A 57,671-nucleotide genomic window follows, 5' to 3' on the forward strand; every position below is an offset into this window, starting at 1 on the left:
GTATACTTGGAGACAAGTACGTACGGTTCGGGGGGGAGTACATGGAAACCTATCATAGAAATATGATAAGGCGCTGGGTACTTACCCTACCTTGGAATATTTCCCCCATTCAACGCCTAATGTTTCTAAAGCTTTTGCGAAAGCATTTTGATGTGCATTATCACGTACAATTAAAAATGCAAGTGTTTCTCTAAAAGTTTGATTGGAACTCATTTCATAAATTCTAGTTTTTTGAAGTACACCTGTAGATTCAAGTACTACGTTATCTAATAAATCGCTAATTAAATTCCCATGACTATATACCCAAGATCCATTCCATGGGTTGCCAGCTGCATCAACAGGCAATGAACTTTGAGCACCTACAATAAAGTGGTGAGGATTTGCATGTTTAACCGCTTCATCAAGTGGTGCGTTGTCAATACCAGCATTTCCTGGCGTAGGTTCACCAGATCCAGTTAATAGTTGATTAATTGTATGTTGTACAAGTTCTACATGGCTTATTTCCTCTAAAAAAACACCTCGAAGTAAATCGCGATATTGCTTCTCTTTGCCTCTAAAATTTGAGCTTTGGAAGAAATATTGCATCATTGTACGCATTTCACCATAATGCCCGCCTAATATTTCTTGTAAAACTTTTGCGGCAGCTGGGTCTGGTTTATCCGGCTTAATCATATTAATTATTTCTTCTTTATAATAAAACATGAAGGACACCTCTTTTTAAGTTAGTTAACATTGTTATCGTGTCCGCTAGTTGGGTACTTAATACTTAAATTCATTTTTTTACCAATAAATCGTTACCTTAAAATGCAAAGTCTTTTGAAATAACTCTTTTCGATGTGAGATGAAAGTGAGGGAATAGCTACTTAGCATGTAATAAAAAAAGATAAGATTATGGAGTGCAATCTTACCTTTTTATAAAGAATAACAAATTGTATCTTCAAGGTTTCAAAATGACTTTTATACAATCATCTTCACGATTATTAAAAATTTGATAACCGTAGCTCGCTTCTTCAAGGGGGATTTTGTGTGTAATAATCTCTTTTGGATCAAATTCTTTATTTGTTATTTTTTCAAATAGTTCTGGCATAAAATGAATGACAGGTGCTTGTCCCATTTTAAGATTAATGTTTCTAACCCAAAATGCTCCGAGTGGAAATGCATTATAATTGCCACCATAAACGCCAGTCATTTGAACCGTTCCATATTTTCTTACAGCTTTTGTAGCAATTTGAATAGGGCCGAGAGTTCCGCCTTGTAATTTCAATTTTTGTTCCAGAAATTCTAGTGGCGATTTCTTTCCATCCATTCCCACGCAATCAATGACTACATCGGCACCGCCATGTGTAATTTCCTTTAAATGTTCTCCCATATCTGGAAATTTTGTAAACTCAAATACCTCAACGTTGTTAATCTTTTTTGCATAATGTATCCGATAATCTAAGTAATCCACTGCAATTACACGTTTAGCGCCTTGCATCCAAGCAAATTTTTGTGTCATTAATCCAACAGGTCCACAACCAAGGACGATAACAGTATCACCTGGCTTAACGCCTGCATTTATTACACTCCAATAGGCTGTAGGTAAAACATCTGATAAAAATAGTAGGGATTCATCTTCAAGCTCGCATGATTCCGGTATAACAAATGGAGTAAAATTTCCAAATGGAACTTTTAAATATTCTGCTTGTCCGCCTGGATGATTACCAAATTTCTCCGTATAACCAAAGTATCCACCAGAATCGTAATGAGGGTTTGAGTTATCACATTGACTTTCCATTTCATGTTGGCAATAGAAACAATGTCCACAAGAAACGTTGAAGGGGATGACAACACGATCGCCTTTTTTCACTTTAGTGACATCTGGCCCGACTTCTTCAACGATTCCCATTGGTTCATGGCCGATAATGTATCCTTGAGGTAAGGGCATGTTACCTTGATATAAATGTAAATCAGAACCGCAAATAGCGGTTGAAGTAATCCTTACAATAATATCATCTTTTTTCTCTAACTTTGCATCATCAACTTGTTTAACTTGTACTTGGTTTGGTCCTTGATAGGTTACAGCTTTCATCTCATATCTCCTTAGAAATCATTTTTCATAATTTATATGTATCTCTTGGCAAAACAGAAATCTTTAGTAAAGAGAAATTTACACATATTGTTGTTATGAAAGTACGTTATAGCAACTCTTCTTTCTTATGTCTTTTGCTCTATTTTAAGAAGAAACTCAATATTTATTCACAATAAAATTTCCATAAAAAGGATAATTATTATTTCATAATTTGTAACATATTAAAAACATCGGAGGTGAAATAATATGGCAAACAATAATAGTGGAAATCGTAATGAATTATTAGTTCGAGGCGCTGAACAGGCTCTTGATCAAATGAAATATGAAATTGCACAAGAGTTTGGTGTACAACTTGGTGCAGATACAACAGCTCGTTCAAACGGATCTGTTGGTGGTGAAATTACAAAACGTTTAGTAGCAATGGCTGAACAACAACTTGGTGGTAGAGCTAACCGCTAAGTAAATGGGCATACAATATAGCAGGTATGTAAATCAATTTCTTTTGTATATGTATAAAAACAAACCCTTATAGTAAATGAATTCTCACTCAAAGATTATCGATAATCTTCTTTCATAATCTTTGAGTATTTGATTTGTAAACTACTTTCCTAAACAATAAACACACAGTGTTGGAAAGGTGTTTTCCATGCATAGTAGAAAATCTTTTGCAGGAAAAAGCATACTTAAAAATTTGGTTTCAATATTGAAATCAATATTTATTATGATATTTTCGAAAGGGAGGAATTTAAAGATGGGTATTTTAAGTGGAAATCCTCAAAATGAACCGTTACATTACGGAGAAGTATTTGATATTTGGAGTTATCTTTTAGCTGCACAAGGTGCAATTGCAAGCCATCAAGTGTTTATGAATCATACAGGTGATGAAGATTTGAAGAAGTTTTTAGAAGGCTTAATTGAAAATGATATGAATTCGGAGATAGAAGAGTTAAAAACTCTTTTAAAGGTTAATGGCGTAGCTTTACCACCTGCTCCTCCAGAACGACCAGTTGCATCTATCGAAGACATTCCCCCAGGGGCACGTATTAATGATGTTGAAATAGCAGCAGCTGTTGCTACAGGATTAGCAGCTGGACTTGTGACATGTAGTCAAGTGATGGGAAAATGTCTTCGAGAAGATGTAGGCATGCTATTCGGACAATTTCATATGAAAAAGGCGCAAGCAGGTGTAACTTTGCTGCGTTTAAGTAAGAAAAAAGGGTGGGTAGTACCACCTCCGTTACATGTAAGAAATTCTGATCAAGCTTAATAAACAAAAATAAAAAAGTGGCGTTGGCCACTTTTTTATTTTTTAGATGTATCCTCAAGCTTGGATTTATTTATTGTGGAAGAATCCATATATTCATCTGACATTTCCATAGCATATTTATCATGGCGAATATGATTGTGATTTCTTAATTCATCGTCGTTATGCAGTACTAACCTCTTCATATAAATGTGGAAGAAAACCTCTATTCCGCCAATAATTAATGTGGCCATAAATGAAGAAAATCCAATATTACGAGTAGCATCTAAATTAGTAAATAAGGATGTTAAAAGCCAAATTCCGAAGAAGGTTAAGCCAAAATCTGCCATTGTAGCAATCATATTTCCGTATTTAGGCAAAATGAAGAGATCGCCAATTAAATAGGCAGCTCCTGTTAAGAAAAGAGAAATGAGTAATACTCTAGGAATGGAAATGCCTTGAAAGATACCAAGTACGATAAGTAATACTGCAGTTATCGCTGTGTATTTAATTAATAAAGCAACAATATGTTTCATTATTTTCCTCCATTGTTTAAACGTATATGGAATAAAAGATTTCATTAAAAACGGGTTATGCTATATAGCGTAACCCACTTTAATCAACCTTTAATGGTAAGAAGTACAACCTGGGTAAGAAGCAGGCTTATACTATGGATAGTATTTGCGGAATATCGAGCTTTATTCATAAAGGGTAGTTCCATTCTTATAATAGAGATGTTGCCTAAGTACAGTGTTTTTTCATATTAAACTTAATATTCGTTGGTGTTTTGATTCATTAATATAAAAATAAACAAAGTATTTCCGCATTTAATGCATCTTTTTATCTATATATTTTCCGTAATCAGGTACAGCAATTTTATCAAATTCTTGAACCAGTGTTTTGAGGCTTGTTGATAGCAATTCACCTGACATTGGTATCCCATGTCCAGTAATAGCGACTAGAGGCTTTAATTCTTCTAATTTAATGACTGATTCTTTAGCTGCTTTCCAGTCTGTTGTTAAATAACGAGGCGGACCGCTTATTTCCTGTTCTTGAGTTATTACTTTATACAGATACTCCTGTTTCACTGTAACAAAAGCGTCCCCAGCAATTAAAGTTCGGTCTTTCTCTCTGAATAATGAAATATGCCCAGGAGTATGCCCTGATGTATGAATCCATCTAAACTCTGGCATATGGGGAACAGTTCCATCGGTAGGTAGTGCTTTTACGCTATTTCCTAAATCAATCGGTTCATTAGGGAACAGGGGAGACATTTTCGCTACCATACCACCTTCAACTGTTGGATCTGGTTCAGGATAGCTTTGTTGTCCGGTCAGGAACGGTATCTCCATTTGATGGGCATAGACTGGAACATCCCAATATTTAATGAGTTCAATTATTCCTCCAACATGATCAAAATGGCCGTGAGTTAAAATAATTGCTTTTGGGCGACTATTGGTACCAAATCGATCCTCAGCGATAGAGATAATTTCATTTGCACATTTAGGCATTCCAGCGTCAACTAAAACAAAATCATCGGTATGCGGATTCCCAACAAAACATATGTTGACGATTTGAATCGTGTAGCAAAACAAATCAGGCAATACTTCGATGCCATGACCACTTTCAATTGAAGTTGCTGGAATAAACTTGTAATCACTTCCGTAATTCATCTCATTGTCCACTTTTTATCCCCCTTACTATATGTTCATACGACATTATAGTTCCCTAATTTCTCAAATCCATTTTGGAGGATTTGAGAAAAGAATGAGTGGGGGGATTAAAAAAGCAATAATTTACTCCTAGAATTAAGATGGAGACATATCAATTTATATAAAGTGCAAACAAAAAATATTGATTGTAAAGTCGTAGTTTCTACTATTATTTTGAGTTTAAGTGTATATCTTTTAAGAGGATATACCAAGTTCTTTTATTTTGATAATTACTTGAAACTTGAATAGGGAAAACATGATCAAGCCCCCATTCTAATTCGTTTATTTCATTTTCAAGTCCTGTTGGATAGAGTAAAAGAATCTTAAAATTATTTTTAACAATATTTGATAAAACGGTTTGTAATTCTAGTGCTTCAGTCAAGTTTCCGCCCCATCTAACAAATAAAATGGATTGTGAATGATGAATTTTTTCGTAAAAGTTATCAATTCTTCGATCTAATTTTTGTTTAAAATCATGGTATGTGATGAACCAATCTTCATTTGGAACAACAGGGAAATCATGATAAGATGTTACGTTATATTTTGTGTCTTTTATAATATGAGAAAAAACAGGTTGTATCACACCATCATTAAACACAATATTTTGTTCCTGCATTGCGTGCATGTTTTTTAAATCCATAAAGTCTATAAAATTATTTTTCAATAATGTGTTGATAGAAGAAAGATTCGGTGATTCAAACCAATCTAGAGGACCTGAATATTTCCGCAGCCTATATTTTTTTAGATGAATAGCGGTATAACAATTTTCCCCTAAACTAATAACATCATCATAAATTCCTTGAAGTTTTTTCATTTCCAATACAATCATCCTTTTTTTGGAAAGTGGGAGAACTAATTCATTATAAATAATATATGTATGTATAAAACCTCCTGTGAAAAGGCTCACAGGAGGTTAAACTAAAGCGTATTTCGAGTTATATACTATTTGTCGAGGTAAGAATTGTGTGTGATAATTAATGGCGTGTTATAAAAAAGGAGAAAAATAGAAGTACATTGAAGTTAGTTGTGAATAAATTATAATTTAAAATTGAGCGGAAATAAGGAGCCCCAGTTACTTCATTATGCAACTGGGGCATTTTTTAATCTCTTCCTAACTTAATTATATCATGTAAATCAAGTTCGAAATAGACTGTTTCTTCTCATTTACTACTGTTACAATCAAGTACACGTGCAAAGTAAGGAGAGATGTTACATGAGTTCTTTCGTTCTCGATTTTCAGGAAATAGAAAAAACGCAGCTTTTTCTCGTCGGTGGAAAAGGATTGAATTTAGGGGAGTTAACAAACATTCAAGGTATACAAGTACCCGAAGGTTTTTGTGTTACAACGGTAGGATATGAAAAGGCTATCGAGCAAAATGAAGAGCTTCAAACTTTGTTGCAGCAGCTAACAAAGTTGAAAATGGAAGAGCGTGCTCAAATTGGTGAAATGAGTAAGAAGATTAGAGAAGTCATTATGGCAGTAGAAATCCCTACTGATGTAGTGGAAGCGGTAGCTCATTATCTCTCGCGTTTTGGAAATGAACATGCGTATGCTGTGCGTTCGAGTGCTACGGCTGAAGATTTACCGCATGCTTCATTTGCAGGTCAACAAGATACGTATTTAAATATTATTGGAGAAGAAGCGATTTTACAGCATGTAAGAAAGTGCTGGGCGTCTTTATTTACAGAGCGAGCAGTTACGTACCGCATGCAAAATGGTTTTGAACATAATCAAGTTTCTATATGTGTTGTCATTCAAAAAATGGTTTTCCCTGAGGCTTCAGGGATTTTATTTACTGCGGATCCGATTACTTCGAATAGGAAGGTGTTGTCAATCGATGCCAGCTTTGGACTTGGCGAGGCGCTAGTATCTGGATTGGTTTCTGCCGATAATTATAAGGTAAAAGAAGATGAAATCGTCGAAAAGGTCATCGCAACGAAAAAATTAGCCATCTATGGACGAAAAGAAGGCGGAACAGAGAGAAAGAAAATTGCTCCTAATCAGCAAAAACTTCAAACATTGTCTGAACAACAAATTTTACAACTAGCAAGTATCGGAAGACAGATTGAAGCTTATTTTGGTTGTCCGCAAGATATTGAATGGTGTTTAGCCCATAATACATTTTATATTGTCCAAAGTCGCCCCATTACGACTTTATATCCAATTCCTGAAGAAAATGATGGGGGAAATCATGTATATATATCAGTTGGCCATCAACAAATGATGACTGATGCGATGAAACCACTTGGGTTATCTTTTTTCCTGTTAACGACTAATGCTCCTATGCGTAAAGCGGGAGGACGGCTGTTTGTTGATGCTACGCAACAATTAGCTTCACCTGCTAGCAGAAATTACTTAATAAACACTTTAGGAAAATCAGATCCACTCGTAAGAGATGCATTAACGACTATAATCGAGCGAGATAATTTTATTACATTGTTGCCGGATGATGAAAAAGAAAAGATTATTAGTAAAAATAAGCAACTTGCAAATTCGCAACCAGAAATCGAAAATAATCCGGCAATCGTTACGAATTTAATACAGAATAGTGAAGCATCAATCAAAGAGTTAAAACGAAACATGCAAATGAAATCAGGGGTGGATGTACTTAATTTTATTTTGGAAGACATCCAGCAATTAAAAAAAGTATTATTTAACCCGCAAAGTATCGCTGTTATTATGGCAGGAATGAATGCTTCAGCATGGATGAATGAAAAAATGGAGCAATGGCTAGGCGAAAAAAATGCAGCAGACACGCTTTCTCAATCGGTACAAAATAATATTACATCTGAAATGGGTTTAGCATTAATGGATGTCGCTGATGTGATTCGGTCATATCCAGAAGTTATTACGTATTTACAACATGTAGAAAATGAGAACTTTTTGGATGAAATAGTTCAGTTTAAAGGTGGAGAAGAAGCTCGAGATGCCATTCTAACTTTTCTAAATAAATACGGAATGAGATGTAGCGGAGAAATCGACATTACGAAAACGCGCTGGAGTGAAAAGCCAACTACAATTATCCCGATAATTTTAAATAATATAAGAGATTTTGAATATGGTGCGAGTAAGCGGAAATTTGAAGAAGGACTGCAAGAAGCTTTAAAAAAAGAAGAAGAGTTAGTAAATCGATTACAGCACTTACCGGGTGGAAAACAAAAAGTAGAAGAAACGAAGCGAATGATTCGTAATATCCGTAATTTTATCGGCTATCGTGAATATCCAAAATACGGTATGATTAATCGTTATTTCATATATAAGCAAGCGTTACTGAAAGAAGCTGAGCAACTTGTGCAGAGCGGTGTCATTCATGAAGTTGATGATATATACTATTTAACTTTTGAAGAACTTCACGAAGTAGTTCGCACGAATAAACTAGATTATGAGCTTATCCAAAAACAAAAAAATGATTACAAATTATATGAAAAACTAACGCCTCCTCGTATAATGACGTCTGATGGAGAAATCATTACAGGTAAATATAAACGAGAAAACCTCCCAGATGATGCGATTGTAGGTTTGCCTGTTTCTTCAGGAGTGATTGAGGGGAGAGCTCGCGTTATTTTAAACATGGAAGAAGCGAATTTAGAAGAGGGCGACATATTAGTTACAGCTTTTACTGATCCGGGCTGGACACCATTGTTTGTGTCTATAAAAGGGTTAGTCACTGAAGTTGGCGGACTTATGACGCACGGAGCAGTAATTGCACGTGAATATGGATTACCGGCAGTTGTTGGAGTAGAGAATGCTACGAATTTAATAAAAGACGGACAACGAATTCGGGTACATGGAACAGAAGGGTATATTGAAGTGTTGTAATGAAATAAAAGAACATCCGCTATTATAGTGGATGTTCTTTTATTATATAGCTGAATTATTTCTTTAAGCCAGCTGCATAAAAAGGCCCATGAACTGCGATTGTTGATAAAAAGTGAGCAATTTCCTCTGGTGTTTCTTTTTGCCCGTTATTTAGCCATTGCTGAATCACACCAATATGAGCAGATGCCATATTTGTCATTGGGTTCGGTCTTACATGGATCGCGGATGGTATGGTAGGGGTAAATATTTCGAACTTCACAGATACGGCACTGTTTCTATCTATTACATCCTTTAGTTTCTTCTTAATGATATCGGCGGTACTTTCATTAGTTGGACTAAAGGGAATCGGTGTATTCGCTCTCTTACTATTCTTCGGGGCACCGTTATTATCGTTAGCACCGGAAATGTTGTTACCATTTTATCAAGACTGGGTGTACGCATGGTTGCCAATGCGATTTATGATTGAAGGGCTTAGAGAAATATTCTTCTTCGGAAAAGGATTAAGCTGGAGTACACCTCTTACTGTGCTCGTTTGGATTGGTGCAGTAAGTATGATGATTATTTTAGCGACTGCTTTCAAACGTAGTGGAGTAAAGGAACAAAAAACTGAAGTGAATGCATAAAAATTAATAAAGGAAAAACCGTTTCACTAGTAGTGGAGCAGTTTTTTATGTTGAAATACATGTAAGTGTACAAAATATATTGATATAATGAAAAGGGAGTTAGTTGTTTGTTGAACTAACTGTCCCTTAGCTAGGCTTGGGATGTAGAAATCCTCCTGAAAAACCTGTTGTACTATATAATGATTATCTCTGATATGCTTTAATTTTGTTAGTTTTTCTGCATTTTCTACCACACAACGTGAAATCGTAGAGGGTGTTGCAAAGTTAACAAAATATAAACATGCAAAAATAAATGCATAAAGAAATATAGTACTCAAGATTATTTTTAAAAAGTAAGGATTTCATAATAAAGCTCTTTGAAGAGGGGATAAACAAATAGACTAGTTTAAAATTGAACGTATGAAAAAGGAATGAGAGGAAGAGTAAAATGAAGCAGATTTCAATATTAATAGCGGATGATGAGGTGGAAATTGCGGAGTTAATTGGGATACATTTAGAAAAAGAAGGTTATCATGTTGTGAAAGCTACTGATGGAGAAGAAGCAGTTCTTATCATTCAATCGCAACCAATTGATTTAGTTATTTTAGATATTATGATGCCAAAAATAGATGGTTATGAAGTAGCAAGACAAATTCGTATCAAACATAATATGCCAATCATTTTCCTAAGCGCGAAAACATCTGATTTTGATAAGGTGACAGGTCTTGTACTAGGTGCGGATGATTATATGACAAAGCCTTTTTCACCAATTGAATTAGTTGCACGTGTAAATGCACAATTACGCAGATTTCTTACGTTAAATCAACCGAAAGTAGAGGAGAAGAAATCCGTTTTAGAAACAAGCGGAGTGGCTATTAATCTTGATCAACGAAAGGTAAATGTATATGGCGAACAAATTGAATTAACTCCAAAAGAGTTTGATATTTTATATTTATTAGCGAGTCATCCGAAGAAAGTGTACAGTGTGGAACACATTTTTCAGCAAGTGTGGACGGGTGATTATTACGATGGTGGAAGTACGGTTGCGGTACATATTCGTACTTTACGAAAAAAAATTGGGGAGGATACAAGAAAGGATAAGTTAATAAAAACGGTATGGGGGGTAGGTTATACGTTCAATGGCTAACATGATGAGAAGTTTTCGTTTTAAAATGATTGCCTTGTTTGCGCTAAGCATGGTATTAGCAGCTGGTGGAACATATATAATTTATAAAGTATTACAGCTTTATTATAGAACGATGGTACGTTACGAAGATTATTTAGCTCAATTTAGACCAATTGTAGATATTAAATTCTTTTTAATGTGTTTTATCCCACTATCTGTTGTATTCTTTTTCTTTTTAACAAAACCATACTTAAAATATTTTAATGAAATTTCTAACGGTATTCACCATCTTGCTAACGGTGATTTTACAAAGAGAGTTCATATTACTTCAAATGATGAATTTGGCGAGATTGCGCGTGAAATAAATATAGCGAGTGAAAAACTAAAAGAGGCTGTTGAGAGAGGTGACTTTGCAGAAAGTAGTAAAGATCAGCTCGTTGTTAATTTGGCTCATGACTTAAGAACGCCTTTAACGTCTGTTTTAGGTTATTTAGATTTAATTCTTAAAGATGAGAGTTTATCGAAGGAGCAAATTAAACATTTTTCTATGATTGCATTTGCGAAATCGCAGCGACTTGAAAGTTTAATTGATGAGTTATTTGAAATTACGCGAATGAACTATGGCGTGCTAAAGTTAGATAAAAAAACAATTAATATAAGTGAATTGCTTATACAATTAGATGAGGAATTATATCCATTATTGGAGAAACATCATTTAGAAGCTAGGTTGAATGTTAATCCTCATTTATATATTTATGGTGACGGGAATTTGTTAGCTCGAGTATTTGAAAATCTTGTAACAAATGCGGTTAGATACGGAGATACTGGCCAATTTATTGATATGAATGGATATATTGAAAATGGAGAGGTTATCATACAAATTATTAATTACGGAGATAGCATTCCAGAAGAAGATTTGCCCTATCTTTTTGACATGCTTTATACAGGTGATAAAGCAAGAACAGGGCAACAAGGTGGTACAGGCCTTGGGTTATTTATTGCAAAAAATATTGTTGAACAGCATAATGGAACGATTTCAGCAGAAAGTAATGTAATTAGAACAATATTTGAAGTAAGATTGCCAAAAGAAGAGAGTTCAAGAATTTAATAAAAATTTAATGTTTACCCCACTTTTTATTTAATTAGTTTTTTCTATCCTATACGTATGTTAGGTCAAGGAGGAACTGGTAATGAAAAAGTGGGGCTTTTTATATTGTACATAGTATGTACGAGGCTTTATATATCATTTTCAAAAACGTTCAAAAATTATTAAAGAAAAGGACGTACAGTTTCTAAAAGTAAAACACATGAAAAAGTGAGGATATTATGATATGAAGAAAGCAAAAAAACTAGTCATCGTTGGTATGGTCACAATTGGTTTAGGAGTAGGGTCGTATATGACATTTGCAGGAGAATCTGAACCAGTTGAAACTTATAAAACATATGAAGTGACAGAAAAACAAATAGAGGAGGAGCAAAAATTAGGCGGAGAGGTTATCCCAAATGGTATAGAAACAATTTCATTCGATCCAACAAAAGGTACGTATGAAATAGCTGTTAAAAAAGGTGATGAAATAAAAAAAGGGCAACTTCTTTTTAAATATAATGACCCAATTACTAAACAAGGTGTAACAGAAGCGGAAATGCAAAAGAAAATTGCGCAAAAAGAAGTAACATTGCATCAGAAACAAATGGATGCAGCGAAGCAGAAATTAAAAAAAGATAAAAACGCTGGTCTTCCTGAGGGAACGTTAAAAGCATCAGAAATCGAAGTACAACAATTAGAATCACAAATTGAAATGAAAAGGTTTGAAGTAGAAAAAGCTGATGAAATGATTAAAGCAGCAAAAGAGAAAGTAAACACACTTTCAGTAACGAGCCCGGCTGATGGTGTAATTGATGACATCGTCAAAAATAATGATGCTGGAATGAGTGGGATTACGCTTCGTCACGCTGGTCCATTTAAAGTAAAAGGTCAACTGTCTGAATATGAGCTTGCGAGTGTGAAAGTTGGACAAGAAGTAATAGTTTCATCAAAAACTGTATCTGGTAAGACGTGGTCAGGAAAAGTTACAGAAATCGGATCTACACCAGTAAAGAATATGGATGAAAACAAAAGAGTTTCTAGCTATCCATTCACTGTTACATTAAACGAGAGTGAAGGATTACAAAACGGTTTCCACGTAAACGTGACAAATAAAACAGGCGAAGCAACAGGTACAATCGTTCCGAAAAGCAGTATGGTGAAAAAAGGTGACAAAGATGTTGTATTCGTTGTCAAAGATGGAAAAGCGAAAGAACAAGTAGTTACGGTTGAATTTGAAACGGATCATGAAGCAAAAGTTTCTGGAGTGAAAAAAGGTGTACAAATTATCTCTGAACCTATGAAAAATGTAAAAGATGGTATGGAGGTTAACACAAAATGATTCATTTAAAAGACATCACGAAATCTTTTCAAAACGGTACAGAGTCCGTCCAAATATTACATGGAATCGATGTAATACTGAATCAGGGGGAATTCACTTCCATTATGGGACCATCAGGTTCTGGTAAGTCAACCTTAATGAACATTATCGGTTGTTTAGATAAACCAACTGCAGGTACGTATGAGCTAGCTGGTCAAAACATTTCAACTATGTCTGAAACAGAACTTGCACACGTACGTAATAAAGAAATCGGCTTTGTATTCCAAAATTTCATGTTACTACCAAGGCTTACAGCCCTTCAAAATGTAGAATTACCTCTTATTTATGCAGGAGTTGATAAAAAAGAAAGACGCGAGCTTTCGTTAGCTGCTTTAACGAAAGTTGGGTTAGCTGAACGTGCTACTCATCTTCCAAGTGAGTTATCAGGTGGTCAAAAACAGCGTGTTGCTGTAGCGCGTGCCATTGTAAATAATCCGAAATTTATTTTAGCCGATGAACCAACTGGTGCACTTGATACGAAAACGAGTGAACAAATTATGGAGCTCTTTTACGAATTAAATAAACAAGGTTCAACGATTATTATGATTACTCACGATCGTGAAATCGGAGAAGCAGCAGCACGTCAAATTGTAATTCGTGACGGCAATATCGTACAAGATTGGAGAGAATAAATTTGAATACGAATGAAAATATACGCATGGCCATATCTTCTATTTTTGCGCATAAAATGCGATCTATATTAACAATGCTAGGTATTATTATTGGAATAAGTGCAATTATTACAATTATTACAATTATTTCAATGGGAGATGGACAGACTGCAAAGATGCAAAAGGAACTTGCAGAGAATCAGCATATGGATGAACTTAAAATAGAATACTTCAACCCGGATTTTCCGACAGAAAAAGCAAAAATTACACCACATATGGTAAAGCAATTGCAAGTGATACGAGGTGTAAAAGATGTGTATCCCAATGTGCATAGGGACGTAAAAGTATATACGGGATCAAAAAATGTTTCCTTTAGTTTAAATGGGGGAACAGGAAACTTTATGCAGGACTTTAAAATGAAGATGGTGCATGGGCGAGAGTTAACAACGGATGAACTGAAAAAGCCAATTCCTGTTGTAATTGTAGCTGAAGATTTATTTAAAACACTATTTGATACTTGGAAAGATTATTTGTATATAGATATAAAAGGAAAACCATATAAAGTTGTCGGGGTGTACAAATATGAAGACGGTTTTCAACGTCAATTTAAATTGTATGAAGGATATACATCTATCGACAATGCATCTTTAATTGCAGGGATTGAGGAATACGATACAGTGAAAATTAAGTTATCTTCTCCAAGTGAGCGAGAGGCTGTAGAAAAACAAGCTATATCTGTATTGAATGAATTGAAATCCCCAGAATTTGAGCATTCTTTTACAGTGGAGGATACGAAAGCATATGGTCAAAAAATAGAAGAGTCAACACGAACGATGAAAATAGTATTTGCTAGTATTGCTGGGATTTCCTTACTTGTAGGTGGTATTGGTGTGATGAATATTATGTTAGTATCCGTTACAGAGCGTACACGTGAAATAGGTATTCGAAAAGCGCTCGGTGCAACGAGAGGAAAAATATTAACACAATTTCTCATCGAAGCATGTATTTTAACGTCATTAGGCGGGGCGATTGGTTTTGGATTAGGTATGTTTTTTGCTTGGATCGCTTCATCAATAGGTGAATGGCCACTAGTTATTTCTGTAAGTCTTGGATTACTCTCAGTTGGAATATCGATGTCAATTGGTATTGTCTTTGGCATACTGCCGGCTAATAAAGCGGCTAAATTAGATCCGATTGAGTGTTTGCGATATGAATAAGTGAAAAGGTAATTTTTTAGTAAGGTGTTTTCAAAAAGTCATTGATGTAATGTCTTCTATTTCTGGAGGGCTGGCTGGTGACCTTATCTAGCTGTGCCCTTTGTCATATTTTACATCAATTATTTCCTGGAGGTTCAGATAAATGAATTTATTTGATATAGTTCAACGTAACATACGGCGTAATTTTAAAGAGTATATACTTTATTTTGTATCGTTAGCTTCAAGTATGCTTATCTATTTTATATTTGCATCACTTCGATATAGTACTCAAATAAAAAAAGAAATGGTTAATAATGTGATGATTAATAGTGTTCTTCAATCTTCAAAAGTGATTCTCATTATTTTTATAGCCATATTTATTATTTATTCTACTAATTTTTTTATAAGGAAACGTAAAAAAGAGGTAGGATTATATTCTTTACTAGGAATAACTAAAAAACAAATTGGTACGATGTTATTTTGTGAGACTATGATAATGGGAGGCTTTGCTTTAGTAGTTGGCATACTGATTGGCAGTATGAGTTTTAAGTTATTTTTAGAGCTGCTAATGAGTTTAATGAAATTAAATGTACCTATTCATTTTGAGTTATCTATAAAAGCAATAATAGACACGTTCATCGTCTTTTTATCTATTTTATTATATACAGCATGGAAAAACTCTCGCATTATTTATAAATTTCCATTGATTGAAATGTTTCAAGCTAATCATCAAGGAGAACGGATGCCAAAAGGTTCTGTACTTAGGGCGTATATAGGTCTTATTTTAATGGGATTAGGATATATATTAGCAGGCTTCTTCCGTGAAGTAGTAAATATTGTGCGGAATCCCATTGATCCTATGAACCCTATTATAAATCCTATAATAATTCCAGTTTTTATTTTGTTTTTAGTTGTTTTTGGGACATATTTTCTATTCACTTCTTATACAGTTATTGTTTTAAAGAAAATTAGAAGTAAAAGAGAAATATTTTATAGCGGTATAAATATAATAAACATTTCGCAATTACTATACCGAGTAAAAGGGAACGCTAAGTTACTTGCAACAATTGCTATATTAAGCGCTACAGCTTTAACGGCAATTAGTACAGTCGCAGCAGGGTATTATGTAGGGCAATCTGAAACAAATGGAGATTTTATGCAACTGTATGGAGTTGCGTTATTTATTGGAAGTTTTTTAGGGGGAATATTTGTTTTGGCGACAGGTTCAATTATATATTATAAACAATTATCTGAAGCGTATGCTAATCAGAGATATTATGAAACTCTTCGGAAAATAGGTGTTACGAAAAAAGAGGTAAGAAAGTCAATTTCGAAACAAGTTAGCTTTAGTTTTATTTCACCTCTAATAGTCGGACTTGTTCATAGCTTATTTGCGATACCGATAATTAACAATATACCTATAAATAACATCATTATTCCAATTTTAATTAGTAGTGGTGCATATTGCATAATTTACTTTGGGTATTATGTATTAACTGTTTATTCCTATTTTAAAGTTGTGTATAAATGAAATGTGTAAAAGATAAAACCGGTTCACTATTAGTGAACCGGTTTTTTTGAATTCATTATTACTCTATAGGAAAATAAAGTAGTGATAGATAGGTTTTTTAATCGAAGAGTTCGGATTTGCGTTTTCCTTTTATATACATGCTCCTGCTATTTCAAATTGCATAAAATGTTATGTGAAATAATGGAGGGGATACGATGTATAATTCGAATGATTATGATTGGTATAGGCAAAATGATAAGTTGATTCGTGATATTGAGAAAGCAATTAATGGAGAGTTTAGTGCAATAAGTTGCTATGCGAAATTAGCCAACATGGCTCCAAATGCGGCGGAACGAAATCAAATTCTTGAAATTCGTAACGATGAAATAAAGCATTTCCATCATTTTGTACAGATCTATACAAATTTAACTGGTCAGCAGCCTAAACCACAAATTACAGAAGAATGTCCAAATACGTACTTACAAGGATTAGAATTCGCAATACAAGATGAACAGAAGACAGTAGATTTTTACTTGGAAATTTCAGATGAAGCATCGGATGCACATATGAAAGAGTTATTGCGCAGAATAGCTGCCGATGAACAAAATCATGCGGTGTGGTTTTTATATTATTTTGTGAAGACGAAGTGAGCATTAAGAATAAATGGCTGATGTGATGAATATATTAGAATTTATTTTAAAGCGCAGTGCAACAATTGCATGAAAAACTTAATAAGCATAAAGAAACCGTTTCATAAGTAGTGGGACGGTTTTTTTTCGCGGTGAAATACAAGTTACATAGATATCGACAAAATATGGTAATTGAATTTGGTATATAATGTATGAAATGAAAACGAAAATAAATAAGCTAGGAGCAAATAAATGAAAAGAGGAATTACAGTAGATATTCCAAATGAATATGATAATTTACTTTGGAAAGTGTTAAAGCCAATTGATATTTCTTCATATGATTGGTGGGTAGGGAGTGAGGAGTCATACTTAATAGCACGTGGTGGATTGGATGAGGCATTATTTCCAGAAGAACCAAGTATAGTGGAAGGATCAGATTTGAAAATATTATTTAAAGACAATATATATTATGTTATTTTTGCAGATTTAAAAGCGTATTCAAAAGGAGAGGAAGTAGTAGATATTGAAACATATGAAGAATTTAAAGAGAGTAAGTGTGAATTAGTTTTACTAGTTGCGGATTGTACATACGTCACAATTTACGCTAAAGATCAAAAACAGATTGAATTGATGTATGAAAACGCAAGGAATCAAGGTTATTATGTTGAATACGTTACCGACGAAAATGACGGTAGAACGCGTTTATCAGTATGATAGCGATAGGAAAGGGGAACAGCGATATGGAGAGAAATACAGTTAAAGAATATACAATTCGAACTGCTACTGAAGAGGAAAGCGATAGCATTATTACTCTATTAAAAGAAGTAGCACAATGGCTACAATATAAAGAAGTGGATTAGTGGCAGTATCTTTTAGGAGAGGAAGCTACGGCTGAAATACTAGAATGTATAAGAGAGAAATATACATATGTTGTTCTGAAAGAAGATGAAATAGTTGGTACGGTTACAGTTTCTCCTAAACAAAATGAATGGGATGAACATATTTTTGGTAAAGAGGAAGTTTCTAATTCATTATATATTCATAGATTTGCGGTGAAACGGAAGTATAAGGGGAACGGAATTGGAGAATGGATTTTACAGTGGATAGAAGAGAATGTACAACATGACAAAGAGTATTTGAAGTTAGATTGCGTGGGGCATAATCGTACGTTGAATGATTTTTATAAGAAAAATAATTTTGAATATGTTGGAAGTACGGATGGGCTTAGTAAGTTTCAAAAGAAAAGGAGAATGTGAATGCATCCAATTAACGTAAGTTTAGTTGAAAAGTTAATACAGGAACAGTTTCCTGAATGGGCCCATTTAGAAGTGAAACCTGTAAAGTTTAGTGGGCATGATAATAGGACGTTTCACTTAGGGGATGAGATGAGTGTAAGATTGCCAAGTGATGCGGCATATGCACCGCAAGTAGAGAAAGAAAATAGTTGGCTTCCTATATTAAGTAAGGGACTTTCTTTACCAATTTCTACACCAATTGCGAAAGGAAATCCGTCTGAAGCGTATCCATTGCCTTGGTCTATTAATAAGTGGATAGAGGGAGAAACAGTTACGAAACAAAATGTTCGTGATTTAAATGAATTTGCGGCGGACTTAGGATCCTTTTTAGTAGAATTGCAATCTATTAATGCGAGTAACGGCCCTTTAGCTGGAGCGCATAATTTTTACCGAGGCGGACTTATATCTGTATATGATGAAGAGGCGAGAGTTGCTATTGAAAATAATAAGGATGTTTTTGACGAGGCATTATTAAAGCACCTTTGGAATGTAGCACTTAGTTCAACATGGGACCGTAAGCCAGTTTGGATTCATGGAGATGTAGCACCGGGGAATTTACTCGTTAAAGAGGGAAAACTTTGTGCTGTAATTGATTTTGGTATTTTAGGTGTAGGAGATCCTGCTTGTGATGCGGCGATGGCATGGACTTTTTTTGATAAGAATAGCAGAAACGTATTTAAAGAAGTATTGCGCATAGATGAAGAAACGTGGAATAGAGCAAGAGGATGGGCACTTTGGAAAGCGTTAATTACATATGATGCGAATAAGACTAGTAATAACATAGTGGCAGAAGAATCGCATCGTGTTATTCAAGTAATTGTGGATGATTATGAGAGGTAGTAGAAAAAGCCTATTTTAAAATAGGCTTTTTTTTATATGATGAAATATTAGAAATGGGAAGAAGGAATATAACATAATTATACAGAATATTTAGATAATAGGAGGTGTCGAATTTTGAGTGAAATTGAATTAAAGAGTAATGTAATTAAGACAGGGCGAGAGAAGGGGATTATTCTTCGGTTTATACTTGCTAGTCTCGTTGGGGTGTTTATGTTTTTCGTTCCTGTTACGATAAACGGTGCATCGTCTATTATGATTGATCATATCGTATCGTGGATTAGGGCTTCGGTTCCAGGCGTAGTACCTTATTATGCATTGTTCGTTATGGCGATTGGTGCGATTTATCCATTTTATACGAAGAAATGGAATGCATCTATCGTAGACATTTGTTTTTCTATTTTAAAAGTAGTTGGCGTTGTATTTGGCATATTATATTGTTTAAAAGTAGGACCAGCTTGGTTCTTTGCGCCAGATGTTGGACCGTTTTTGTATGAGAAGCTAGTCATATCAGTAAGTTTGCTCGTTCCAATTGGCTCGGCGTTTTTAGCGTTATTAGTCGGATATGGATTGCTTGAATTTATCGGTACATTTTGTCGGCCGATTATGAGGCCATTATGGAATACGCCGGGGAGATCGGCAATCGACGCAGTTGCGTCCTTCGTTGGAAGTTATTCGCTTGCTCTCCTTATTACGAATCGCGTGTATAAAGAAGGAAAGTATACGACAAAAGAAGCGGCGATTATCGCTACAGGATTTTCTACAGTATCCGCTACATTTATGATCATCATCGCAAAAACATTAGATATTATGCATTTATGGAATGTTTATTTTTGGACTACGCTTGTTGTAACATTCATCGTGACTGCTATCACCGTAAGAATCCCACCCCTTAGTAGAAAACCAGATACATATGTAACAGAAGAAGGGTTCCCAGAGCCTGTTTATAAAGAGAAAATGTTAGAACGTGCTTGGGAAGATGCGTTAGAAGTATCAAAATCTGCACCGAGCATTATGAAAAATATTGCAGTGAATTTAAAAGATGGATTTATTATGACGATGGGAATTTTACCATCTATTATGTCAGTAGGATTAATTGGTATCGTCTTAGCGAAGTTCACGCCAATATTTGATTGGATTAGTTATATTTTCTATCCATTTACATGGCTATTACAATTACCGGAAGCAGAATTAGCTGCTAAAGCCGCATCAGTTGGTATTGCAGAAATGTTTTTACCGTCATTATTAGTAGTAAGTGCACCAATTGTGACAAAGTTTGTCATTGCAGTTGTTTCCGTATCATCTATTTTGTTTTTCTCCGCTTCCATTCCTTGTATATTATCAACAGATATTCCGTTAAAAGTGTCTGAACTTATTATTTTATATGTGCAGAGAACGATTTTAACGTTACTTATTATTACGCCGATTGCTTATTTATTGCTTTAAAGTTTTAATAAGGTAAAGTTATAAAAAAGAAGCCGTTTGTAAAAAGAGGGCTTCTTTTGTTTAAAAGCGGGATATTCTTATTTATTTTTCGTATATGACGTAACGCTTCTTAAGAAGATTCCTAGTCCCGCAAAAAAGAACCCTAAGCATAATAAGCTGCCTGGCGTTCCCCAAGTAATTTGATCTAGCATTTTTTATCCCCTCCCGTTTATCATTATATAGAATTTATTGGAAATTACCAAAAATTCTTTTTTAAGGGTTACTGATGAGTCTTCCTACCTTATACGAGAAGAATATATGTGAAAAGAATTCTTCGCTCTATATTTTTTATATTCTTATAATACGTTTTATATTCTTATGATATAGTAACAACAAAGGGGGCTTAAAAATGGAAATTATTCACGAAAGAGCAAAGTTGCGGTTAATGGATAATACTGATGTCGAAACTTTGTTTTCGATTGTAGAAGGAAATCGGGCTATTTGGGCGTATTTAATCTCTAAAATGGATAGTGTGCAAGATATGCAACAATACGTTCAAAAAGCGATAAAAGGTTACGGAAGAGGTACTCAAATACCTTTCGTAACCGTCGATCAACAGTCGAATAAGATTGTAGGAAGTACACGTTTATATAATATTTCAGTAGAAGATAAGACAGTTGAGTTAGGGCAAACGTGGTATCATCCGAGTGTGCAACGTACGAGTATAAATTCAGAGTGTAAGTATATGCTTCTCCAGTATGCTTTTGAAAAACTGCATATGCTGAGAGTGCAAATTAAGACGGATGCAAGAAATGAAAAAGCACAACGAGCAATTGAAAGGTTAGGAGCAGTAAAAGAGGGTGTGCTTCGAAATGAAAGAAAATTACCGAATGGTTATGTGAGAGATGCGGTGGTGTACAGTATTATCTCGAGTGAATGGCCAGGCGTAAAAGAACAATTGTTAGAAAAATTAGAGTTATATAAAGAAAAGTTATAATTCGTGTTTTGAAAGGTATATTGTTCGTGACATATGAAAAATATACCTTTTTTCTTACAAAATGCTACTTTATTTTAATTCCTTTTGTTTCATCGTTCCCTTCTGAGAAAAAATTCGTTACAATGTAGTTGTATGGTAATAAACTTATGAATTTAAAAAATGTAATGAAAACCGCAAATGAAAATGAATTGATAATCCTCAATTTTAAATGAAAACCCTTTTATACATAAATAACAAGTAAAGTTCCTTCTTTTAAATAAACTCAAACAAAACGATTTGATATAAATGTTTTTTATAGAAGTATGGATGATGTACGGAGGCAATTACAAATGAAAGAAAATAAGAAGAGTAAGAAAAGACGAATCTTTCAAGTATTTTTACTAATGATTTGTTCTGCTATTTTATATGTAAGTTATGCAGCTTACGATATTTGGAGTTATCGTTTTAAAGCAAATGATGACGTGAAAACGGATGCTGGTATCGTACTAGGAGCAGCTTCGTGGAACGGAAAACCATCTCCTGTATTTAAAGAAAGAATTAATCATGCGATTTCTTTATATAAGAACGGAAATATTAAAAAGATTATTTTTACAGGTGGTACAAAGTTCGAAGCAGAACTTGAGGAAGCACGTACTGCAAGAGTATATGCAATGAAACAAGGTGTAAAAGAGGAAGATATTTTAATTGAAACTAAATCCCTTTTCACTGAAGAAAATTTAAAAAATGCGAAGCAAGTTGGAATAGAGAACGGAATACGCACATACACGATTGTAAGTGATCCACTTCATATGAAACGCGCAATGAGAATTGCAAAACATATTAATATTGAAGCGTATGCTTCACCAACGCCGACATCAGCATATAAAACGTTAGACACAGAAATTCCATTCTTCTTTAAAGAATTATTCTCGTATATTGGATATGTAACCTCTTTGCCATTAAAGGCATTGAAGGGAGATTAACATAAGAAAAGAACCTATCCTTAAATAGGAACTTTTCTTATTAGTCAAAAACATTGTATTTTTATCGGAATAGTGAAACAATAGAGAGGTAGCTTCATATAATCATAATGAAAAAGTGAGCGGTTGATGAATCGAACATAAAGGAGATTATAGTATGGCACTCTCATTTGTTGAAACAGAAGAACAATCTTTCATTATTGCACAAATAAATAAATTGATTCCGAAGTTCATGGAAAGGGAGCATCAGCTAAGTGAATTAGGATCATTTCCGTATGAAAATATAAATGATTTGAAAGATATCGGATATACGAAATTAACGTTACCGAAGGAATTTGGTGGTAGTGCGATTTCTTTATATGACTTTGTTTTATTTCAAGAGAAAATCGCGGAAGGCTGCGGAGCTACTGCATTATCGATTGGCTGGCATCTTGGCATTGTGAAAGAGCTAGCGGAAAATCGCTCTTGGAATGATGAGATGTTCAAATGGTTTTGCGAAGAAGTACGTAATGGTGCGCTCTTTAACAGGGCAGCAACAGAACCGAAAACAGGGAGTCCGACGCGTGGCGGCAAACCAGAAACAATAGCGGTTCAACAAGGCGAGAAGTGGGTTATAAATGGAAGGAAGACTTTTACAACGATGGCGCCAGTACTTGATTATTTTATTATTTCAGCAAGTATGGAAGGCCAAGAAGAAGTTGGTGAGTTTGTTATTCCAAGAAATACACTCGGTGTATCTATTGAAGAAACGTGGGATAGCGTTGCAATGCGAGGGACTGCTAGCCACGACCTTGTCTTACAAAATGTAGAGATAGAAAGTCGCTTTTTTACAGATATAAAAGGTGGGAAAGTAAAACAAAAGGGTGTTGGCTGGTTGCTACATATACCAGCATGTTATTTAGGAATTGCACAATCAGCAAGAAATTATGCAGTTCAATTTGCGGAATCATACAAGCCAAACAGTTTAAACCATTCTATTAGTTTATTGCCGAATGTTAGAAGATTAGTTGGAGAATTAGAACTCGAGCTTATGCAAGCTCGTGTCTTTTTATATCAAATTGCGAAAAAGTACGATGAGGCAGAAGATAAACTATCACTGCAAGCAGAATTAGCAGCTGTGAAATATGCTGTAACAAATGCGGCGATATCTATAGTGGATAAATCGATGCGCATCGTAGGGGCAAAAAGTTTATCAGAAAAAAATCCGCTCCATCGTTACTATTTAAACGTCAGAGCAGGACTGCATAATCCACCGATGGATGATGCAACATTGTCTATGTTGGCGGATGCGGCGTTTCGGTCGTAGTTTTTAAAGCTTACATTTTATTGTTTATGGATACTATAGTTATTTTGAAAGCACGGGTTTGATTAGTAATCAAACCCGTGCTTTTTATGTGTATGAAGTACTTAGTTGAGATGTAGGTTTTTAATATAAATGATTATCATGGTTTTTTGATTGTTTCTTGTTGAAAAATTCTTATTGTAATGCCAGTTTGGAGGTTGTATAAACATTTTTCGTATTTAATCCCAAATTAATGGTCTTTCTAAGTTAACCATTCGTAAATATTGTAAAAATTGACCTGCATGGACCGCATCATGATAGGCAATTCGTAATAGCATATCGCCTAAATATCGTTGATAGCCAACATCGCTTCTATCAATAAGTCTTGAATCTAGCTCGGCTATGCTTATTGATTGAACATATTCTATGAAGTCAGTAAAGTATGATTGTGCCAATTCAATTTCTTTTTTTACACAAGTAATCGGCTCGTCATCATACGGGATACATATGTCGTTTATTGAACCGTTGTTTTTTATAATCATATGGTAGTAAAAAGTTGAACTCCACACATGACGAATCATCTCACCAAAGGACATAGCCTCAGGATCAGGCTTCCAATTAAGAAAATTATTAGGAAGAGAATTCCATAACTTTTCTGAGCGCCTTCTCGTTTCTTTCAAATTTAATATACTAAGATCAATTGCATTCATAATAAATTCTCCTTTACTATTAAACTTAAAATAATTGTATCAATTTAATAGTTAGGGTATCATCGAAATATGAATGTATATCCGAATATCTCATATATAGCTAAACTAATTGCTGAATCTACAAGAGCAATCATATTAGATTGTCTAATGAATAATCAGGCACTACCCGCTAGTGAATTGGCTTATATGGCAAAAGTGTCACATCCAACAATTAGTTCTCATCTTTCTAAATTAGTAGAAGGGAATTTACTTACAGTTGAACAACATGGTAGACATCGTTACTATCGACTTGCTAATCAAGAAGTTGCAGAAGTGCTTGAAAAGTTAGGGACAATCGCACCAACAGTTCAAGTTCGCTCTTTAAAACAATCAAGTCAACTAAAACAAATTCGTTATGCTCGAACTTGTTATGATCATCTTGCAGGCAAACTCGGTGTAGAGATAACTGAAAAATTACTAGATAGGCAATTTATAATTTTAGAGGATGGAGAATACATTGTAACAGAACAAGGTAAGCGGTGGTTTCTGAATTTTGGAATAAATGTTGATGAGGCAGATACAAAAAGGAGGGTATTTGCAAAACCTTGCCTTGATTGGAGTGAACGGCGTTATCATATTTCTGGTTGGTTAGGGTCTGCAATTGCAAAACTGCTTTTTGAACAGGGATGGATTACGAAAATGGATAAGAACCGAGCTGTCCATCTTACAAAGAAAGGTGTAAAGTTATTGGAAGATCAATTAGGCATTGATATGAAAACTGAGGAAAGAAAAGCTTGAAATTAGAAAAGTCCGTCAAAATGACGGGTTTTTTCATTATGGTAGGAGTGTACATGAATAATAGGATGTTACCAATAATTGTTGCCAATAAAAAAATCTTTCTTTTCATTCTTCTTTTTTAAGTTTTAAAGGAGAAAGCTAGGCTTCTTATTTTTACTAATGTTATAATAAGAAAAAAGCACGAAAAGAGGTCATCTCATGCTAGAGGTTATTGCAACATGTTTAGAAGATGTAAAACGAATTGAAAGCGCTGGCGGGAAGCGGATTGAATTAATTTCATCTTATACAGAAGGTGGTTTAACACCGAGTTATGCTTTTATAAAAAAAGCGGTAGAAGCGGTAAGTATACCAATTCATGTTATGATTCGTCCGCATGCGAAGTCTTTTACATATACGGAAGAAGAAATTGAAATGATGAAAGAAGATATTATAGTTGCACAGAAGTTAGGAGCAGCTGGTGTAGTATTAGGCGTATTAAATGAACGAAATGAAGTGGATGAAGAGAAATTAGCGGACTTACTATCTGTTGTAGATGAAATAAATGTAACGTACCACCGTGCGATAGATGATATAGAAAATCCAGTAGAAGCGATGAGAACTTTAAAGAAGTTTCATAAAGTGACTCACGTTTTAACTTCAGGTGGACAAGGAAATATAGTAGAGAATATTCCGGTGCTTACAGAAATGCAAAAGGTAAGCGATGGTCAAATTCAGCTTGTAGCTGGAGCTGGCGTGACGAAAGAAAATATAAAGCGATTGCTAGATGAAACTGGAATCACGCAGGCGCATGTCGGTACAGCGGTAAGAGAAGGAAAATCATGTTTTTCTGAAATAGATCCTAATTTAGTAAAAGAATTAGTTGAAATAATAAAATAAGTGCTTAAGAAAGAGGAGAAACGATGAAGGAAAATACGAAGAAAGAATTATTCTCATGGGCTAAAACGATAGGTTTTACCCTTGTATTAATTGCTATTATTCGCGGTGTTTTATTTACACCTTCTTTAGTACAAGGTGAATCGATGATGCCCACTTTAGAAAATAACGAACGAGTTCTCGTGAATAAGATTGGTTATAGTATAAGTGGATTAGATCGCTTTGATATTATCGTCTTCCACGGAAAAGAAGGATACGATTTAGTAAAACGAGTAATTGGTTTGCCAGGCGATACAGTTGAGTATAAAAATGATGTTTTATATGTAAACGGAAAAGCGATGGAAGAACCATATTTAAAACAGTTTAAAGAAAAAGCAGTAGGCCGTGTATTAACTCCAGACTTTACGTTAGAACAAATCACAGGGAAAACGAAAGTGCCAGAAGGCCAAGTATTTGTTTTAGGGGATAATCGTGAAGTTTCTAAGGATGGTCGCATGTTCGGCTTTATTTCAGAAGATGAAATTGTCGGAAAAGGACAAGCTGTTTTCTGGCCGTTGAAACAAGTAAGAGCGTTATAAAGTGTGGTGAAGTATGGGAGAGATATTCTTCCATGCTTTTTTATTTGCTTAAAATCTATTGATTGAATTGAAAGAATATTTTATAATTTTAAATTATATGTTTGTTTCGAAAAATGGAATTTAAGTTCCGTAATTTGGAACGAAAGGGAGATAGAATGAGTATAAATAAAACGGCAGTTAAGACAATGGATATTTTAGAGTTGTTTTATGAGCATGAAGAGCTAAGTTTAACTGAGGTGGTTCGGCTTACAAATATGCCGAAAACATCTGTTTATCGTTTAATTGGCTCGTTAGAAGAGATGGCGTTTTTACAAAAAAACGAAAAGGGGAAATATCGTTTAGGGGTTGTATTTTTACGGTTCGGTCAACTTGTTTCACAACGATTATCAGTAAGAAATATAGCAATTCCTTATATGAAAGAACTTAGAGATAGTTTAGGACAGGCAGTTAATTTAATAATTCAAGATGGTAATGACGCAATTTACGTTGAAAAGATGGAGGGTGTTCAGCCGGTACGCGTGTATACGGCGGTTGGAAGAAGAGCACCGCTTTATGCTGGTGCATGTCCAAGAATTTTACTATCGTATTTCTCTGAGGAAGAGAAACGGAGATACATAGAGGAAGTGGATTTAAAACAGTTTGCAGATGGAACAATCGTGGATAAGGAACAATTGTTAGAAGTGTTGCAAATGGCAAAAAAGGAAGGCTACACAATTAGTTATTCTGAGTTAGAAAATCATACAGCCGCGATAGCAGCACCCATTTTCGCGAGCGATGGAACGGTTGTAGCAGGCATTAGTATTTCAGGATTAGCAATTGAGTACAGCGAAAGTAACATTTCATATTTTATTGCGAAGGTGAAAGAAACAGCGCATCGCATTTCGAAAGAACTCGGCTTTTTGGCATAGAAAGAGGGAGTAGGATGAAATTTTCTGCGTTAGGGGATCAAGCAATTATTGTTACATTTGCTGAAGAAATTAAGATGGGTATATATGAGAAAGTACAGCGGTTATTTCAAGCACTGCAACAACATCCGTTTGCAGGAATGATTGAGTGTGTTCCGTCGTTTACTTCATTAGCTGTTTACTACAATGTATACGAAGTATGGAAGAGAAATGAGAGAAGTGAAAGATCATATGATTACGTTCGCCAGTATATAAAGGAGCTGTGTGATTCTTATAAAGAAGAAGTAAAACAGGATGTGAAACATATTTCTATACCAGTGTGCTACGGGGGAGAATATGGACCTGATTTAGAAGAGGTTGCACATTATAAAGGTTTACAAGTAGAAGATGTGATTCGAATACATAGTGAAACTACATATTTTGTATATATGTTAGGTTTTACACCAGGGTTCCCGTATTTAGGAGGACTATCAAAAGAATTAGAAACACCTAGAAAAGAAACACCACGGTTACAAATCTCTCCTGGTTCAGTAGGTATTGGCGGAAATCAAACAGGTATATATCCGCTTGAAACACCAGGAGGATGGAATATTATCGGCCGAACACCTATTACTCTATTTAATCCGAAAGAAGAAATACCAACATATATTCAAAGTGGTATGTATTTACGATTTATCCCGATAACGAAGGAAGAGTATGTATCTCTTGAGGGGGCTAAAGAATGGATGTAGAGGTTTTGCATGCAGGAATGTTTACAACAGTCCAAGATTTAGGGCGATCTTATTATCAACAGTTTGGTGTACCTGTTGGGGGTGCTATGGATAAAAATGCGCTTAGGCTCATCAATATGTTAGTCGGTAATGTAGAGAATGAAGCAGGATTAGAAATGACGATTTTAGGTCCTAAATTGTTAATAAAGAAAACGACTTTACTCGCAATTGGTGGGGCTGATATGGAACCGTTGTTAAATGGAGAACGTATCCCATTATGGCGTCCCATTTTAGCGGAAGAAGGTAGTATGCTTTGTTTTGGAAAAGTGAAAAGTGGTTGTAGAGCGTATGTGACTTTTGCGGGTGGTATACATATTGAGCGTACAATGGGAAGCAAAAGTACGTACATACGTGCTGCGATTGGTGGTATAGAAGGAAGAATGCTGAAAAAAGGAGATTGTTTTCAAATTGGTACGTACTCAGAAATGGCGAATCGTTTCATTCAAGACTTACAAAAAGATGAGCGAATAAAAACGAAATGGGTAATTAGCAACAGCGTACTACCAAAGTATAAGAAACATCCTAAGCTTCGTGTCATAACTGACTTTGAATACGATCAATTTATCGAAGAAAGTAGAAAGGCATTTTTTACGAAAGAGTATAAGGTATCTAATTATGCTGACCGTATGGGCTACAGGGTTGAGGGAGAAGTTTTAAATAGGATTGAAGAAAAAGAGATTTTATCGAGTCCTGTTACATTTGGAACCATTCAAGTTCCTAATGGTGGACAGCCGATTATATTAATGGTAGATAGGCAAACGACAGGTGGCTATCCGAGAATGGGAAATATCATTTCAGTAGATTTACCTCTTCTTGCCCAGCTAAAGCCGGGGGACTATGTTTCTTTTGAGAAAATTACGCTTGAAGAAGCGGAACAATTGTACATAGAACAAGAAGTAAATAGCAATCTATTAAAGAGATTTATCGCTTTACGAAGTTAAAATTAGGAGGAAAACAGTGTGACTACAATCGATTTAAACTGTGATTTAGGAGAAAGTTTTGGAGCTTATAAGATGGGGAATGATGGTGAAATTCTTCCGTTCGTTTCCTCTATAAACGTTGCTTGCGGTTTTCATGCGGGTGATCCGTCTGTTATGCGTCAAACTGTTGAAAAAGCTTTGGAGCATAACGTAGCAATAGGGGCGCATCCTGGATTTCCTGATTTAATTGGATTCGGTAGAAGAAACATGAATGTTTCAGCAAGTGAAGTATACGATTATGTTTTATATCAAATCGGCGCATTAGACGGGTTTGTAAAAGTGGCTGGCGGGAAGATGCATCATGTAAAGCCGCACGGTGCCTTATATAATATGGCGGCGTCTAATTCGGAAATTGCAGATGCAATCGCAAAGGCAATTTATCGTATAAATCCAAGTCTATTACTTTATGGATTAGCAAATAGCGTGGCATTTATACAGGCTGCAGAAAAATACAAAGTAACTCTCGTACAAGAGGCTTTTGCGGATCGTACATATAAGCAAGATGGTACATTAACGAGCCGTACAGAAGAAAATGCGCTTATAAAAGATGAAGACGAAGCGATAAAGCAAGTACTTCAAATGGTGAAAGAAGGCCATGTAAATTCGATCAATGGAGAGAAAGTAGCAGTTCAGGCGCAAACGATTTGTTTACACGGTGATGGGGAAAAAGCAGTGCAATTTGCAGAAAGAATATACAGAACATTCGAACATAATGGTATTTCTATATGTGCACCGAAATAAAAAATGAGGGGAAGTGTTGGAATTGGTGAAATTAATCGGAATATTATTAGTGGCAGTGGGCTTTTTATTTAGATTAAACACACTTTTAGTAGTTATGGTTGCAGGTATTGTTACTGGTATGGTTTCAGGATTAAGTTTTTATGATGTGATCAGCATGTTCGGTAAATTTTTCATAGAAAATAGATATATGTCTATGCCAATTATATTAACTTTACCTGTAATCGGAATTTTAGAGCGTTACGGTTTAAAAGAAAGAGCCGAAGCACTTATAACGAAATCAAAAGGAGCAACAACTGGAAGAGTATTAATGTCATATTTTACGATAAGAGAATCATCAGCAGCACTAGGGCTTAATATTGGTGGGCATGCGCAAACAGTAAGGCCGCTCGTTGCACCGATGGCAGAAGGGGCCGCGCAAGGTAAATACGGTAAACTTCCTGAAAAATTAAGAGAAAAGATTAAAGCAAACGCAGCTGCTGCGGAAAATACAGCTTGGTTTTTCGGAGAAGATATTTTCATCGCAACTGGTGCTATTTTATTAATGAAAGGATTCTTCGATTCAGTAGGTATGCATGTCGGTGTATGGGATATGGCACTTTGGGGCATTCCGACAGCAATATCTGCACTTATTGTAAGCTGGATTAGATTTAGAAGGTTTGACAAATATATAGAGAAAACAATGAAGGCAGAAGGAAAAGAAAAGAAGGAGGCAATCTAATATGAACATCATCACAATGGATACAATCTATTATGTATTAGGGATAATTGTTGCTTTTATCGCTGTTCGTATCGCATTCGATCGTGAACATCCAAACAGATTCGGTTCTAGTTTATTTTGGGCATTGTTTGCAGTTACATTTTTATTTGGAAATGTAATTCCTTCGTTTTACGTGGGCTGTATCGTGCTCGCTATGGTCGTTTTAGCCTCGCTAAATAAAGTGACAAAATCAGAGGAAAAAGAAGTTCCAGTACAAGAACGTGTGAAACATGCTGAGAAATTAAAAAATAAAATTTTTATGCCTGCACTATTAATTCCTATTTTTACAATTATCGGTACGTTAACGCTAGGGAAAATTAAATGGGGAAATGTCTCTCTTGTTGATCCAGATAAAGTAACGTTAGTAGCGTTAGCGCTTGGTGCATTACTCGCATTCGTCGCGGCGATGCGTATTACAAAATCAAAAATAACAACGCCTGTTCAAGAAGGAAGCAGACTATTACAAGCTGTCGGCTGGGCTGTCATTTTACCACAAATGTTAGCAGCACTTGGCGGTATTTTCGCGAAATCTGGCGTTGGACAAGTTGTTTCAGATTTAGTCGGTCAAGTATTACCGACAGAGTATCCGTTCGTTGCTGTTATGGCGTACTGTTTAGGCATGATGCTATTTACAGTCGTAATGGGAAATGCATTCGCATTGCTCTTTCAATTTTTATCATAAATATGTTTATTATGTACGGCCTTGTATATCGTTTTTAATTAGGAGGATAAAACTATGAAAACAGTATTATTAACAGGGTTTGATCCGTTTGGCGGAGAAAATATCAATCCAGCTTGGGAAGTAGCAAAAGGTTTGCATGAAAAAACAATTGGAGAATACAAGGTAATAAGCAAACAAGTACCAACTGTATTTCATAAATCAATAAGCGTATTAAAAGAGTATATAGAAGAACTAGCGCCGGAAATTATTATATGCATTGGACAAGCTGGGGGCAGACCAGATATTACGATAGAACGTGTTGCAATTAATATTGATGATGCAAGAATCGCAGACAATGAAGGAAATCAGCCGGTAGATATACCGGTTGTAGAAGAAGGAGCGATTGCGTATTGGTCTACACTTCCGATGAAAGCAATCGTAAAAAAACTTCGCGAAGAGGGCATACCGTCATCTGTTTCACAGACGGCAGGCACATTCGTTTGTAATCACTTATTCTATGGACTTATGCATGAACTAGAGAAACATGATAAGAAAATAAAAGGCGGATTCATTCATATTCCGTTTTTACCAGAACAAGCGAGTAATTATCCAGGGCAACCGAGTATGTCACTTTCTACTATTAGTAAGGGAATAGAATTGGCAATTGAAGTAACGATGACAGTTGAAGTAGATATTGTAGAGATTGGGGGCGCAACGCATTAAGTAAAATGAATTGTACAACACCTCCTGTAAACAACTGGTATAATAAGAATAGGAAAATACATAGAGGTGATTTTTGTGCAACAATTTGAAGAAGTACGTTCAATTTTAGAAAAAGCGAAGAAAATTACAGTATTAACAGGCGCTGGTGCAAGTACGGAAAGTGGTATCCCAGATTTCCGTTCAGCAAATGGATTGTATGCTGATGCGAATGTGGAGATGTACTTATCAAGAGGGTACTATAACCGAAGTCCGAAAGAATTTTGGAAGCATTATAAAGAAATCTTTCAAATTAATACGTTCCATCAATATAAACCAAATCGTGGACATCGTTTTTTAGCTGAGCTAGAAGAACAAGGGAAAGATATTACGATTTTAACGCAAAATATTGACGGTTTACATCAATTAGGTGGCAGTAAACATGTCATTGATTTACATGGAACACTTCAAACAGCACATTGTCCGAAGTGTAAAGCGGGATATGATTTACAGTATATGATTGATCATGAAGTGCCGCGCTGTCAGAAGTGTAATTTCATTTTAAATCCAGACGTTGTTTTATACGGAGATACACTGCCTCAATATCAAAATGCAATGAAACGTTTATATGAAACAGATGTACTTCTCGTTATGGGAACGTCATTAAAAGTACAACCTGTCGCTTCATTCCCACAAATCGCAAAGAGAGAAGTAGGGGCAACAACTATTTTAGTAAATGAAGAGTTAACAGGACAGGAATATAACTTTGATTATGTTTTTCAAAATAAAATTGGTGAATTTGTTGAAGAGGTATCTTTAATGAAATAAGTTATCGAAAAAACTGAGGTAGATACCTCAGTTTTTTATTTGAGTAATCGCTGTTTTAAGCCATATGAAAACATTTTGATAATGTAGTAACAACATCTCTATAATTTATAAAAAATTGTTTCATAGGTAAAATAGCAGAGTAAGAAGTAATATTATCTTTAGTGAATACACAATCGTCATAAAGTAAGCTAATATGTAGCTGTTGTAAAGGCTCTATTTCGTTTTGCTTTAAGTATAAAACTAAGTCATTATAAAGTTGTTCACTATAATTACTTACGGAACATTCTATTGAAAGCTGACCTACTATGCTAGTCCACCATACTTTAAAGCTACATATTAATTCTTTAAATGATTCCTCATCACATAAATTAGCGTCAAAAAGTTTCTTGTAAAATATATGATTCTCCTCGTGGAAAATTTGTAAATCATATCTGTCGTTAGCAGTTTGCTTACGAAGAGTCAGCCATAATTCTTTGAAATTTGTTTTAAAGTCAGTGGAGAAATGTAATGTTTTTGTTATGTAAGGAAAACGAAAATTTTCTTTTTTTCCTTTTTGATTGAGATAAATATTTTGAATGTAGATCATAAAGTTTAAACAATGTGGCGTTTTAGTATGTATGATAAACGAATCTGTCATTTTCGTTCTCTCCTTAAGAATGTCTTTTATGAATTTATTTCTTTAGTATACAAAGAAATGTAAACTAATGGTATAAAAATAAATTTGCCCCATTTTTCTTTTAGAATAATATTCATTTTATTGTGCATTAAGGGAATGGTAATAAATAGGGTATAAAAATAAAAAACTGAAAATTAAATCTTTTATTTCTTTTATAATTAATATAAAATTCTATATATATCATATAAATAAATTTGATACATAATGACTTTGCGTAGAAATGTTAATAGAATGAAGCGAGGGAGCGAAATGAGACAGAAAAAGGAGCAGAAAAAACTATCGAAAAAGAAAAAGACTCATATTCCATTTCGGTTAAATGTACTATTTTTTATTGTCTTTCTTTTATTTTCAGCTATTATAATTCAATTAGGTAAAGTACAAATCATTGATGGAGAAACGTATAGAAATGAAGTAAATAAAAAGGAAGATGTAACGGTAAGCACTCCCGTTCCTAGAGGGAAAATGTTTGATCGGCAAGGTCACGTTATTGTAAATAATAAACCATTGCGAACCGTTACATATACGAAAATGAGAGGAGTAGACTCGAAAGAAGTTTTACAAGTAGCAAGAGATTTAGCTAAGCTAATTGAAATGTCGCAAGAGGACATAGACAAGTTAACAGAAACAGATAAAAAGGATTTTTGGATGCAGTTAAATGAAAAGCGGGCAGCAGCGGAAGTAACGAAAGAAGATGAGAGTAAATTTAGAAAGCAGGAGATAGAAGGGAAAGAATTAGATAAAAAAGTTGAAGAGTTACGTAGGGAAAGAATTACACAAGAAGAATTAAGTGAACTTTCAAAAGAAGACCTAGAAGTACTAGCCATTAAAAGCAAAATGAATGCGGGATATAAAATGACGCCGCAAATCGTTAAAAAAGATGTAAGTCAAAATGAATATGCTGTCGTTAGTGAAAGGTTGGCAAGTTTACCGGGGATAGATACAACAGTAGATTGGGAACGTGAATACCCAAATGATAAAATACTGCGCTCTATACTAGGTAGCGTTTCTAATGAAAATGAAGGGTTGCCAAGAGAACAATTAGATTATTATTTAGTTCGTGATTATAATCGAAACGACCGTATTGGTAAAAGTTACATCGAAAAACAATACGAAGATGCACTACACGGAACGAAAGAACAGTCTAAAAATATTATGGATAAAGCAGGGAAGATTGTTCGAACAGAAAAAGTGACTGAAGGAAAAAGTGGAAATAACTTGATGTTAACAGTCGATATGGATTTACAGAAAAGAGTAGAGGGAAGCCTTGAAAAGAATTTACGAGCCTTTCATGCTGCAGAGCCGATGATGGATCGTGCGTTCGTAGTAATGATGAATCCGAAAAACGGTCAAATTTTATCAATGGCAGGAAAGAAAATTGTAAATAAAGATGGCGGTATGCAAATAGAAGATTATGCATTAGGAACGATGACAAGTTCTTATGAGTTAGGGTCAACTGTAAAAGGTGCTACTTTATTAACTGGATATCAAACAGAAGCGATTAAGCCGTATACACATTTCTTTGATGCACCAATGTATTTTAAAGGAAGTTCTAAGCCGAAGAAATCGTGGAAAGAATTTGGGGATATTGATGATTTAAGAGCTTTGCAAGTGTCATCGAACGTTTATATGTTTAATACGGCTTTAAAAATGGCAGGCATTAATTATGTCCCAAATAATCCATTAGACATTAAACAAGAAACATTTAATAAAATGCGCTACTATTTTAGACAATTTGGCCTAGGTGTGTCGACTGGTATTGACCTGCCAAATGAATCAATTGGTCAAGTAGGTAGAACTGATAACATACCCGGATTTTTACTTGATTACGCGATTGGACAGTATGATACATATACGCCGCTGCAGCTTGCACAATATATTTCAACCATTGCAAATGGCGGTTACCGAATGAAGCCACAAATTGTACAAGAAGTTAGAGAGCAACCAAATAGACCAGAGGATGTAGGAAAAGTCGTTCGGTCGATTGAACCAGTTGTATTAAATAGAGTGGATATGGACACTTCGTACATTAATCATGTAAAAGAAGGATTTAGAAGAGTTTTTCAAGAAGCTGACGGAACAGGTACCGGAACGTTTAAAGGTCTACCATATAAACCAGCGGGAAAAACAGGAACAGCTGAGACAGTATATGGTGGAGAAAGTGATATTGGAAGAGATGAGAACAACAACCGAAAAAAATGTTATAATTTAACTCTTGCCGGTTATGCACCATATGATGCTGATCCGGAAGTAGCTTTTTCAGTTGTTGTACCATGGGTGAATGATGATAAATCAGGAATTAATTCTGCGATTGGTAAAGAAATTTTGGATGCGTATTTTGAGTTAAAAACAAATAGATCAAATGCAAATTCAATTCCAGTAGAACAACCGAACAAGGCACAGTAAAAATAGTATCACTGCATGGAAACATATTGTGCAGTGATATATTTTTTGAGTTAAAAAGCGCTTTATAAGGTGGGAATGGATATGAAAAAGGAGATTAAGAGAGGCTGGGGAAAGTACATACTATTTATTTTGGTGATAGTCATAGGCTACCATTCTTTTACTTTATGTAAGGTGGAAGGGGAATCGATGCAGCCCACTTTATATGAAGAAGACTACGTATTTGTAAATAAAGCAGTAGTACGTCTTTCTAATTTACAACACGGAGAAATTGTCATTATAAAAGAAGAGGATGAATCGAAATATTATGTGAAACGTGTAATAGGGCTTCCTGGTGATGTAATTAACATAACGAACGGAAAGGTATATGTGAACGATAAAAAGCAAGAAGAACCATATACAAACAAAGATTTATTTAACAACACACAAGTGTTTTATAATTTTCAAAAGACAAAAATTCCGCCAAATAAGTTATTTGTAATGGGAGATAACCGCGAAGTAAGTAGAGATAGTCGAAATGGCTTAGGATATATTGAAGAAGATAACATAATTGGCAAGGTGGAATTTGTATATTATCCTTTTTCAAAAATGAAAATAATAGAATAAGTGGGAGAGGAGCAAAACCCCACTTATTAAAGTTTCACTTTATTTTCTTTAAAAACCTTTTTGGATTAAATGATATGAAAAATTTATGTTTAGACTCGTCGATTATGAAGTTATTATTTTTAGTTAAAAACTCATCCACAGCCTCCATCGGGCCAGGCCCCCAATCGGGAAGAAGCGGATGTCCATTAATGGAGGTATCTTCTACAATCATATAACTGCCAGTAGTGACGATAGATTTATATAGTAATAGTTCTTTGGATACATGCTCTTTACTATGATCAGAATCTAAAATAACTAAAACCACATCATCAGGTTTGCGCATGCTTACTATTGTTTGGACGGCCTGTACAGAAACAGAAGATGCTGTTAAATACGTAATCCGATTATGTGATGGTCGATTTGGCTGCGGAGTTATATCGATAGTAAGTACGTGACCTTTTCCAATTAAATCTAACATAGAAGCTAAATACAGTGCACTACCACCGTGAAAAGTCCCGCATTCAATAATTAAATCGGGCTTTAATTCATAAATAATTTCTTGATACAAAAAGAGATCAGAGGGAAGTTTACAGATTGGAACCCCGAACCAGTGTGTATCGTTTAACCATACGAGGCTGTTGTAATATTGGTTTAGAAATTCATTGCTTATAGTATCGATTTTAAATTCTCCTTTCTAAAAAGGATTCTCTCGTTTGACGTAAAGTGTTTACGCATGAAAGTTGTACTATATATTATGTAGTAAGGAATTGTAAGGCGAGTGTTTTTACTTGAAAATAAGCCAAATAACTCATGTGGAAAATGAAAGGAAATGATCGTATGTACAAATACACAATTTGCTTTATTAGAAAAAGCGATAAAATACTGCTATTAAATAGAAATAAAAAGCCGAATATGGGGATGTGGAATGGTGTTGGAGGAAAAATAGAAGATAATGAAACGCCATACGAAGGAATAATTAGAGAAACATTTGAGGAAACGGGCATAGAACTTTCAAGTGTAACGTATAAAGGGACTGTTGGTTTTAAAGGTAAAGATGAGCCCCAGGCTAGTGAAGGAATGTATGTGTTCGTTGCTGATTTGCCAGATGGAATGCAAATGAATATACCATTACGTACGGCTGAAGGTCTATTAGAATGGAAAGAAATTGATTGGATATTAGATGGTGATAATAGAGGAGTAGTTAGCAATTTACCAAAATACTTACCGACAGTATTAACAGAAGAAAATAAGTTAGAACATACGTTTACGTATGATAACCGGAATATTATTCATTACACAACTGCATGTTTGACAGAAGATGATGCGAACAAGCGATATGAAAAACAACTCATTTCTCAATAGAAGAGGAAAGTGAAAAATCACGTTTTTGCTCTCATCCTATATGCGAGTTGATTATATGTTTCAGAAATACAATTCATTGGTCATAATTGTAATATGCATGATATAACTTTTCTTATTATGAAAGAGTAGAGAACATATGTAAACGGAGCAAAAAGGAGGTGGCTTTGCCACCTCTTTTTGTTAGCTACAAATCGCCTTAATCATAAAACGATGTTGTTTCACATCAAAATATCCATTTTGCAAAATAATCTCATGTATACGATATAACTCCTCAAAGTACCTTTCGACAGTAAAATCAGGAACTTGCCACGGAATTGCTTTTAAATAATAGACGATAGCGCCAATATCATAAAAGCGTTGGAAAGGGAATTCCTCTTTTGCATCTAAGATAGTAAATCCATTTTGCTTTAACTCACTGCATGCGGTTTCGAGAGACCAACTTGCAAATTCGCTATTTAGTGGTGAGCCAAACTGCGCATTAAGTTCCGCGCAATCAAGACTGCCAACTTGTTGTGTAAGAAAAACGCCACTTGGAGAAAGAATTCTGTTTACCTCAGAAGCAGCATACGATTCATGTTGATTTATAATTAAATTAAATTGACCATCTTGAAATGGCAAAGCAGTATCATCGGTCACTTCTACAACGGTAACCCCTAAAGACTCTAATTTCTTTCGAGCAATTGGCACATTTGGAGCGTAGCCCTCAGTAGCGAATATAGTTGACGGGAACGGTTGTAACATAGATAAAAACTCTCCGCCGTCAGTACCCATATCGAGCATTGATTCTGCACGTTGCATAAGCTGAAAAGCAGTACTGCCGTATGACCACGATAAAGGCTCGCTCTTCATTCGACCTGTTTCTGAAATGAAAGAAAAATCCCAGCCGCTAAAATGTGTATTTGCACTTTCTAATAAAGTTAAAAATAATGGATCACGTTTCATAATTATGTCCTCCTATTTTTTAAATGGATGATATGATGAGAAAAGAAAAAGGGAGGACCTCTTATTAAAGTGGAACGGTTTTATGTTTCGTGTTCGAATAGATTCATATAAAGTTACTCCTTGTGAGAATTGTTATTTATATATTCGGGTTAATTGAGTGAAAATCCTTTGAGGGTATAAAAGAAGGCAGTTGTTTAATGAAAAAATAAATTGAGTTATCTAATTTTATAGTGTAATTGTTCATCCATACGCATAAAAAAATTATTCTCTCCATAAAATAGTAAAATTATATTGGAGGTTGAATTATGAAAAAATTTAGTGTATTTTCAATAACATTGATGACTTTTGGAATGTTATTATTTGGATTAAATAGGATAATAGATAGCTATTCTGAGCCTATTATCCTATTAGGGTATATTTCTTTTTTAATTGGAGTGGTTCTGAGTATTATAGCGATTGCTAGACGTGAAGATGGAAGATTAAAATTCATATCACTTATCTCTTTCTTTGTTCTCCTGTTTTTCATTACTTGGTTTGAGTCGTTTCAGGTACTACGAATTATTACTTGGCTAAAAAATATCTATTAAAATTTAAATTGTTGGTAAAAATGGGAAACCTTAAATTTAGGTTTCTTTTTATTATATTCGATTATCAATATTAAAACTTATTAGAGCCATTAATAAAAGAAATAGATATATAAACCGAGTGTAAAAATATTTTAATTCTTTGAAAACATTCAGCGATTTAGTATTCTTTATATATGGAATATTTTGTTTATGAAAAAAGAGGGCAAGGTGCTATATGAAAAGAATGAAAAATGTAATGTTAGGATTGTTATGTTTCTTATGTTTAAGTGGGTGTAATTATAAAGATGACGATCAGGTGAAAAAATATGTGAAAAAAAAGCACGGAATTGATGTGATTGTAATACATTGGGGTGCTATAAACGAAGGGAATATGGGGCATACATATCATACTGTTCAAGCAAAAAATAACAAAAATATTCAATTTAGAGTAGAGGTAGATGGCTTCCTATATTCAAGAATAAAAGGTGATGAATATCAATACGGAAAAAAAACATATGAGGAATATAAGAAATTTAAACTAATGCTAGAAGAAATTAAAAAATTAGGTTACGTGGAACCTGAAAATAAAAATGTTTTTCAATATATAGTGGATGATGATATAGAGGAGAAACCAACGGATAAGTTATTATTAACTTTAAAAACGAGTGACAAGATTGATTACAGTCAATTTGAATCAAAAGAATTAGATCGTTTATATGCTCTAATTCAATTCATTCAGAAGAGTAATAGAAAGATAACAACACTTGAAATTGAGGATTATAATGGTGAATCTATAGGTTTCCCTTTTCAAAATGTGCAAAAAGCTATAACGAAAGAAGAACTGCTTTTAACAATGAAAAACACAGTAAGCGGTTATTGGACATATTTGATTCAAACTGAAACAAAAGTAGGCGTAAGGTTAAATGAAATTCAAAATGATCGTTTTGTAATTGAGGATATTACTTGTCCACACCCGAAAGACGGCAATTGTCTAGAGTATGAATTGACTTTAGTTTTCAATGACAGTGAGATAAAATATAGAAATGATCCATATGTAATAGATGATTTGAGAAAGGTAGTCACTATTCTTAAAGAAGAACTATATAATAAGGAATTTAACATATATTTAAGGAACAAGGATGGAACAAGTTATTCACTCTGGCTATCATCCGAAAAAATTAAGGAAAGTAATAACATAGAAGAGTTAGTAAAATAATGATATAAAGAAGAAATTTAAAGTACTTTTTATGTTTGTTATTTCTGTATTCAAAAGGAAAACCGCTTATGCTTCATTTTTGAAGCATAAGCGGTTTTGTTTAAAATACTTAAAAAGAAAAATTTTTTGGTAAAGTACCACTTTTTATTACTGTTCTTAGCCCATGTTTTATAATCCAAGGATTAATAGGATGCTGTTTATCACGTAATTGCTGTAACCACTGAAAAACGAGTTCTTTATCTTCTTTCGTAATATCGTTAATATGATTGGCTACAGATTTTTGAACATATTTAGAAGGGTCATTCATTAATGGTTCAAGAAGCTGTAAATTGTACTTAAAATCACCTTTTAGAGCTCCTGTTTTTTTAGCCCAAGGAAGTCTTGGTCTCGTACCTTCAGAAACTAATCTTCTAATGTGGCTGTTTTTATCATGAATCCACTTTTGTAATATGTTTAGTGTGTCTTCATGGTATGTTTGAAGAAAAGGCCGAATGGCATATTCAGCAGTATTCCTTTTTGTTATTTCATACATGGCGTTGAATGAGGTTTCAAAGTCGTTAAGTCCATATTTTTCAATGTATTTTGCAAGAGGCATGTACATATATCCGTTTGTAAATGTGCCTACTTCTGTTGTATTTTCTGGGCCTAATGTTTTTAGTAATATATGTATTGCTTCATTAAAATCTTTTTGTAATGCATTATGTAATTCATCTGCTATTACTTCAATACGTTGTTTTAACCCTAAACCTTCAACTTTACATGTTACAGAGGATACAAAGTTTTTTTTAGAGAAATTCGGATCGTATTTACAAATAGAATCAGCTATTTTTTCTGCTAATTCTTCGCTAAATAAAAATTTTAACGGAACATAATTACCCATTTTTTCACCTCGGTGGTCAAATGAAAACAATTTTTATTTTTTAATCGACAAACCATAAACTAACGTCTCACTCGGAGTCGTAATACTAAAACCAGTCGTCTTATAATCAAGCTTCACTGTATCACCAGTGTAGCCTTTCGTGAATGAATCCATTTGTACGATAAGATCTGCATCTTCATATACAACATCATCTGCGTTATATGTATCCAAAATTAAATCGACATCAACGAAAATACTACAAGAGTTCGTCATTGTTCCTCTAATGCGAACGATCTTTTTATCTTCAAGTTCTAATCTATGTATAGCTGCTTTCGCTTCATCAGTAATGCGAATGTTCATTGTATCCCAACCTTTATTTATATTTCCTTTATTATTGCAAAAACAGGAGCAATAGGGAAGCAAAGAGGTTTGCAACAAAAAACGAGCAAACAAATTTGTTTGCTCGTTTCACTTTATTTTAGTTCACATTTATCAAGTGGAATCACTTTCGTTTTTTTCGTAAATTTATATCCTAACCATAGTACTAAGAAGAGTGGTAAACCGATGTAAGAAACAAGTACGCCGTTCCAATCGATTGATTCACCCATAAATGCGCCATAGTTTTGTCCTAAAATTACGATAATACAAAGAGTAAATGCGAAGAGTGGACCGAATGGGAACCATTTTGCTCTATATGGTAAGTCATTTAAATCTTTTCCTTGTGCGATATATGCTTTACGGAAACGGTAATGACTAATTGCAATTCCGACCCATGCGATAAAACCAGACATTCCGGATGCGTTTAATAACCAAATGTATACAACTCCGTCACCGAATAAAGAAGCAATGAAAGCAATACTACCAACAATTGACGTTACGATTAACGCGTTAACAGGTACACCGCGGCTATCTAATTTACCAAGAAACTTTGGTGCTTTTCCTTGGCGAGCTAAATCCCAAAGCATACGAGTTGATGCATACATACCAGAGTTACCAGCAGATAGTACAGCAGTTAAAATAACAGCGTTCATAACAGAAGCAGCAAAGGCAACGCCCGCTTTTTCGAAAATAAGTGTAAATGGACTTACTGTTACATCACTTGCGGCAAGACTTTCAGTTGTATAAGGAATTAATAAACCGATAACGAGAATCGCAAGAATATAGAATAAAAGAATACGCCAAAAGATCGAACGAATTGCTTTCGGAATATTACGCTCTGGATCAGAAGTTTCACCAGCAGCTACCCCAAGTAATTCAGTTCCTTGGAAGGAGAAACCAGCTGCCATAAATACACCGATAATTGCCATGATACCACCGTTAAATGGTGCATCAGCAACAGTGAAGTTTTTGAAGCCAACAGTTTCGCCCCCCATAATTCCGAAAATCATCATAAAGCCGACAATTAAAAAGATAATAATTGTAACTACTTTAATAAGTGCGAACCAATATTCAGATTCACCAAACCCTTTAACAGATAAATAGTTTAAAAGGAAAATAATAGCTAAACATAATCCGCTCCAAATAAGAGAAGGGGTATCTGGGAACCAAAATTTCATAATTAATGTTACGGCCGCTAGTTCTGCCGCAATTGTAATCGCCCAGTTATACCAATAGTTCCATCCAAGTGCAAAACCAAGTGATGGATCAACAAATTTTGTTGCATACGTACTAAAAGATCCAGTAACAGGCATGTAAGCTGCAAGTTCAGCTAAGCTTGTCATTAAGAAATATACCATAATTCCAATTGCGGCGTATGCGATTAGTGCACCGCCAGGACCAGCTGAATGAATGACACCACCGCTGGCAAGAAATAGTCCGGTACCGATTGTACCACCGAGAGAAATCATCGTAAGGTGACGCGATTTTAATCCGCGTTTTAATTCACCTTGTCCTTGTGTAGTTTGCGTTTTAGAGGTAGATTGATTTGTTGCGCTATTCATGTTCAACACTCCTTTTCTTGTAGGTTAGGAAGGAGCGGGGGAGAAAAATACAAAAAACCGCCAAAGGAATTTGGCGGAACGTTTCACAAATAACCACCCCATCATACCCTTCCGTTAAGATAGCACCCCACGTTTACACGGTAATTTTGTAAACGTGACAGTTCTGTTCCTTTCGGAGACAGCCCCAGCTCATATTTCCAGAGAAGAAATATAAACTTCGGCAACTTTTCCTTTCAAACGGAGTCAGTGACATTCTCTGTGTCTCGTCCGTTTTACTATTAAAAGTCGCAACCTCTACCTCATCGGATTGATGAGGATTTATATATTGCTAAGATTTTTAATATATGGCAATTGTAATGACTTTCTGAATATATTGCAAGATATTTTGTTAGGAAAAGTCAAAAAATATCGGTTATTGTATAGGAAACGCTTGCAAAACTCCACCCGAACCTACTATTATGTAGCAATAAGCAAAGAAAAAATTGTTATACAAATGTTTCGCAAAAAATATTGAAAAACCCTCTAAATAAAAAGAAAATTCAGAAAAATATAATTCGACATTCATGATAAAGTCATATTATTTGTTATAATTAAAGTAACGTTTAAGCAAAAAGGGGAAATCAAAATGAAATTAGAAACAGAAAGGCTCTATATAGTGCCGTGTACAGAAGAGAGTATTCAAGTCGCTAACGAGCAAGGATATAATAGCGGTCCGCATATTGTAGGGCATGTAGAGAATGTAAAACAAGATTCGGCTTTATTACCATGGGGGACGTGGTATGTTCTTCGGAAAGAAGATGATAGCGTTTTAGGTGATATTGGGTTTAAAGGGAAACCAAAAGAGGATCAAACAGTAGAAATTGGCTATGGATTCATTGAGAAATATTGGAATCAGGGCTATGCAACAGAAGCTGTAAGAGAACTAATCGATTGGGCTTTCAAAACAGGAGAGGTAGAAACAATAATTGCAGAGACACTCATAGATAACTATAGTTCGATGCGTGTTTTAGAAAAGTTACATATGAAGAGAGTAAATGCTACAGAAACGATGATTAATTGGAAAATAGAAAAATAAAAAATACCGCTCTAAATTGAGCGGCATTTTTTTATAGTTATGGTAGCATTTGCTTCTGATCATTTGGATACTCAGCCGTTGATGCGTTAGGACGATTGGAATGATTTCGAACAGCAATGAAAATAGAAATAATAACGACAAGACCAACTGCAACGTAAGAAAGTGAAATAACAGTTGGATCCACTTTAAATGTAGTAAGCAGTGTACGAATATTTGTAAAGATAATAAGACCACCAACTAATACGCCAAGTAAATGGGGTGGAACGATGCGGACTAACCATGCAGCAATTGGAGCTGCGACAATACCGCCGAGCATTAAGGCAAATACCCAAACCCAGCTTACTTGTTCCCAGCCAAGTGAAATGAAAAAGCCGATTGTTGCAGCGAGTGAAACAGGAAATTCACTCGTATCTACAGATCCAATAACTTTTCTAGCTTCATTTCCTCTTGCTAGAAGAACAGGTGTCGTAATGGGCCCCCAACCACCGCCACCAGTTGAATCAACGAATCCAGCGAATAAACCAAGCGGCACAAGTTGTTTTGCAGACATACGTTTATTTGAAGTGACAATTTGTTTTTGAATGATGAATCGTAATAAAATATAAACCCCTAAAGTAAATAAAAATACGGAAATGTATGGTTTGATTACATCTCCGGGCAAATTACTTAAAAAACATGCCCCAACAAATGCGCCGATTGCCCCAGGTAATGTAAGCCTGGAAACTGTATATTTATCAACGTTTCCAAATTTGATATGAGATGCGCCGGAAGCTGCAGTTGTAACGACTTCAGCTAAATGAACTGATGCAGATGCAACAGCTGGTGCAATACCAAACATTAATAATAAAGAGGAAGACGTTACTCCATACGCCATTCCAAGTGCTCCATCGATCAATTGAGCGAAAAATCCAATAATAGCAAAGACAATTAATTTCTGCATAAATAATCCCCCTGTAATAATAAATGAAAAAGACACTTTTCCCGTATGAGAAAAGTGCCTTTGGTTTTTCCAATCAGCAATAATTAAATTTGTTTCATTATAATACATATTAATCGTATAAATCAACTAGGTTTTAAAGTTTTTGAATTGAATGAAAGAAAAATAAAATATACAATAAAAGGATGGAGAGAAAGGGGAGAAAGACATGTTACGATTTGATCATCTCGTTCACGCAGTTCATGGTACACCGGAGGAAGCGGCAAAACAAATGCAGGAACTTGGATTTCATACTGTATTAGGCGGAGAGCATAAGAATTGGGGTACTTGGAATAGTTTAAGTTATTTTGATTTATCATATATAGAATTTTTAGCAGTTCAACATGAAGAAAAAGCGAAAGAAGCAGAAAATCCATTAGTACAAGAAACAGTGGTGAAACTACAAAATGGAGAAGGAATGCTACAAATCGCGATCCGAACAGATGCAATTGAGGAGCTAGCAGTTAACTTTAATAAGTACGGCTTACATACGATAGGGCCATTTGAAGGGAAACGTATGAGAAAAGATGGCCGACTTTTAGAATGGAAAATGTTATTCGTTAAGCAAGAAGAGAACGGACCGAAATTACCTTTCTTTATACAGTGGAATGAAACGGACGAAGAAAGAAGAAACGATTTACGTAACAGTGGGACGATTACTGAACATAAAAACAAAGTGCAACAAATTGAAACGATTCATTACGCAGTAAAAAATGTTCGAGAAACAGTACGGAAATGGAAAGAAGTAATGGAGCTATCTACAAGCTTAGTTGTGAAAAATGAAAAATGGAATGCTGAGTGTCAAAGTGTATCGTTTGGTGACATTCAAGTACAGTTTTGTGAACCGGTTGGAGAAGGTCTAGTGCAAGAATACATAAAGAATCATGGCGAATATCCATTTGCAGTAGAGTTTAAAGGGGGAAATAAACGAGAGCATGAAGTGTTAGGGAGTTTGTACATATATTGATAGAGGTGAACGTTGTGGAAGAAATGCTTAGAGAGATAGAGAGAATACTAGAATGGCCTCGTATTGCAACGTGTACAGCTATTTCAAAAGGTTTTTCACATGAAGAGAAGTATAAAATTGAATTAAAGAATCAAGAAACCTATTTTGTAAAAGTATGTGATGCTGTTCATTTTGAACGTAAACAAGAAGAATATACGTATATGAAACAATTAGAGTCATTACATATTCCAACACCCAAGTTAATTCATTTCATAATAATTGAGAAATTAAATAAATGTGTTCAAGTATTTGAATGGACCCGAGGTATAAATGGTGAAGAAGGTTTAAAGAAGTTATCGGTGGAAGAACAGTATAATGCAGGAAGAAAAGCAGGGGAAGTATTAAAGAGGATTCACTCAATTGAAAGAGAAAGTGCAAGTAATAAATGGGAAACATCTAGATGGAATAAATACGAAAGATACATAGAGGCACTAACAGATTACGAGGTGAATTTTCTGGATTTGAAGCCAGTATTAACCTTTGTAGAAAATCATAAAGATTTATTGGGAAATCGTCCAATAAGATTTTTACATGATGACTTCCATCCAGCAAATAGCATGATTCATAATAAGGAATTTATCGTTATCGATTTTGGTGGATATGATTTTGGTGATCCAATACACGATTTTTATAACGTAGCGATTTTTACTATAAGAATAAGTAAACCATTTGCGGTTGGACAAGTTCACGGTTATTTCGGAGGCGAACCATCGCTTCATTTTTGGAAACTGTATACATTGTACGTCGCGATGACATTCCCAGCGGATATCGTTTGGACGAATCGAAGTACACCGCATTTAGTAGATGATATGAAGGAAAGATTAAATGGAATTTTAGAAGATCATAATCATTTTTCATCTTATATTCCAAAATGGTATCAATCAAGCGAATTTAATAAATAAAGGAGTAATTTATATGGATAAAATAGCAGTAATTTCAGATATTCACGGTAATATTCAAGCATTAGAATCCGTGTTGAATGATATTAAATTAAGAGGAATCGAGCGCATTATTTGCCTTGGAGATTTAGTAGGAAAAGGACCTCATTCCAGTGAAGCAGTTGAAATCATTCGTAAAGAATGTGAAGTAGTCGTAATGGGAAACTGGGATGATTTTATTACAAAGCCGACTGAATTTGAAGCATTGAAATGGCATCAAAAACAATTATCGGAAGAACAAAATGACTATTTAAGAAACTTACCATTTTCAATCGAGTTTTATATGAGTGGGAAATTCATTCGTATGTTTCACGCTTCACCGAGAAGTTTATATGAAAGAATTCAACCACACGCTTCAAGAGAAGAACGTATTAGTATGTTCGAAAATAGTGATCTGACGGAAAATATAGAAGGGGAAAGAAAACCAGATGTCGTTTGTTACGGTGACGTTCACCAAGCATTCGTTCAAAATTTCAGAGGGAAAACGTTATGTAATGCCGGTAGCGTAGGAAACCCACTTGAAATAACACAAGCTTCCTATTTAATATTTGAAGGAACTTACAATGAAAAAGAAGCAGCGAGCTTTTCTATTCAACTTGTACGAGTACCGTATGATATTGAATTAGCTATCAGACTAGCAGAAGAACTCGAAATGCCAGAAATTGAAGAATACAAACAAGAATTACGGACTGCTTTATATCGAGGGTTTAAGGGAAAGTAAGCTAATAATATATCAACGATTTTTCAAATATATCTATCATAACTTAAAATATATCAATGATTTTTTCGAGATATCAGCGATTCGAGAAAGGATATCAATTTACTGACAAATAGTGACATGAATTATTATCTATAATTATATTATGTCAACTAATTATAAAGGGAGATATCATGAACCGAAAACAAAGAATCAAAGAAATTGCAGATCATATTGTAAAGCTAAACTTAACCCATCCAATAAGAGTTGGAGTAAGCGGTATTACAGCCTCAGGAAAAACAACATTTGCAAACGAACTAGCGGAAGAAATAAAAAAACGAGGATTACCAGTAACACGCGCCAGCATTGATGATTTTCATAATCCAAGAGTGATTCGCTATGCAAAAGGAAAAGAATCTGCAAGAGGGTATTATGAAGATGCACACGATTATACAGCTTTCAAAGAAAGATTATTAATGCCTTTAGGACTTAACGGGAATTTACAGTATGAAACGATTTCTCATAACTTAATAACGGATATGCCTGTACATAATGAGCCGCTATTGGCTACGCAAAATATGATATTAATAGTAGATGGAACGTTTCTATTGAAAAAAGACGTTACGCATTTATTTGATTACAAAATCTTTGTAGATACAGATTTTGAGATTGCGAGAAAACGTGGTGCAAAGCGGGAGACAGAAGCTTTTGGAAGTTATGAAGAAGCAGAGAAGATGTTTTTAAACAGATATCATGCTGCCTGTAAGATGTATATAGATGAGCATAATCCAAAAAGTTATGCGGATGTTGTATTTCGGAATAGTGATTTAGCAAATCCAGAAGTTATATTTCAAGAGCGAAAGTAATACATAATCAAAATTATATGTATAGCCTTTTATTTATAGTTATAATTCTCTTATAATTAAATTAACTTTAGAAAGCAAAAAACGGGGGATAAGGCAATAAAAAAACGTAAAAAGGGGACAGGGAATAGAATGAATGAAGTACTAGAACTAAAAGAAGAACTACTACAAATTAAAAATAATAATTATGCTGTACCAGAAGACGTAGATGCATATCCATATGCGCAGTGGATGCTAGATTATATCGGATCACCTGACGCTGAATTACGTGATGATTTAATTTATAGTACGCTTCATACATGGATTACAAATGATGTGTTTAGACAAAAAGAATTACGAGGGTTAATGCTACAAGCAATTAGTCCTGATTATTTATTTTATAAAATTGGTGAAAAGGGAACAGACTCTGTATTTAAACGTGCATTCTCCGTATTAATTCCACCACTTATTTTATCTGTTCATGAAAGAGAACCGTTGTTATCCGAAGAACAACTGTACAGTGTAGCAGAACAAGTGCTGGAATATGTATATTTAGAAGAAGATGTAAGAGGTTACGTAGAAGGAAAAGGCTGGGCACACTCTACTGCACATGCAGCAGATGCGCTTGATGCGTTAGCACGTACAATCCAAAGTCGTGAATTTTCGTATGCGATTCTTGCAGCTGTTCGTCAGAAGGTACGCTTACATGACTACGTATACATTCACTTTGAGGATGAGAGATTAGTAGCACCAATTATGTCGTTACGTAACCAAAATCTTTTAACTGAAGAAGAGTGGAGCAATTGGCTACATAGCATAGCAATTGTTGAAGACATCCCGCATCCTCAATATGATATTTTAGTACAAAATATTAGAGCTTTCTTAAGAAGTTTATATTTCAGAGCTTTAGAGACAGAGGGTAGTACAGCCTTTACAGATGATATATTGGAAACTTTGAAGGGTTTGCGTAGGTATTAAAAATTCGTTTTTCTAACAGAAAAGTACATAAAACCAACACCTCCCAACCATACTAATAAAATGTTTTGGAGGTGAGTTTAATGGACAAAAAAGACTTTGAAAAAGTATATAATGATTATTTACATCAAGGGGAAGAGCAAGCTCAATTTGAAATAGCTCAGGAAGTTACTTCAGGAGCAGAACAAATTGTTGCTGTTCGTAAAAATGATGAAGGTGATTTGATTGCTTTTAAAACAAGTAGCGGGAGAGAGTTAGATTATATGACTGCTCTTAGTGAAGCAAAATCAGGGAAGTTAGCTCATGTGGACGTATTTCATAAGTATGGCAGAGATATTATACGTAGTGAACCTGATGGAATAAAGGAAAATAACTTAGATAATTTACCTTCATTTTAAACGGGTAAACCTCAAGAAGAGAATGTTCATTACGATATTCTCTTCTTTGTGTTGCGAAGTTTTCCTTGCAAATAGACGATTCATTTTTAAAGAGCGATCATACTTTTAAAGAGCACTCTAAATTTCTCTTTATCTTCTGCTGTAAATGGTTTCGGTCCCTTTGTACGTTTACCACTTTTTCGAACCATTGCACTTAAATATCGTGTTTGTAACAATTGTTCAATGTTATCATTCGTATACTTGTAACCTTTATGATGAAGAACGATACAGCCTTTTGCTAAAGCGAGCGAAGCAAGACCGTAATCTTGTGTTACGATTAAATCTTCTTTTTTTGCTAATTGCATAATTCGGTAATCGGCAGCATCTGCTCCGGAATCAACATAAATTGTTTCCACACCTTTAGGTTGCTGAGCATTAGAATAATGAGAAAAGCTAGTAACGAGCGTTACAGGGATTTCTGCATTCGTAGCCTCAAAAATAATTACATCTTTTACAGGGCAAGCATCTGCATCAACGTAAATTTTCATCTTTATCACTCCTATAACTAGGTTCGTGTTGATAATAATGGTAGATTTAGGTTTTGTCAAACAAGTAATATCTTCCACAATTTAATACATATGTATTTGTATAAAATGAACGAATATTTCGAACTAAATAACGAATATACTATAGATTTTAATAAGTGGTTATATGTAGTGATTTGAAAATTTCTTAATACGAAAGTATTAGGAAGTTTTATTTGAATTTCATTCTGCGGATTGATTTTTAATAGTGTTTATTTGGATAAAATAGCAATAGAATATATATAAATAAAATGTATTTTAAATTAGAGGATCATTTCATGTTACTGCTCTATGCAATGGTTTCAAAAGATAAGTAAGTCTGAAATTAATCAGGAGGGCCGAATGAGGAGTTTCGATTTATCACAAACAACTATTAATATATCAAAAAATGATCTTATTCATAAAACGAATGATGATAAGTATTGGGTGTATGAAGTGATTTTTCAATCGCATGAAGGCATACCACCTCATAGCCATCCATTTGGAGAAGATTGTGCGGTTGTGTTGTCAGGTCATTTGGATTATTATATTTCAAATAAAATAATGATTCGTGCATCAAAAGGAGAGATAGTGTTTGGGTGGAAGAACCATATACATGGCTATAAAAATAATGAAACAGAACCATTGCATTTATTAATTTTTGTTGCGCCGAATAAAATTGGGCTAGAATATTTATCTGATGATGATCCGAAAATTGTGCACGTACCGGAAGAAAAGCGAATAATGAAGCTTTCCGAATATCAAGTAGTACATTCTCCTTTTTCTTCTTTTGAAAGAATAAAAATAGATGGTGAATATTCAGAAGCATATAATGAGAATGGACTTATGGCGTTTATTGATATCGAAAATAAACAAATGTATATATTTGAGGGTGAGAATGTGGAGATAAAAACTTCAAATCCCATAATATTTATTAAGTATACAGCTAGATTGTGAGAATGGAGAGTTGCTTTTCTCTATTTATAATAAATGTGTAGTTAAGAATATTGAAGAGGAATATTTTACAGAAAATAGGGGATGAGTTTTATTATTTAACTTGTAGATAACGAAATAGAAATGACCATTTATTGAGGAGAGCGATATTTATATGCAGTTATATTTTTATAATGAAAACTTCAGAAATATAATAAATCAATATACATTGTCAGAAGAGCAGCTTTGTTATACAGGTTTACCTAAAAAGCTTGTAAAACTATCGAGTGAGGATTCAAATCGGCATTCAATTTTAGCTATGAAAGATAATGAGCTTGTAACGTTTTTTATTTTACATAAAAATGACGGGGTTAAACCATATACAAATAATGAAAAATCTATTTTAATAAGAGCATTTTCAACAGATTTTCACCATCAAGGGAAAGGATATGCAAAACAAGCTTTAAAGATATTACCTGACTTTGTCCGAAATAACTTCTTAGGTATAAATAAAATTATTTTAGCAGTAAACGTTAAAAATGTAGCTGCACAATCTTTATATAAAAAATGTGGTTTTTGTGATAATGGGGTTAGAAGGATGGGACGGAAAGGTGAATTAATCATAATGAGTTACAATTTATAAGAATCATTCTTAGAAGTAGGGAAGAAAGATAAAGAAAAACGAAAAATTTCGAAAAGAAAGCCCCTGTATCAATCATCAGGAGCTTTCTTATAATTTAATTTTGGAATTAAGCTTCTTTTCATTATTTTTTGCTTATTTATTATCTGGAGTCAATGAATAAAGAAGTTTTAAATGTATTAAAAAGTTATTTTATTTCCCACAAACCAAAATAGCCTCCCGCAAACGAGAAATACCTTCCTCAATTTGATCAATATCCACTTTTCCATAAGATAAACGAATATAACCATCTTTCGCGCCGAAAATACTACCAGGCATAAAAGCAATTTCTTGTTTTAAGCTTTGCATAATGAGTTGTTTTTCGTTTATCGGTTCTTTTAATTTTCCCCATATGTAAATACCACCAGTAGGGTTTGAAAAAGAGATTTTATCATGAAGTTGCTCGTTTAGAGCACGAACAATAACGTCTCTTTTTTCTGCTAGTTGTTTTCGTAACGGTACGATATGCGACTGAAATGGTACAGTTTCGAAAAACTGCTGCATAAGCCACTGCGGGAATATGCTCATACCTAATTCCATTTGGTGCCGTGCGTCGGATAATCTTTCTACTACAGATTGCGGAGCAACGAGCCAGCCGACTCGTAATCCTGGCGCAATCATTTTTGATAAAGAATGTACATAAATGACTGTTCCGTTTTCATCTATTGATTTCAAAGTAGGACAAGGCTGTTTCTTTTCTAGCGTCAGCAAGCTGGATGGATCATCTTCAACGATTGCAATTCGTAAATCTGCGCAAAGTGATAACAGTGTTTTTCTACGGTTTGGATGAAGCATCGTTCCCGTAGGGTTTTGGAAATTTGGATTTAAAAAGATCATTTTAATACGGTGTTTTCTATATAACTCCTGTACATCGTCTGGATTAATCCCATGTTCATCGACAGGTAATGGGAAAATACGAATACCTGCTGATTGGAATAGAGGCAGGGAATAACAGTGTGAAGGACTTTCGAAAGCAACAGCATCACCGGGATTTAATAAACATTGTACGATAAGGTGAAGTGCTTGCTGTGCACCAGATGTAATCATAATGGATTGTTCAGTCGCCTCAACTTTTAAATATTCTTTCATATATTTTACGACCGCTTGTCTTAGCGGGAGATAGCCTTGCGGATGATCATAACTTAATGAATGCGTTAACGGTTGTTCTCGTAAAATCGTTTGTAGTTGATCGTGAGGATAAAGATTACAGCCGAGCTCTCCGTTTGCAAAATCTATAATATTTTCATTTTGTTGTATTTCTGCCCGAATATGGCGAAGTAACGGTAAGTTTGGTAAAAACGTACCACCTTCTACGAAATTTCTCCAGTTCGGCGTTAATGTTGGAGAAACGCCCCACATATGTGTACTTACACGTGTACCTTTACCAGTCGTACTTTCTACAATTCCCATAGCACGTAACTCATTATAAGCAGTCGTTACTGTACTACGGTTTACATTTAACTGCGTAGCTAATTTCCGTTCGGAAGGTAGGAAGCTTCCTGGAGGAAGTTCTCCGTATGTAATACGTTTCTCAATAAAGTCAACAACTTGCTGATAAATAGGGATTTTACTGTCATTATCTAGCTTCCATTCCATAAAAAACGCCTCCGTATCTCTTATATAAATCCAGTATAGCAAATTGGCTGGGTAAAAAAACAGCCAATTGGACGGTGTTATATCCAGCCAATTTTACTATGCTAAATATGGAAGGGGAGATTCGGATGAAACGATGGCAAATGGAATGGCTCCTAGTATCAGTTGCGTTAGTATGGGGAGCAAATTATACAATAGGAAAGTATGGCGTGGCATTTATGTCATCCATTCAATTTAATAGTTTACGATTTTTAGTAGCATCACCGGTATTATTACTTATTACTTTTATGATGGAACGCTCATTACGTATTGAAAGAAAAGATTGGTTACGATTAGTAGCAGTCGGCATCGTTGGTACGACAATGTATCAAACGATGTTTATGCTATCCGTGAAATATACTTCAGCAACGAACGCCTCATTATTAATTGCGATGTCCCCTATTTTTACAGGGATATTAGCAGTATTGCACAAACAAGAACGTTTTTCGATGAAAGTACAAATTGGTTCAATCGTAGCGTTTATTGGTGCAGCATTCGTTTTATTAACAGGACACACAGGAGGAGCTACTTACGAGTATGCGTGGCTCGGAAATATAATTGGATTAGTCGCAGCAATTGCGTGGGGATGGTACCCAATTTTAGCACAACCTCTTATTACAAAGTACTCCGCAATGAGAGTCACATCATGGTCTACTTTAATTGGAATTGTACCTCTCGTTATATACTGTTTATTCAACGTAAACACACTAACGTGGCCAGTAGATACACCAAGCTGGGAATCACTAGCATATTCAATCGTCTTTGCGACCATATTCGGACTTGCAATGTGGTATGTCGGTATTAGTAAAATAGGCTCAACGAAAGTAATGGTTTATATGTATCTTGTGCCATTGTTTGCAGTGATCTTTGCGGCAGTAACAATTGGAGAGCAAATTAATTTGATGCAACTAGTTGGCGGGCTTATTATCTTCATCGGTTTATATGTTGTAAAAAAAGGTGGAATCAAAAAGCCAGCTCTCAATTTGAAAAAAGTAAGTTAACAGTAAAAAGGATCTCTTTCATATAGAAGGAGATCCTTTTTGTTTTTGTAATAAAAGCGCTTGTTCAACGGCCCATTTTTGATGATCGTGTATGAGAAGCTTTATAGCATGCAATGGAGACATCCACCTTATTCGCAATATAAAAAAATCCATCGTTTAAATAATATATATCTTCCTTTTCTGCATAAAAATATCGAGCCGCATTACCGATATACTGATCAATTTTAATTGCCCATCCTAATTCCTCTAGTAGTTCACGGTGCAAACATTCTTCTTTTGTTTCATTACCTTCCATACCGCCACCAGGTAAAAAGTAACGGTCACCTTTTTGGATAACAGCAATCTTTGAAGAAGTTGAGTTGAAAATAATTGCATAACAACTAGGTCGTAATACATATTGCTCAGTAGGCTTTTTATAGCCAAAAGTAAGTTTAGATATCATAAAACACGTCACCTCTCTATAAAATACATAAAAGGAATAATAAGGTAAAACAAAATTGTATAAGTATAATCTTACGAGATTGGAGTGATAACAAAATGATAAATCGAAAGTGTACGCGCTGTAAAGAAATTACAGGTACATTGCACGGTGGTAAAAAAATTAAGGAAGAATTTCTATGTGAGGACTGTTTGCAAAAAGGAATTAAAAGCGGGGAAATCGAATTATCACAAGTGGAGCAAGAACAAACTTCGTATCTTTCTATAAAAATATTAAAAATAATGAGTGTGATTTATTTAATAGTATCTATTATAATCGCTATTTCTGCTGGAGCATTTATACAGGATCCAGGGTTTGGTGGAATATCCTTTTCAATAACAGGTGCAGTTGGTGTTATGATAATTGGATCGATATTCCAGTCTGTTCTCGTATTTTGCGGGATATGGGTATTTATCCTTTTAGTAGAAACAGTCATTAAAATTTATGAAAAAATGAAGTGAGTGAGAGGGAGAAACATATGCGAGTAAGAAACATCCAAGGGGAAGATTATGTAAAGATTCATTCTGTTTTAAATGATTGGTGGGGCGGGAGAGACATGGCTGCCATGTTGCCAAAATTGTTTTTCGTTCACTTTCAAGAAACGAGTTTTATCATTGAAGAAGAAGGAGAAACGTTAGGTTTCTTATGTGGATTTTTTTCACAAACATATAAAGATGAAGCATACGTTCATTTTATCGGTGTAAATCCGAAGTATAGAAGAAGAGGAATCGCATCGACATTGTATTCTTATTTCTTTGATGTCGCTCGTGCAAATAATCGTAAAGTTGTAAAAGCAATTACGTCACCAACTAATAAAAAGTCGATACAGTTTCATCAAGAAATCGGTTTTCGAATTGCGGCTGGGGATGATGAAGTAGAGGGTGTATCGGTACATACAAATTATGATGGGAATGGCTTGAGTAGAGTTTTATTTTTGAAAAATGTGTAGATAAAAGGGGAATGATTGCATGGATATGCAGCAACGGAGAATGTTAGTAGCAGGAATTGTTTTAGCAGTAGTGTTAGGGGTAGGCTATTTTTCGACAAACGTATTACAAACTTTCTCAATCGTATGTTTAGCAGTAGCGATTGTATTTGGGGTTATAGGTAGCATACAAAAGAAACGTCAAAACAAGAATTAAAAATTTGAAAATTTTATGATACCTCAAAAATTCGCGTTTTAGGGTATTTGTTTTTCTTAGCTTAATGGCGATTGGATTGTATCACAAATTCTATTAAATTAAGTTTATATCAAAACACCATGCTTGCCCTGTTGTTGCAGACATAATGATATCCTTTTTTATTTTGTTAATTTAATAGAAGTGAGTGGGATGTCAAAAGCAATTTCTGTAAAATAATTTCATCAAAAGAAGGGGATTTATATGCATTTTGAAAGAGATAGATATTTTTTGGAGATGGCATTGGAAGAAGCAGAAAAGGCATTAAAAGAAAATACATATCCAGTAGGAGCAGTTATTGTTGATGGAAATAATAATGTCATTGCAAGAGGAAGAAATAGAGTGCATCCACAAAAAGACATAACAGCTCACGCAGAGATAGACGCTATTCGCAATGCAGGGGAAGCAATGTTTGATGCAAAAATAAAAAATGAGAAGTTTACTATTTATAGCACGTTGGAACCGTGTCCAATGTGTACAGGTGGTATTTTATTCGCAAAAATACAGAGAGTAGTCTGGTTACTAAATGACGACTTAGGTTTTGGTGGATATAAAAAGATAAAAAATGCTTTAGTTTTCGAAGGGAAATTTAATAAAATCGACATAGTGGAAGAACCATTTGAAGACTTAAAAACAAGACAAAAAGAACTTATGAGACAATGGGAGCTAAATCCCAATAATATTATTAATTTGCGTAGGGCTATAAAAAAATAGTT

Annotated in this window: 59 protein-coding genes, 6 pseudogenes and 1 riboswitch; of the genes and pseudogenes, 48 read left to right on the plus strand and 17 right to left on the minus strand. The window is 34.6% G+C overall.

Annotated features, from left to right (window positions below; genetic code table 11):
* Positions 1-99: 99 nt before the first annotated feature.
* Together MR169_RS16360 and MR169_RS16365 are read right to left on the minus strand one after the other, a co-directional pair.
* Positions 100-702 (minus strand): annotated as a pseudogene (locus MR169_RS16360) (manganese catalase family protein); the annotation flags it as partial.
* Between the two features lie 235 nt (positions 703-937).
* Positions 938-2,071, minus strand: a complete 1,134-nt coding sequence (locus tag MR169_RS16365) for a zinc-dependent alcohol dehydrogenase (RefSeq protein WP_061664378.1) — start codon at positions 2,069-2,071, stop codon at positions 938-940.
* Positions 2,072-2,317: 246 nt separating this feature from the next.
* On the opposite strand from MR169_RS16365, the gene sasP reads away from it, so the two are divergent.
* Complete coding sequence (gene sasP, locus MR169_RS16370; protein ID WP_000002833.1) at positions 2,318-2,530, plus strand: small acid-soluble spore protein, SasP family; 213 nt, start codon at positions 2,318-2,320, stop codon at positions 2,528-2,530.
* Positions 2,531-2,822: 292 nt separating this feature from the next.
* Positions 2,823-3,338, plus strand: coding sequence for a DUF3231 family protein (locus tag MR169_RS16375; RefSeq protein ID WP_000512125.1), 516 nt, complete (start codon positions 2,823-2,825; stop codon positions 3,336-3,338).
* 35 nt (positions 3,339-3,373) lie between these two features.
* Here the strand turns inward: MR169_RS16375 and MR169_RS16380 are convergent, their stop codons facing one another.
* From MR169_RS16380 to MR169_RS16390, 3 genes are all read right to left on the minus strand, one after another.
* Entirely contained in the window at positions 3,374-3,850 is a 477-nt protein-coding gene (locus MR169_RS16380) for a YndM family protein (protein WP_016118201.1), read from the minus strand.
* A 291-nt stretch (positions 3,851-4,141) separates the two neighbouring features.
* Positions 4,142-4,999, minus strand: coding sequence for an MBL fold metallo-hydrolase (locus MR169_RS16385; RefSeq protein ID WP_000368278.1), 858 nt, complete (start codon positions 4,997-4,999; stop codon positions 4,142-4,144).
* Between the two features lie 196 nt (positions 5,000-5,195).
* The gene (locus tag MR169_RS16390) at positions 5,196-5,855 is read right to left on the minus strand and encodes a DUF1796 family putative cysteine peptidase (protein ID WP_002000036.1); all 660 of its coding nucleotides are present in this window, start codon (positions 5,853-5,855) and stop codon (positions 5,196-5,198) included.
* 384 nt (positions 5,856-6,239) lie between these two features.
* On the opposite strand from MR169_RS16390, the gene ppsA reads away from it, so the two are divergent.
* Positions 6,240-8,846 (plus strand): phosphoenolpyruvate synthase, encoded by a 2,607-nt coding sequence (ppsA, locus tag MR169_RS16395; RefSeq protein WP_242319670.1) that lies wholly within the window; start codon positions 6,240-6,242, stop codon positions 8,844-8,846.
* A gap of 55 nt (positions 8,847-8,901) precedes the next feature.
* Here ppsA and MR169_RS16400 read toward each other — a convergent pair.
* Positions 8,902-9,036 (minus strand): annotated as a pseudogene (locus MR169_RS16400) (TetR-like C-terminal domain-containing protein); the annotation flags it as partial.
* Here MR169_RS16400 and MR169_RS16405 point away from each other — a divergent pair.
* From MR169_RS16405 to MR169_RS16475, 15 genes and pseudogenes are all read left to right on the plus strand, one after another.
* A pseudogene (locus MR169_RS16405) lies at positions 9,026-9,469 on the plus strand (ABC-2 transporter permease); the annotation flags it as partial. The pseudogenes MR169_RS16400 and MR169_RS16405 sit on opposite strands and share 11 nt — an antisense overlap.
* Positions 9,470-9,896: 427 nt before the next feature.
* Positions 9,897-10,595: a response regulator transcription factor gene (locus tag MR169_RS16410; protein ID WP_000809865.1), complete on the plus strand. Its 699-nt coding sequence runs from the start codon at positions 9,897-9,899 to the stop codon at positions 10,593-10,595.
* Positions 10,588-11,682, plus strand: coding sequence for a HAMP domain-containing sensor histidine kinase (locus tag MR169_RS16415; protein WP_000002612.1), 1,095 nt, complete (start codon positions 10,588-10,590; stop codon positions 11,680-11,682). Before MR169_RS16410 ends, MR169_RS16415 begins: the two co-directional genes overlap by 8 nt.
* Before the next feature lie 223 nt (positions 11,683-11,905).
* A complete protein-coding gene (locus tag MR169_RS16420) occupies positions 11,906-13,000 on the plus strand; it encodes an efflux RND transporter periplasmic adaptor subunit (protein WP_000709395.1) in 1,095 nt (364 codons plus the stop codon).
* Complete coding sequence (locus MR169_RS16425) at positions 12,997-13,671, plus strand: ABC transporter ATP-binding protein (protein WP_000581539.1); 675 nt, start codon at positions 12,997-12,999, stop codon at positions 13,669-13,671. The genes MR169_RS16420 and MR169_RS16425 overlap by 4 nt, the downstream gene beginning before the upstream one ends.
* A gap of 2 nt (positions 13,672-13,673) precedes the next feature.
* Entirely contained in the window at positions 13,674-14,867 is a 1,194-nt protein-coding gene (locus MR169_RS16430) for an ABC transporter permease (protein ID WP_242319671.1), read from the plus strand.
* Positions 14,868-15,009: 142 nt separating this feature from the next.
* Entirely contained in the window at positions 15,010-16,377 is a 1,368-nt protein-coding gene (locus MR169_RS16435; RefSeq protein WP_242319672.1) for an FtsX-like permease family protein, read from the plus strand.
* Between the two features lie 194 nt (positions 16,378-16,571).
* On the plus strand, positions 16,572-17,006 hold the full coding sequence (locus MR169_RS16440) for a ferritin-like domain-containing protein (protein ID WP_000282808.1): 435 nt from the start codon (positions 16,572-16,574) through the stop codon (positions 17,004-17,006).
* A gap of 231 nt (positions 17,007-17,237) precedes the next feature.
* Positions 17,238-17,699 carry a DUF2691 family protein gene (locus tag MR169_RS16445; protein ID WP_000820206.1) on the plus strand — a complete coding sequence of 154 codons (462 nt, stop codon included), beginning with the start codon at positions 17,238-17,240 and terminating at the stop codon, positions 17,697-17,699.
* A 26-nt stretch (positions 17,700-17,725) separates the two neighbouring features.
* Positions 17,726-18,241, plus strand: a pseudogene (locus MR169_RS16450) (GNAT family N-acetyltransferase).
* Complete coding sequence (locus MR169_RS16455) at positions 18,242-19,120, plus strand: aminoglycoside phosphotransferase family protein (protein WP_086423634.1); 879 nt, start codon at positions 18,242-18,244, stop codon at positions 19,118-19,120. It abuts the pseudogene before it with no gap.
* Positions 19,121-19,234: 114 nt separating this feature from the next.
* Entirely contained in the window at positions 19,235-20,563 is a 1,329-nt protein-coding gene (locus tag MR169_RS16460; protein ID WP_001289419.1) for a YjiH family protein, read from the plus strand.
* A gap of 388 nt (positions 20,564-20,951) precedes the next feature.
* Positions 20,952-21,539, plus strand: a complete 588-nt coding sequence (locus tag MR169_RS16465; RefSeq protein ID WP_000402581.1) for a GNAT family N-acetyltransferase — start codon at positions 20,952-20,954, stop codon at positions 21,537-21,539.
* A 329-nt stretch (positions 21,540-21,868) separates the two neighbouring features.
* Positions 21,869-22,501, plus strand: a complete 633-nt coding sequence (locus tag MR169_RS16470; RefSeq protein WP_000662216.1) for a YdcF family protein — start codon at positions 21,869-21,871, stop codon at positions 22,499-22,501.
* Positions 22,502-22,655: 154 nt separating this feature from the next.
* Positions 22,656-23,804, plus strand: coding sequence for an acyl-CoA dehydrogenase family protein (locus MR169_RS16475; RefSeq protein WP_001218341.1), 1,149 nt, complete (start codon positions 22,656-22,658; stop codon positions 23,802-23,804).
* Positions 23,805-24,019: 215 nt separating this feature from the next.
* Here MR169_RS16475 and MR169_RS16480 read toward each other — a convergent pair whose 3' ends face one another.
* The gene (locus MR169_RS16480) at positions 24,020-24,490 is read right to left on the minus strand and encodes a DinB family protein (RefSeq protein WP_000991281.1); all 471 of its coding nucleotides are present in this window, start codon (positions 24,488-24,490) and stop codon (positions 24,020-24,022) included.
* Between the two features lie 69 nt (positions 24,491-24,559).
* Here MR169_RS16480 and MR169_RS16485 point away from each other — a divergent pair, with 69 nt between their 5' ends.
* The 11 genes and pseudogenes from MR169_RS16485 (at position 24,560) to MR169_RS16535 (ending at position 33,059) form a co-directional block, all read left to right on the plus strand.
* Positions 24,560-25,267: an ArsR/SmtB family transcription factor gene (locus MR169_RS16485; RefSeq protein ID WP_242319673.1), complete on the plus strand. Its 708-nt coding sequence runs from the start codon at positions 24,560-24,562 to the stop codon at positions 25,265-25,267.
* A 198-nt stretch (positions 25,268-25,465) separates the two neighbouring features.
* On the plus strand, positions 25,466-26,143 hold the full coding sequence (locus MR169_RS16490; RefSeq protein ID WP_000895108.1) for a copper homeostasis protein CutC: 678 nt from the start codon (positions 25,466-25,468) through the stop codon (positions 26,141-26,143).
* Between the two features lie 23 nt (positions 26,144-26,166).
* Positions 26,167-26,718 carry a signal peptidase I gene (gene lepB / locus MR169_RS16495; protein ID WP_000662490.1) on the plus strand — a complete coding sequence of 184 codons (552 nt, stop codon included), beginning with the start codon at positions 26,167-26,169 and terminating at the stop codon, positions 26,716-26,718.
* Positions 26,719-26,873: 155 nt separating this feature from the next.
* On the plus strand, positions 26,874-27,626 hold the full coding sequence (locus MR169_RS16500) for an IclR family transcriptional regulator (RefSeq protein WP_000026393.1): 753 nt from the start codon (positions 26,874-26,876) through the stop codon (positions 27,624-27,626).
* A 14-nt stretch (positions 27,627-27,640) separates the two neighbouring features.
* Complete coding sequence (pxpB, locus tag MR169_RS16505; protein ID WP_242319674.1) at positions 27,641-28,354, plus strand: 5-oxoprolinase subunit PxpB; 714 nt, start codon at positions 27,641-27,643, stop codon at positions 28,352-28,354.
* Entirely contained in the window at positions 28,345-29,334 is a 990-nt protein-coding gene (locus MR169_RS16510) for a 5-oxoprolinase subunit C family protein (RefSeq protein WP_242319675.1), read from the plus strand. The genes pxpB and MR169_RS16510 overlap by 10 nt, the downstream gene beginning before the upstream one ends.
* A gap of 18 nt (positions 29,335-29,352) precedes the next feature.
* Complete coding sequence (pxpA, locus tag MR169_RS16515) at positions 29,353-30,114, plus strand: 5-oxoprolinase subunit PxpA (protein WP_000207352.1); 762 nt, start codon at positions 29,353-29,355, stop codon at positions 30,112-30,114.
* Positions 30,115-30,136: 22 nt separating this feature from the next.
* Complete coding sequence (locus MR169_RS16520; RefSeq protein WP_000239811.1) at positions 30,137-30,832, plus strand: DUF969 domain-containing protein; 696 nt, start codon at positions 30,137-30,139, stop codon at positions 30,830-30,832.
* A 1-nt stretch (position 30,833) separates the two neighbouring features.
* Positions 30,834-31,529 (plus strand): annotated as a pseudogene (locus MR169_RS16525) (5-oxoproline transporter, DUF979 family subunit); the annotation flags it as partial.
* 78 nt (positions 31,530-31,607) lie between these two features.
* Positions 31,608-32,255: a pyroglutamyl-peptidase I gene (gene pcp / locus MR169_RS16530; RefSeq protein WP_000859713.1), complete on the plus strand. Its 648-nt coding sequence runs from the start codon at positions 31,608-31,610 to the stop codon at positions 32,253-32,255.
* A gap of 75 nt (positions 32,256-32,330) precedes the next feature.
* A complete protein-coding gene (locus MR169_RS16535) occupies positions 32,331-33,059 on the plus strand; it encodes an NAD-dependent protein deacylase (RefSeq protein WP_001183800.1) in 729 nt (242 codons plus the stop codon).
* 55 nt (positions 33,060-33,114) lie between these two features.
* On the opposite strand, the gene MR169_RS16540 is transcribed toward MR169_RS16535, so the two are convergent.
* Positions 33,115-33,696: a hypothetical protein gene (locus tag MR169_RS16540; RefSeq protein ID WP_016118190.1), complete on the minus strand. Its 582-nt coding sequence runs from the start codon at positions 33,694-33,696 to the stop codon at positions 33,115-33,117.
* A 288-nt stretch (positions 33,697-33,984) separates the two neighbouring features.
* On the opposite strand from MR169_RS16540, the gene MR169_RS16545 reads away from it, so the two are divergent.
* Positions 33,985-36,138, plus strand: a complete 2,154-nt coding sequence (locus tag MR169_RS16545) for a peptidoglycan D,D-transpeptidase FtsI family protein (protein ID WP_242319676.1) — start codon at positions 33,985-33,987, stop codon at positions 36,136-36,138.
* An 81-nt stretch (positions 36,139-36,219) separates the two neighbouring features.
* The gene (gene lepB / locus MR169_RS16550; RefSeq protein ID WP_033682956.1) at positions 36,220-36,741 is read left to right on the plus strand and encodes a signal peptidase I; all 522 of its coding nucleotides are present in this window, start codon (positions 36,220-36,222) and stop codon (positions 36,739-36,741) included.
* Positions 36,742-36,775: 34 nt separating this feature from the next.
* On the opposite strand, the gene MR169_RS16555 is transcribed toward lepB (MR169_RS16550), so the two are convergent.
* Positions 36,776-37,399, minus strand: coding sequence for a cephalosporin hydroxylase family protein (locus MR169_RS16555; protein WP_242319686.1), 624 nt, complete (start codon positions 37,397-37,399; stop codon positions 36,776-36,778).
* Positions 37,400-37,557: 158 nt separating this feature from the next.
* Between MR169_RS16555 and MR169_RS16560 the strand changes: the two genes are divergently transcribed.
* Positions 37,558-38,082: an NUDIX hydrolase gene (locus tag MR169_RS16560; RefSeq protein WP_033683900.1), complete on the plus strand. Its 525-nt coding sequence runs from the start codon at positions 37,558-37,560 to the stop codon at positions 38,080-38,082.
* A gap of 180 nt (positions 38,083-38,262) precedes the next feature.
* On the opposite strand, the gene MR169_RS16565 is transcribed toward MR169_RS16560, so the two are convergent.
* The gene (locus tag MR169_RS16565; RefSeq protein ID WP_242319677.1) at positions 38,263-39,024 is read right to left on the minus strand and encodes a class I SAM-dependent methyltransferase; all 762 of its coding nucleotides are present in this window, start codon (positions 39,022-39,024) and stop codon (positions 38,263-38,265) included.
* Between the two features lie 305 nt (positions 39,025-39,329).
* Here MR169_RS16565 and MR169_RS16570 point away from each other — a divergent pair, with 305 nt between their 5' ends.
* Positions 39,330-39,611: a hypothetical protein gene (locus MR169_RS16570; RefSeq protein WP_000714730.1), complete on the plus strand. Its 282-nt coding sequence runs from the start codon at positions 39,330-39,332 to the stop codon at positions 39,609-39,611.
* Positions 39,612-39,825: 214 nt separating this feature from the next.
* Positions 39,826-40,806, plus strand: coding sequence for a hypothetical protein (locus MR169_RS16575; RefSeq protein ID WP_242319678.1), 981 nt, complete (start codon positions 39,826-39,828; stop codon positions 40,804-40,806).
* Between the two features lie 109 nt (positions 40,807-40,915).
* On the opposite strand, the gene MR169_RS16580 is transcribed toward MR169_RS16575, so the two are convergent.
* The 3 genes from MR169_RS16580 to MR169_RS16590 form a co-directional block, all read right to left on the minus strand.
* Entirely contained in the window at positions 40,916-41,686 is a 771-nt protein-coding gene (locus tag MR169_RS16580) for a DNA alkylation repair protein (RefSeq protein WP_000528937.1), read from the minus strand.
* A gap of 33 nt (positions 41,687-41,719) precedes the next feature.
* Positions 41,720-42,025 carry an iron-sulfur cluster biosynthesis family protein gene (locus tag MR169_RS16585; RefSeq protein ID WP_242319680.1) on the minus strand — a complete coding sequence of 102 codons (306 nt, stop codon included), beginning with the start codon at positions 42,023-42,025 and terminating at the stop codon, positions 41,720-41,722.
* 113 nt (positions 42,026-42,138) lie between these two features.
* Positions 42,139-43,605 (minus strand): amino acid permease, encoded by a 1,467-nt coding sequence (locus MR169_RS16590; RefSeq protein WP_001083387.1) that lies wholly within the window; start codon positions 43,603-43,605, stop codon positions 42,139-42,141.
* A gap of 112 nt (positions 43,606-43,717) precedes the next feature.
* A riboswitch (Lysine riboswitch) is annotated at positions 43,718-43,910 on the minus strand.
* 320 nt (positions 43,911-44,230) lie between these two features.
* Between MR169_RS16590 and MR169_RS16595 the strand changes: the two genes are divergently transcribed.
* Complete coding sequence (locus MR169_RS16595; protein ID WP_242319681.1) at positions 44,231-44,680, plus strand: GNAT family N-acetyltransferase; 450 nt, start codon at positions 44,231-44,233, stop codon at positions 44,678-44,680.
* 37 nt (positions 44,681-44,717) lie between these two features.
* Here the strand turns inward: MR169_RS16595 and MR169_RS16600 are convergent, their stop codons facing one another.
* On the minus strand, positions 44,718-45,620 hold the full coding sequence (locus tag MR169_RS16600) for a sulfite exporter TauE/SafE family protein (RefSeq protein WP_001170721.1): 903 nt from the start codon (positions 45,618-45,620) through the stop codon (positions 44,718-44,720).
* A 205-nt stretch (positions 45,621-45,825) separates the two neighbouring features.
* On the opposite strand from MR169_RS16600, the gene MR169_RS16605 reads away from it, so the two are divergent.
* From MR169_RS16605 to MR169_RS16630, 6 genes are all read left to right on the plus strand, one after another.
* The gene (locus MR169_RS16605) at positions 45,826-46,623 is read left to right on the plus strand and encodes a VOC family protein (RefSeq protein ID WP_000943342.1); all 798 of its coding nucleotides are present in this window, start codon (positions 45,826-45,828) and stop codon (positions 46,621-46,623) included.
* Positions 46,624-46,637: 14 nt separating this feature from the next.
* On the plus strand, positions 46,638-47,564 hold the full coding sequence (locus MR169_RS16610) for an aminoglycoside phosphotransferase family protein (protein WP_001986396.1): 927 nt from the start codon (positions 46,638-46,640) through the stop codon (positions 47,562-47,564).
* Positions 47,565-47,577: 13 nt separating this feature from the next.
* Complete coding sequence (locus tag MR169_RS16615) at positions 47,578-48,321, plus strand: metallophosphoesterase family protein (protein WP_000357661.1); 744 nt, start codon at positions 47,578-47,580, stop codon at positions 48,319-48,321.
* A gap of 170 nt (positions 48,322-48,491) precedes the next feature.
* The gene (locus MR169_RS16620; protein ID WP_086392018.1) at positions 48,492-49,163 is read left to right on the plus strand and encodes a nucleoside/nucleotide kinase family protein; all 672 of its coding nucleotides are present in this window, start codon (positions 48,492-48,494) and stop codon (positions 49,161-49,163) included.
* A 129-nt stretch (positions 49,164-49,292) separates the two neighbouring features.
* Positions 49,293-50,117, plus strand: a complete 825-nt coding sequence (locus tag MR169_RS16625) for a DUF2785 domain-containing protein (RefSeq protein ID WP_016118180.1) — start codon at positions 49,293-49,295, stop codon at positions 50,115-50,117.
* Between the two features lie 80 nt (positions 50,118-50,197).
* Complete coding sequence (locus MR169_RS16630; protein ID WP_000358163.1) at positions 50,198-50,512, plus strand: DUF3892 domain-containing protein; 315 nt, start codon at positions 50,198-50,200, stop codon at positions 50,510-50,512.
* A gap of 86 nt (positions 50,513-50,598) precedes the next feature.
* Here the strand turns inward: MR169_RS16630 and MR169_RS16635 are convergent, their stop codons facing one another.
* On the minus strand, positions 50,599-51,039 hold the full coding sequence (locus tag MR169_RS16635) for a YaiI/YqxD family protein (RefSeq protein WP_030026255.1): 441 nt from the start codon (positions 51,037-51,039) through the stop codon (positions 50,599-50,601).
* 378 nt (positions 51,040-51,417) lie between these two features.
* Between MR169_RS16635 and MR169_RS16640 the strand changes: the two genes are divergently transcribed.
* Both MR169_RS16640 and MR169_RS16645 read left to right on the plus strand, forming a co-directional pair.
* Positions 51,418-52,011 (plus strand): cupin domain-containing protein, encoded by a 594-nt coding sequence (locus tag MR169_RS16640; protein ID WP_001255979.1) that lies wholly within the window; start codon positions 51,418-51,420, stop codon positions 52,009-52,011.
* Positions 52,012-52,162: 151 nt separating this feature from the next.
* On the plus strand, positions 52,163-52,630 hold the full coding sequence (locus tag MR169_RS16645; RefSeq protein WP_001177780.1) for a GNAT family N-acetyltransferase: 468 nt from the start codon (positions 52,163-52,165) through the stop codon (positions 52,628-52,630).
* 189 nt (positions 52,631-52,819) lie between these two features.
* On the opposite strand, the gene pdxR is transcribed toward MR169_RS16645, so the two are convergent.
* The gene (gene pdxR, locus MR169_RS16650; protein ID WP_000454889.1) at positions 52,820-54,262 is read right to left on the minus strand and encodes a MocR-like pyridoxine biosynthesis transcription factor PdxR; all 1,443 of its coding nucleotides are present in this window, start codon (positions 54,260-54,262) and stop codon (positions 52,820-52,822) included.
* 125 nt (positions 54,263-54,387) lie between these two features.
* On the opposite strand from pdxR, the gene MR169_RS16655 reads away from it, so the two are divergent.
* Positions 54,388-55,299, plus strand: coding sequence for a DMT family transporter (locus tag MR169_RS16655; RefSeq protein ID WP_000832957.1), 912 nt, complete (start codon positions 54,388-54,390; stop codon positions 55,297-55,299).
* A gap of 18 nt (positions 55,300-55,317) precedes the next feature.
* Here MR169_RS16655 and MR169_RS16660 read toward each other — a convergent pair.
* Positions 55,318-55,741 (minus strand): annotated as a pseudogene (locus tag MR169_RS16660) (NUDIX hydrolase).
* A gap of 95 nt (positions 55,742-55,836) precedes the next feature.
* On the opposite strand from MR169_RS16660, the gene MR169_RS16665 reads away from it, so the two are divergent.
* The 4 genes from MR169_RS16665 (at position 55,837) to MR169_RS16680 (ending at position 57,669) form a co-directional block, all read left to right on the plus strand.
* Positions 55,837-56,238 (plus strand): DUF3980 domain-containing protein, encoded by a 402-nt coding sequence (locus MR169_RS16665; protein ID WP_000610505.1) that lies wholly within the window; start codon positions 55,837-55,839, stop codon positions 56,236-56,238.
* A gap of 17 nt (positions 56,239-56,255) precedes the next feature.
* Positions 56,256-56,726 carry a GNAT family N-acetyltransferase gene (locus tag MR169_RS16670; protein WP_242319682.1) on the plus strand — a complete coding sequence of 157 codons (471 nt, stop codon included), beginning with the start codon at positions 56,256-56,258 and terminating at the stop codon, positions 56,724-56,726.
* Positions 56,727-56,745: 19 nt separating this feature from the next.
* Positions 56,746-56,919 carry a hypothetical protein gene (locus MR169_RS16675; RefSeq protein ID WP_000367555.1) on the plus strand — a complete coding sequence of 58 codons (174 nt, stop codon included), beginning with the start codon at positions 56,746-56,748 and terminating at the stop codon, positions 56,917-56,919.
* Positions 56,920-57,159: 240 nt separating this feature from the next.
* Positions 57,160-57,669 (plus strand): nucleoside deaminase, encoded by a 510-nt coding sequence (locus MR169_RS16680; protein WP_000545359.1) that lies wholly within the window; start codon positions 57,160-57,162, stop codon positions 57,667-57,669.
* Positions 57,670-57,671: the final 2 nt, after the last annotated feature.

Origin of the sequence: Bacillus cereus group sp. BfR-BA-01349 (genome assembly GCF_022663795.1) — a bacterium.
Taxonomy (GTDB): Bacteria; Bacillota; Bacilli; order Bacillales; family Bacillaceae_G; genus Bacillus_A; species Bacillus_A cereus.

What these genes read in the sequence shown, in the direction of transcription:
- MR169_RS16475 (WP_001218341.1), top strand. Translation starts at nt 22,656, where the DNA reads ATGGCACTCTCATTTGTTGAAACAGAAGAACAATCTTTCATTATTGCA.
- MR169_RS16490 (WP_000895108.1), top strand. Translation starts at nt 25,466, where the DNA reads ATGCTAGAGGTTATTGCAACATGTTTAGAAGATGTAAAACGAATTGAA.
- MR169_RS16655 (WP_000832957.1), top strand. Translation starts at nt 54,388, where the DNA reads ATGAAACGATGGCAAATGGAATGGCTCCTAGTATCAGTTGCGTTAGTA.
- MR169_RS16375 (WP_000512125.1), top strand. Translation starts at nt 2,823, where the DNA reads ATGGGTATTTTAAGTGGAAATCCTCAAAATGAACCGTTACATTACGGA.
- MR169_RS16440 (WP_000282808.1), top strand. Translation starts at nt 16,572, where the DNA reads ATGTATAATTCGAATGATTATGATTGGTATAGGCAAAATGATAAGTTG.
- MR169_RS16575 (WP_242319678.1), top strand. Translation starts at nt 39,826, where the DNA reads ATGAAAAGAATGAAAAATGTAATGTTAGGATTGTTATGTTTCTTATGT.
- MR169_RS16425 (WP_000581539.1), top strand. Translation starts at nt 12,997, where the DNA reads ATGATTCATTTAAAAGACATCACGAAATCTTTTCAAAACGGTACAGAG.
- MR169_RS16445 (WP_000820206.1), top strand. Translation starts at nt 17,238, where the DNA reads ATGAAAAGAGGAATTACAGTAGATATTCCAAATGAATATGATAATTTA.
- MR169_RS16640 (WP_001255979.1), top strand. Translation starts at nt 51,418, where the DNA reads ATGAGGAGTTTCGATTTATCACAAACAACTATTAATATATCAAAAAAT.
- MR169_RS16680 (WP_000545359.1), top strand. Translation starts at nt 57,160, where the DNA reads ATGCATTTTGAAAGAGATAGATATTTTTTGGAGATGGCATTGGAAGAA.
- MR169_RS16380 (WP_016118201.1), bottom strand. Translation starts at nt 3,850, where the DNA reads ATGAAACATATTGTTGCTTTATTAATTAAATACACAGCGATAACTGCA.
- MR169_RS16365 (WP_061664378.1), bottom strand. Translation starts at nt 2,071, where the DNA reads ATGAAAGCTGTAACCTATCAAGGACCAAACCAAGTACAAGTTAAACAA.
- MR169_RS16645 (WP_001177780.1), top strand. Translation starts at nt 52,163, where the DNA reads ATGCAGTTATATTTTTATAATGAAAACTTCAGAAATATAATAAATCAA.
- MR169_RS16560 (WP_033683900.1), top strand. Translation starts at nt 37,558, where the DNA reads ATGTACAAATACACAATTTGCTTTATTAGAAAAAGCGATAAAATACTG.
- MR169_RS16435 (WP_242319672.1), top strand. Translation starts at nt 15,010, where the DNA reads ATGAATTTATTTGATATAGTTCAACGTAACATACGGCGTAATTTTAAA.
- MR169_RS16565 (WP_242319677.1), bottom strand. Translation starts at nt 39,024, where the DNA reads ATGAAACGTGATCCATTATTTTTAACTTTATTAGAAAGTGCAAATACA.
- MR169_RS16595 (WP_242319681.1), top strand. Translation starts at nt 44,231, where the DNA reads ATGAAATTAGAAACAGAAAGGCTCTATATAGTGCCGTGTACAGAAGAG.
- MR169_RS16665 (WP_000610505.1), top strand. Translation starts at nt 55,837, where the DNA reads ATGATAAATCGAAAGTGTACGCGCTGTAAAGAAATTACAGGTACATTG.
- pxpB (WP_242319674.1), top strand. Translation starts at nt 27,641, where the DNA reads ATGAAATTTTCTGCGTTAGGGGATCAAGCAATTATTGTTACATTTGCT.
- MR169_RS16605 (WP_000943342.1), top strand. Translation starts at nt 45,826, where the DNA reads ATGTTACGATTTGATCATCTCGTTCACGCAGTTCATGGTACACCGGAG.
- lepB (WP_033682956.1), top strand. Translation starts at nt 36,220, where the DNA reads ATGAAAAAGGAGATTAAGAGAGGCTGGGGAAAGTACATACTATTTATT.
- MR169_RS16500 (WP_000026393.1), top strand. Translation starts at nt 26,874, where the DNA reads ATGAGTATAAATAAAACGGCAGTTAAGACAATGGATATTTTAGAGTTG.
- pdxR (WP_000454889.1), bottom strand. Translation starts at nt 54,262, where the DNA reads ATGGAATGGAAGCTAGATAATGACAGTAAAATCCCTATTTATCAGCAA.
- MR169_RS16620 (WP_086392018.1), top strand. Translation starts at nt 48,492, where the DNA reads ATGAACCGAAAACAAAGAATCAAAGAAATTGCAGATCATATTGTAAAG.
- MR169_RS16420 (WP_000709395.1), top strand. Translation starts at nt 11,906, where the DNA reads ATGAAGAAAGCAAAAAAACTAGTCATCGTTGGTATGGTCACAATTGGT.
- MR169_RS16630 (WP_000358163.1), top strand. Translation starts at nt 50,198, where the DNA reads ATGGACAAAAAAGACTTTGAAAAAGTATATAATGATTATTTACATCAA.
- MR169_RS16465 (WP_000402581.1), top strand. Translation starts at nt 20,952, where the DNA reads ATGGAAATTATTCACGAAAGAGCAAAGTTGCGGTTAATGGATAATACT.
- MR169_RS16600 (WP_001170721.1), bottom strand. Translation starts at nt 45,620, where the DNA reads ATGCAGAAATTAATTGTCTTTGCTATTATTGGATTTTTCGCTCAATTG.
- MR169_RS16485 (WP_242319673.1), top strand. Translation starts at nt 24,560, where the DNA reads ATGAATGTATATCCGAATATCTCATATATAGCTAAACTAATTGCTGAA.
- MR169_RS16635 (WP_030026255.1), bottom strand. Translation starts at nt 51,039, where the DNA reads ATGAAAATTTACGTTGATGCAGATGCTTGCCCTGTAAAAGATGTAATT.
- MR169_RS16615 (WP_000357661.1), top strand. Translation starts at nt 47,578, where the DNA reads ATGGATAAAATAGCAGTAATTTCAGATATTCACGGTAATATTCAAGCA.
- MR169_RS16540 (WP_016118190.1), bottom strand. Translation starts at nt 33,696, where the DNA reads ATGACAGATTCGTTTATCATACATACTAAAACGCCACATTGTTTAAAC.
- MR169_RS16480 (WP_000991281.1), bottom strand. Translation starts at nt 24,490, where the DNA reads ATGAATGCAATTGATCTTAGTATATTAAATTTGAAAGAAACGAGAAGG.
- MR169_RS16455 (WP_086423634.1), top strand. Translation starts at nt 18,242, where the DNA reads ATGCATCCAATTAACGTAAGTTTAGTTGAAAAGTTAATACAGGAACAG.
- MR169_RS16410 (WP_000809865.1), top strand. Translation starts at nt 9,897, where the DNA reads ATGAAGCAGATTTCAATATTAATAGCGGATGATGAGGTGGAAATTGCG.
- lepB (WP_000662490.1), top strand. Translation starts at nt 26,167, where the DNA reads ATGAAGGAAAATACGAAGAAAGAATTATTCTCATGGGCTAAAACGATA.
- MR169_RS16580 (WP_000528937.1), bottom strand. Translation starts at nt 41,686, where the DNA reads ATGGGTAATTATGTTCCGTTAAAATTTTTATTTAGCGAAGAATTAGCA.
- MR169_RS16390 (WP_002000036.1), bottom strand. Translation starts at nt 5,855, where the DNA reads ATGATTGTATTGGAAATGAAAAAACTTCAAGGAATTTATGATGATGTT.
- MR169_RS16545 (WP_242319676.1), top strand. Translation starts at nt 33,985, where the DNA reads ATGAGACAGAAAAAGGAGCAGAAAAAACTATCGAAAAAGAAAAAGACT.
- MR169_RS16470 (WP_000662216.1), top strand. Translation starts at nt 21,869, where the DNA reads ATGAAAGAAAATAAGAAGAGTAAGAAAAGACGAATCTTTCAAGTATTT.
- ppsA (WP_242319670.1), top strand. Translation starts at nt 6,240, where the DNA reads ATGAGTTCTTTCGTTCTCGATTTTCAGGAAATAGAAAAAACGCAGCTT.
- MR169_RS16670 (WP_242319682.1), top strand. Translation starts at nt 56,256, where the DNA reads ATGCGAGTAAGAAACATCCAAGGGGAAGATTATGTAAAGATTCATTCT.
- MR169_RS16625 (WP_016118180.1), top strand. Translation starts at nt 49,293, where the DNA reads ATGAATGAAGTACTAGAACTAAAAGAAGAACTACTACAAATTAAAAAT.
- MR169_RS16415 (WP_000002612.1), top strand. Translation starts at nt 10,588, where the DNA reads ATGGCTAACATGATGAGAAGTTTTCGTTTTAAAATGATTGCCTTGTTT.
- MR169_RS16675 (WP_000367555.1), top strand. Translation starts at nt 56,746, where the DNA reads ATGGATATGCAGCAACGGAGAATGTTAGTAGCAGGAATTGTTTTAGCA.
- MR169_RS16570 (WP_000714730.1), top strand. Translation starts at nt 39,330, where the DNA reads ATGAAAAAATTTAGTGTATTTTCAATAACATTGATGACTTTTGGAATG.
- sasP (WP_000002833.1), top strand. Translation starts at nt 2,318, where the DNA reads ATGGCAAACAATAATAGTGGAAATCGTAATGAATTATTAGTTCGAGGC.
- MR169_RS16590 (WP_001083387.1), bottom strand. Translation starts at nt 43,605, where the DNA reads ATGAATAGCGCAACAAATCAATCTACCTCTAAAACGCAAACTACACAA.
- MR169_RS16585 (WP_242319680.1), bottom strand. Translation starts at nt 42,025, where the DNA reads ATGAACATTCGCATTACTGATGAAGCGAAAGCAGCTATACATAGATTA.
- MR169_RS16510 (WP_242319675.1), top strand. Translation starts at nt 28,345, where the DNA reads ATGGATGTAGAGGTTTTGCATGCAGGAATGTTTACAACAGTCCAAGAT.
- pcp (WP_000859713.1), top strand. Translation starts at nt 31,608, where the DNA reads ATGAAAACAGTATTATTAACAGGGTTTGATCCGTTTGGCGGAGAAAAT.